The organism is Arthrobacter sp. Y3223065 (assembly GCF_059090885.1).
The window spans coordinates 395,135-451,486 of sequence record NZ_JBNHGC010000003.1; the positions used below are offsets into that span (position 1 = coordinate 395,135).

51 protein-coding genes and 5 riboswitches (2 of these 56 only partly in view) are annotated in these 56,352 nt (G+C 67.8%); of the genes, 20 read left to right on the forward strand and 31 right to left on the reverse strand.

Annotated features, from left to right (window positions below):
- Positions 1-111: the 3' portion of a 3-methyladenine DNA glycosylase gene (locus AC5RUK_RS10405; RefSeq protein ID WP_494152135.1), read on the forward strand. The gene continues 912 nt to the left of window position 1, outside the view; the window shows 111 of its 1,023 coding nt (coding positions 913-1,023); the start codon falls outside the window, past its left edge; its stop codon occupies positions 109-111.
- On the opposite strand, the gene AC5RUK_RS10410 is transcribed toward AC5RUK_RS10405, so the two are convergent.
- Positions 18-455: a pentapeptide repeat-containing protein gene (locus tag AC5RUK_RS10410; RefSeq protein WP_494152276.1), complete on the reverse strand. Its 438-nt coding sequence runs from the start codon at positions 453-455 to the stop codon at positions 18-20. The two genes, AC5RUK_RS10405 and AC5RUK_RS10410, sit on opposite strands and share 94 nt — an antisense overlap.
- Between AC5RUK_RS10410 and AC5RUK_RS10415 the strand changes: the two genes are divergently transcribed.
- On the forward strand, positions 450-791 hold the full coding sequence (locus AC5RUK_RS10415) for an SSI family serine proteinase inhibitor (RefSeq protein WP_493988589.1): 342 nt from the start codon (positions 450-452) through the stop codon (positions 789-791). The genes AC5RUK_RS10410 and AC5RUK_RS10415 overlap by 6 nt on opposite strands.
- A gap of 92 nt (positions 792-883) precedes the next feature.
- Here AC5RUK_RS10415 and AC5RUK_RS10420 read toward each other — a convergent pair whose 3' ends face one another.
- Positions 884-1,054 (reverse strand): hypothetical protein, encoded by a 171-nt coding sequence (locus AC5RUK_RS10420; protein ID WP_494152136.1) that lies wholly within the window; start codon positions 1,052-1,054, stop codon positions 884-886.
- 222 nt (positions 1,055-1,276) lie between these two features.
- Between AC5RUK_RS10420 and purS the strand changes: the two genes are divergently transcribed.
- The 4 genes from purS to AC5RUK_RS10440 all read left to right on the forward strand — a co-directional run bounded on the left by purS (position 1,277) and on the right by AC5RUK_RS10440 (position 5,282).
- Positions 1,277-1,549: a phosphoribosylformylglycinamidine synthase subunit PurS gene (gene purS, locus AC5RUK_RS10425; protein WP_493988587.1), complete on the forward strand. Its 273-nt coding sequence runs from the start codon at positions 1,277-1,279 to the stop codon at positions 1,547-1,549.
- Positions 1,549-2,331, forward strand: coding sequence for a phosphoribosylformylglycinamidine synthase subunit PurQ (gene purQ / locus AC5RUK_RS10430; protein ID WP_494152137.1), 783 nt, complete (start codon positions 1,549-1,551; stop codon positions 2,329-2,331). Before purS ends, purQ begins: the two co-directional genes overlap by 1 nt.
- The gene (gene purL / locus AC5RUK_RS10435; protein WP_494152138.1) at positions 2,332-4,746 is read left to right on the forward strand and encodes a phosphoribosylformylglycinamidine synthase subunit PurL; all 2,415 of its coding nucleotides are present in this window, start codon (positions 2,332-2,334) and stop codon (positions 4,744-4,746) included.
- A 134-nt stretch (positions 4,747-4,880) separates the two neighbouring features.
- Positions 4,881-5,282: a VOC family protein gene (locus tag AC5RUK_RS10440; RefSeq protein ID WP_494152139.1), complete on the forward strand. Its 402-nt coding sequence runs from the start codon at positions 4,881-4,883 to the stop codon at positions 5,280-5,282.
- Between the two features lie 2 nt (positions 5,283-5,284).
- Here the strand turns inward: AC5RUK_RS10440 and AC5RUK_RS10445 are convergent, their stop codons facing one another.
- Genes AC5RUK_RS10445 through uriH form a run of 3 tightly spaced genes read right to left on the reverse strand, consistent with a single transcriptional unit; the run spans position 5,285 to position 8,708 of the window.
- Positions 5,285-6,244 (reverse strand): ribokinase, encoded by a 960-nt coding sequence (locus tag AC5RUK_RS10445; RefSeq protein WP_494152140.1) that lies wholly within the window; start codon positions 6,242-6,244, stop codon positions 5,285-5,287.
- Positions 6,241-7,665 (reverse strand): uridine transporter UriT, encoded by a 1,425-nt coding sequence (uriT, locus tag AC5RUK_RS10450; protein ID WP_494152141.1) that lies wholly within the window; start codon positions 7,663-7,665, stop codon positions 6,241-6,243. Before uriT ends, AC5RUK_RS10445 begins: the two co-directional genes overlap by 4 nt.
- On the reverse strand, positions 7,662-8,708 hold the full coding sequence (gene uriH / locus AC5RUK_RS10455) for a uridine-preferring nucleoside hydrolase UriH (RefSeq protein ID WP_494152142.1): 1,047 nt from the start codon (positions 8,706-8,708) through the stop codon (positions 7,662-7,664). Before uriH ends, uriT begins: the two co-directional genes overlap by 4 nt.
- Positions 8,709-8,922: 214 nt before the next feature.
- Here uriH and AC5RUK_RS10460 point away from each other — a divergent pair, with 214 nt between their 5' ends.
- Positions 8,923-9,915, forward strand: coding sequence for a LacI family DNA-binding transcriptional regulator (locus AC5RUK_RS10460; protein ID WP_494152277.1), 993 nt, complete (start codon positions 8,923-8,925; stop codon positions 9,913-9,915).
- Between the two features lie 33 nt (positions 9,916-9,948).
- Here the strand turns inward: AC5RUK_RS10460 and AC5RUK_RS10465 are convergent, their stop codons facing one another.
- The 4 genes from AC5RUK_RS10465 to AC5RUK_RS10480 form a co-directional block, all read right to left on the reverse strand.
- Positions 9,949-10,749, reverse strand: a complete 801-nt coding sequence (locus tag AC5RUK_RS10465) for an SDR family oxidoreductase (RefSeq protein WP_494152143.1) — start codon at positions 10,747-10,749, stop codon at positions 9,949-9,951.
- Between the two features lie 58 nt (positions 10,750-10,807).
- On the reverse strand, positions 10,808-11,128 hold the full coding sequence (locus AC5RUK_RS10470) for a putative quinol monooxygenase (RefSeq protein ID WP_494152144.1): 321 nt from the start codon (positions 11,126-11,128) through the stop codon (positions 10,808-10,810).
- A 158-nt stretch (positions 11,129-11,286) separates the two neighbouring features.
- A complete protein-coding gene (locus AC5RUK_RS10475; protein ID WP_494152145.1) occupies positions 11,287-11,832 on the reverse strand; it encodes a DUF1990 domain-containing protein in 546 nt (181 codons plus the stop codon).
- 3 nt (positions 11,833-11,835) lie between these two features.
- Complete coding sequence (locus tag AC5RUK_RS10480; RefSeq protein WP_493988577.1) at positions 11,836-12,240, reverse strand: MmcQ/YjbR family DNA-binding protein; 405 nt, start codon at positions 12,238-12,240, stop codon at positions 11,836-11,838.
- Positions 12,241-12,592: 352 nt separating this feature from the next.
- Between AC5RUK_RS10480 and AC5RUK_RS10485 the strand changes: the two genes are divergently transcribed.
- The gene (locus AC5RUK_RS10485; protein ID WP_493988576.1) at positions 12,593-13,432 is read left to right on the forward strand and encodes a DUF1206 domain-containing protein; all 840 of its coding nucleotides are present in this window, start codon (positions 12,593-12,595) and stop codon (positions 13,430-13,432) included.
- A 141-nt stretch (positions 13,433-13,573) separates the two neighbouring features.
- Here the strand turns inward: AC5RUK_RS10485 and AC5RUK_RS10490 are convergent, their stop codons facing one another.
- From AC5RUK_RS10490 to AC5RUK_RS10530, 9 genes are all read right to left on the reverse strand, one after another.
- Complete coding sequence (locus AC5RUK_RS10490; RefSeq protein ID WP_494152146.1) at positions 13,574-14,494, reverse strand: MetQ/NlpA family ABC transporter substrate-binding protein; 921 nt, start codon at positions 14,492-14,494, stop codon at positions 13,574-13,576.
- Positions 14,495-14,520: 26 nt separating this feature from the next.
- Complete coding sequence (locus AC5RUK_RS10495) at positions 14,521-15,213, reverse strand: methionine ABC transporter permease (protein ID WP_494013282.1); 693 nt, start codon at positions 15,211-15,213, stop codon at positions 14,521-14,523.
- Positions 15,210-16,268 (reverse strand): methionine ABC transporter ATP-binding protein, encoded by a 1,059-nt coding sequence (locus AC5RUK_RS10500; RefSeq protein WP_494152147.1) that lies wholly within the window; start codon positions 16,266-16,268, stop codon positions 15,210-15,212. Before AC5RUK_RS10500 ends, AC5RUK_RS10495 begins: the two co-directional genes overlap by 4 nt.
- A gap of 113 nt (positions 16,269-16,381) precedes the next feature.
- A riboswitch (SAM riboswitch) is annotated at positions 16,382-16,473 on the reverse strand.
- A 79-nt stretch (positions 16,474-16,552) separates the two neighbouring features.
- Positions 16,553-17,968 (reverse strand): LLM class flavin-dependent oxidoreductase, encoded by a 1,416-nt coding sequence (locus tag AC5RUK_RS10505; protein ID WP_494152148.1) that lies wholly within the window; start codon positions 17,966-17,968, stop codon positions 16,553-16,555.
- Positions 17,969-18,056: 88 nt separating this feature from the next.
- Positions 18,057-18,146, reverse strand: a riboswitch (SAM riboswitch).
- A gap of 62 nt (positions 18,147-18,208) precedes the next feature.
- The gene (locus AC5RUK_RS10510; RefSeq protein ID WP_494152149.1) at positions 18,209-19,657 is read right to left on the reverse strand and encodes an APC family permease; all 1,449 of its coding nucleotides are present in this window, start codon (positions 19,655-19,657) and stop codon (positions 18,209-18,211) included.
- Between the two features lie 14 nt (positions 19,658-19,671).
- The gene (locus tag AC5RUK_RS10515) at positions 19,672-20,928 is read right to left on the reverse strand and encodes an acyl-CoA dehydrogenase family protein (protein WP_494152150.1); all 1,257 of its coding nucleotides are present in this window, start codon (positions 20,926-20,928) and stop codon (positions 19,672-19,674) included.
- A 146-nt stretch (positions 20,929-21,074) separates the two neighbouring features.
- The gene (locus tag AC5RUK_RS10520) at positions 21,075-22,313 is read right to left on the reverse strand and encodes an acyl-CoA dehydrogenase family protein (RefSeq protein WP_494152151.1); all 1,239 of its coding nucleotides are present in this window, start codon (positions 22,311-22,313) and stop codon (positions 21,075-21,077) included.
- A 74-nt stretch (positions 22,314-22,387) separates the two neighbouring features.
- A riboswitch (SAM riboswitch) is annotated at positions 22,388-22,502 on the reverse strand.
- Positions 22,503-22,653: 151 nt separating this feature from the next.
- Complete coding sequence (locus AC5RUK_RS10525; RefSeq protein WP_494152152.1) at positions 22,654-23,070, reverse strand: CoA-binding protein; 417 nt, start codon at positions 23,068-23,070, stop codon at positions 22,654-22,656.
- Positions 23,071-23,203: 133 nt separating this feature from the next.
- Positions 23,204-24,538 (reverse strand): alpha/beta hydrolase, encoded by a 1,335-nt coding sequence (locus AC5RUK_RS10530; protein WP_494152153.1) that lies wholly within the window; start codon positions 24,536-24,538, stop codon positions 23,204-23,206.
- A gap of 120 nt (positions 24,539-24,658) precedes the next feature.
- On the opposite strand from AC5RUK_RS10530, the gene AC5RUK_RS10535 reads away from it, so the two are divergent.
- The 5 genes from AC5RUK_RS10535 to acs all read left to right on the forward strand — a co-directional run bounded on the left by AC5RUK_RS10535 (position 24,659) and on the right by acs (position 30,550).
- Entirely contained in the window at positions 24,659-25,201 is a 543-nt protein-coding gene (locus AC5RUK_RS10535) for a helix-turn-helix domain-containing protein (protein WP_494152154.1), read from the forward strand.
- 367 nt (positions 25,202-25,568) lie between these two features.
- The gene (locus AC5RUK_RS10540) at positions 25,569-26,408 is read left to right on the forward strand and encodes an ABC transporter ATP-binding protein (protein ID WP_494152155.1); all 840 of its coding nucleotides are present in this window, start codon (positions 25,569-25,571) and stop codon (positions 26,406-26,408) included.
- A 106-nt stretch (positions 26,409-26,514) separates the two neighbouring features.
- Positions 26,515-27,558 (forward strand): aliphatic sulfonate ABC transporter substrate-binding protein, encoded by a 1,044-nt coding sequence (locus AC5RUK_RS10545; protein WP_494152156.1) that lies wholly within the window; start codon positions 26,515-26,517, stop codon positions 27,556-27,558.
- Entirely contained in the window at positions 27,558-28,478 is a 921-nt protein-coding gene (locus AC5RUK_RS10550; RefSeq protein WP_494152157.1) for an ABC transporter permease, read from the forward strand. The genes AC5RUK_RS10545 and AC5RUK_RS10550 overlap by 1 nt, the downstream gene beginning before the upstream one ends.
- On the forward strand, positions 28,469-30,550 hold the full coding sequence (gene acs, locus AC5RUK_RS10555) for an acetate--CoA ligase (protein ID WP_494152158.1): 2,082 nt from the start codon (positions 28,469-28,471) through the stop codon (positions 30,548-30,550). Before AC5RUK_RS10550 ends, acs begins: the two co-directional genes overlap by 10 nt.
- A 158-nt stretch (positions 30,551-30,708) precedes the next feature.
- On the opposite strand, the gene AC5RUK_RS10560 is transcribed toward acs, so the two are convergent.
- Complete coding sequence (locus AC5RUK_RS10560) at positions 30,709-31,188, reverse strand: endonuclease domain-containing protein (RefSeq protein WP_494152159.1); 480 nt, start codon at positions 31,186-31,188, stop codon at positions 30,709-30,711.
- A complete protein-coding gene (locus AC5RUK_RS10565; protein WP_494152160.1) occupies positions 31,189-31,536 on the reverse strand; it encodes a hypothetical protein in 348 nt (115 codons plus the stop codon).
- A 769-nt stretch (positions 31,537-32,305) separates the two neighbouring features.
- Here AC5RUK_RS10565 and AC5RUK_RS10570 point away from each other — a divergent pair.
- The gene (locus AC5RUK_RS10570) at positions 32,306-33,295 is read left to right on the forward strand and encodes an ArsR/SmtB family transcription factor (RefSeq protein ID WP_493988561.1); all 990 of its coding nucleotides are present in this window, start codon (positions 32,306-32,308) and stop codon (positions 33,293-33,295) included.
- 267 nt (positions 33,296-33,562) lie between these two features.
- On the opposite strand, the gene malQ is transcribed toward AC5RUK_RS10570, so the two are convergent.
- Entirely contained in the window at positions 33,563-35,674 is a 2,112-nt protein-coding gene (gene malQ / locus AC5RUK_RS10575; protein WP_494152161.1) for a 4-alpha-glucanotransferase, read from the reverse strand.
- A 122-nt stretch (positions 35,675-35,796) separates the two neighbouring features.
- Positions 35,797-35,891: riboswitch (SAM riboswitch) on the forward strand.
- Positions 35,892-35,985: 94 nt separating this feature from the next.
- On the opposite strand from malQ, the gene AC5RUK_RS10580 reads away from it, so the two are divergent.
- From AC5RUK_RS10580 to AC5RUK_RS10590, 3 genes are all read left to right on the forward strand, one after another.
- On the forward strand, positions 35,986-37,461 hold the full coding sequence (locus AC5RUK_RS10580; RefSeq protein WP_494152162.1) for an O-acetylhomoserine aminocarboxypropyltransferase/cysteine synthase family protein: 1,476 nt from the start codon (positions 35,986-35,988) through the stop codon (positions 37,459-37,461).
- On the forward strand, positions 37,458-37,955 hold the full coding sequence (locus AC5RUK_RS10585) for a CoA-binding protein (RefSeq protein ID WP_494152163.1): 498 nt from the start codon (positions 37,458-37,460) through the stop codon (positions 37,953-37,955). The genes AC5RUK_RS10580 and AC5RUK_RS10585 overlap by 4 nt, the downstream gene beginning before the upstream one ends.
- A 266-nt stretch (positions 37,956-38,221) precedes the next feature.
- Complete coding sequence (locus AC5RUK_RS10590; RefSeq protein ID WP_494152164.1) at positions 38,222-44,089, forward strand: Ig-like domain-containing protein; 5,868 nt, start codon at positions 38,222-38,224, stop codon at positions 44,087-44,089.
- A gap of 255 nt (positions 44,090-44,344) precedes the next feature.
- Here the strand turns inward: AC5RUK_RS10590 and AC5RUK_RS10595 are convergent, their stop codons facing one another.
- The 7 genes from AC5RUK_RS10595 to AC5RUK_RS10625 form a co-directional block, all read right to left on the reverse strand.
- A complete protein-coding gene (locus AC5RUK_RS10595; protein WP_494106903.1) occupies positions 44,345-45,151 on the reverse strand; it encodes a carbon-nitrogen hydrolase family protein in 807 nt (268 codons plus the stop codon).
- A 209-nt stretch (positions 45,152-45,360) separates the two neighbouring features.
- Entirely contained in the window at positions 45,361-46,758 is a 1,398-nt protein-coding gene (locus tag AC5RUK_RS10600; protein WP_494152165.1) for a pyridoxal phosphate-dependent decarboxylase family protein, read from the reverse strand.
- Between the two features lie 124 nt (positions 46,759-46,882).
- Positions 46,883-47,698: an energy-coupling factor transporter transmembrane component T family protein gene (locus AC5RUK_RS10605; protein WP_494152166.1), complete on the reverse strand. Its 816-nt coding sequence runs from the start codon at positions 47,696-47,698 to the stop codon at positions 46,883-46,885.
- Positions 47,695-49,419 (reverse strand): ABC transporter ATP-binding protein, encoded by a 1,725-nt coding sequence (locus AC5RUK_RS10610; protein WP_494152167.1) that lies wholly within the window; start codon positions 49,417-49,419, stop codon positions 47,695-47,697. The genes AC5RUK_RS10605 and AC5RUK_RS10610 overlap by 4 nt, the downstream gene beginning before the upstream one ends.
- Positions 49,406-50,032 (reverse strand): ECF transporter S component, encoded by a 627-nt coding sequence (locus AC5RUK_RS10615; RefSeq protein WP_494152168.1) that lies wholly within the window; start codon positions 50,030-50,032, stop codon positions 49,406-49,408. The genes AC5RUK_RS10610 and AC5RUK_RS10615 overlap by 14 nt, the downstream gene beginning before the upstream one ends.
- A gap of 16 nt (positions 50,033-50,048) precedes the next feature.
- Entirely contained in the window at positions 50,049-50,720 is a 672-nt protein-coding gene (locus AC5RUK_RS10620; protein WP_494152169.1) for a YkoF family thiamine/hydroxymethylpyrimidine-binding protein, read from the reverse strand.
- Between the two features lie 32 nt (positions 50,721-50,752).
- Positions 50,753-50,863: riboswitch (TPP riboswitch) on the reverse strand.
- A gap of 149 nt (positions 50,864-51,012) precedes the next feature.
- Complete coding sequence (locus AC5RUK_RS10625) at positions 51,013-52,302, reverse strand: adenylosuccinate synthase (RefSeq protein WP_493988550.1); 1,290 nt, start codon at positions 52,300-52,302, stop codon at positions 51,013-51,015.
- A gap of 593 nt (positions 52,303-52,895) precedes the next feature.
- Here AC5RUK_RS10625 and AC5RUK_RS10630 point away from each other — a divergent pair.
- Complete coding sequence (locus AC5RUK_RS10630) at positions 52,896-53,762, forward strand: DUF72 domain-containing protein (RefSeq protein WP_493988549.1); 867 nt, start codon at positions 52,896-52,898, stop codon at positions 53,760-53,762.
- A 111-nt stretch (positions 53,763-53,873) separates the two neighbouring features.
- Here AC5RUK_RS10630 and AC5RUK_RS10635 read toward each other — a convergent pair whose 3' ends face one another.
- Together AC5RUK_RS10635 and AC5RUK_RS10640 are read right to left on the reverse strand one after the other, a co-directional pair.
- Positions 53,874-54,494, reverse strand: coding sequence for a thymidine kinase (locus AC5RUK_RS10635; RefSeq protein ID WP_494106910.1), 621 nt, complete (start codon positions 54,492-54,494; stop codon positions 53,874-53,876).
- 203 nt (positions 54,495-54,697) lie between these two features.
- Positions 54,698-55,126 (reverse strand): SRPBCC family protein, encoded by a 429-nt coding sequence (locus AC5RUK_RS10640; protein ID WP_494152170.1) that lies wholly within the window; start codon positions 55,124-55,126, stop codon positions 54,698-54,700.
- Positions 55,127-55,233: 107 nt separating this feature from the next.
- On the opposite strand from AC5RUK_RS10640, the gene AC5RUK_RS10645 reads away from it, so the two are divergent.
- Both AC5RUK_RS10645 and AC5RUK_RS10650 read left to right on the forward strand, forming a co-directional pair.
- Positions 55,234-55,527, forward strand: a complete 294-nt coding sequence (locus AC5RUK_RS10645; RefSeq protein ID WP_494152171.1) for an ArsR/SmtB family transcription factor — start codon at positions 55,234-55,236, stop codon at positions 55,525-55,527.
- Complete coding sequence (locus tag AC5RUK_RS10650; RefSeq protein WP_494152172.1) at positions 55,524-55,916, forward strand: VOC family protein; 393 nt, start codon at positions 55,524-55,526, stop codon at positions 55,914-55,916. The genes AC5RUK_RS10645 and AC5RUK_RS10650 overlap by 4 nt, the downstream gene beginning before the upstream one ends.
- A gap of 56 nt (positions 55,917-55,972) precedes the next feature.
- Here the strand turns inward: AC5RUK_RS10650 and AC5RUK_RS10655 are convergent, their stop codons facing one another.
- Positions 55,973-56,352, reverse strand: partial view of a cyclodeaminase/cyclohydrolase family protein gene (locus AC5RUK_RS10655; protein WP_494152173.1) — the 3' portion only. Its footprint extends 307 nt past the window's final position; only the last 380 of its 687 coding nucleotides appear in the window; the start codon falls outside the window, past its right edge; the stop codon is at positions 55,973-55,975.

The following is a 56,352-nucleotide window of genomic DNA, read 5'->3' on the forward strand; positions in this document are numbered from 1 at the left end:
GACGTGCTGGAGGAGCTTCATGGGCTGGACCGCGGGACGAAGGGGGACTCGTCGTCGCACCGTGCCGGCGCGCGGCACACCGCTCCGGAAACCATCCGAACGGAGGACTGATCATGACGTTTGAGGCGGAGCGTCCGGGGCCCCGGCGGGCACCCCGTCAAGCGGCCGTGCTCCTGTCCTGCCTGCTCTGCGTGCCCTGGCTGGCGGCGTGTGCCCAGGACGGCCAGCCGCAACCTTCCCCCGGCATCGCGGTTCCCGCGTCCCCCGGCGACGGCGAGACCCCTTCCCCCTCGGAACCCGCCACTTCCAAGCCTGCCCCGTCGGAACCTGCACCCTCGAAACCGGCTCCGTCGGAACCCGGCCCGTCGGAACCCGCACCCTCGAAACCGGCACCGTCGAAACCGGCTCCGTCGGAACCCGCCCCGACAGACGACCAGAAAGGAGTAGCCGTGGATGCAGAACTATCCATCATGCTGACCTCCGCGGACAGCACCGCCCGGTTTGAGCAACTACTGGTGTGCCGGGATTCCCGTCCCGCCGCAGGTTCCACGGTCAGCGACGCGGAGGCGGCGTGCGCGGCGCTGGCCAAGCACGGTGACAAGGTCTTCTTCGAGCTGCCCGATCCCAACCGCCTCTGCACGCAGCAATACGGCGGTCCGCAGCAGGCCCACGTCACCGGCACCTTCAACGGCCGCGAGGTGAACAAGCATTTCTCCCTCACCGACGGGTGCAAGATCTCCGAGTGGAACGCCATGGCCGCCCTGCTGGGCAGCCGCGCCGGCGAAGCCTGAGCCGGGCAGCGACACCCGGCTGCCCGCCCAAGCCCGGCTCGACGTATTGATGTTCGACGGGGGCGGTGTCGGCCAGCGCAGCCTCGACCAGGTCAGCGTCGGCCGTCGCGCATGATGTCGCTCACCCGGCGGTCAAGATCTTGGATTGCGGCGCGGGCGGTCCGCCGGTCTTCGCGCTTCTTTTGGATGACCATCCGCCCAAGACCGCCCAGCACGACGGCGGCCAGGATGGGCAGCAGCATGGACTGCGGCTTTTCAGTCATAAAGCCATGCTACGAGCCCCGCTCGTCAACGGCACGGTTTTGCCGGGATCCGCCGTCGTCGTCCCGTAAAATCAGCACCCCGTGATGCCGGTAGAATGGTGCTGCAAGCTCGCGGAGCGCTGGGTCAGCGTGAGACGGCACCAATTGTTGGATTGACACTGCACTGAGTTCCGCGCGCCTCGCTTCGTTTGAAGAGCACAATCCAAGCACAGGAGTGGCCGGATGCCCCGGATCGTTGTTGATGTCATGCCCAAGCCCGAAATCCTTGATCCGCAGGGCAAAGCCATTGCCGGCGCACTGAACCGCCTGGGCCTGACCGGCTTCAGCGAAGTCCGCCAGGGCAAGCGCTTCGAACTGACGGTTGACGGCGAGGTGACCGAGGAACTCCTGGAACAGGCCCGGCATGCTGCCGCCACGCTGCTCTCCAACCCCGTGATCGAAGACGTTACCCGGGTGGAGGTCATCACCGAGGCGACCATCGGGGCCGGCGAATAATGACTGAGACTCCCCTGATCGGCGACTTCTCGCCCGCCCCCGACGCCGGCCTCTCAGGCGCTCGCATCGGCGTCGTCACCTTCCCCGGCACGCTGGACGATCGCGACGCGGCCCGTGCCGTCCGGATTGCCGGCGGCACGCCGGTCAGCCTGTGGCACGGCGACCACGACCTGCAGGGCGTGGACGGCGTGATCATCCCCGGCGGCTTCTCCTACGGCGACTACCTGCGCGCGGGCGCGATCTCCCGCTTTGCCCCGCTGATGGAGCAGATCGCCGATGCCGCCAACGCGCAGCACGATCCGCTGCCGGTGCTGGGCATCTGCAACGGCTTCCAGGTGCTGACCGAGGCACACCTGCTGCCCGGCTCGATGATCAAGAACGACCACCTGCACTTCCTCTGCCGCGACCAAAGGCTGCGCGTGGAGAACAACACCACCGCCTGGACCAGCCAGTACGAAGCAGGCGCGGAGATTGTGGTGCCGCTGAAGAACCAGGACGGCCAGTACGTCGCGGACGAGAAGACCCTGGACGAGCTGGAAGCAGAGAACCGCGTGGTGTTCCGCTATGCGGACGGGAACCCGAACGGGTCGCGCCGCGACATCGCCGGCATCAGCAACGCCGCGGGCAATGTGGTGGGCCTGATGCCGCACCCCGAACACGCCGTGGAAGCCGGTTTCGGCCCGGACTCCTCCGCCTTCGGCGACGTCGCGCTGCGCGGCGGCACCGACGGCCTGGGAATTTTCACCTCCGTTTTGACGAAGATTGTGGCAGGTGCCAAGTAAATGACCGAGACCAATCCGACCAGCGCATCAGTGGATACCCGGCTGGAAACCGAGGCCGAGGCACGCAATGAGCACGTGCAGAGCTACGGCGGGGCGGCCGACGCCGTCGAACGTGTCGAGGGACGCCAGTTCAACATCGACACCGTGGAGCATGCCGCGCAGACCCCGGACACGGAATTGCCCTGGGCAGAGCTGGGTTTGAAGCGCAACGAGTTCGACGAGGTCGTCAAGGTGCTGGGCCGCCGCCCGACCGCCGCCGAGCTGGCCATGTATTCGGTGATGTGGTCCGAGCACTGCTCCTACAAGTCTTCCAAGGTCCACTTGCGCCAGTTCGGCGACAAGGTCACCGAGGACATGAAGAAGCACATGCTGGTGGGCATCGGCGAGAACGCCGGCGTGACGGACCTGGGTGACGGCTGGGCCGTGACCTTCAAGATCGAGTCGCACAACTCGCCGACCATGGTGGAGCCGTACCAGGGTGCCGCGACCGGCATCGGCGGCATCGTGCGCGACATCATTTCCATGGGCGCGCGTCCGGTGGCCGTGATGGACCCGCTGCGCTTCGGCGCGATCGACCACCCGGACACCGCCCGCGTGGTCCACGGTGCGGTCGCCGGCATCGGCGGCTACGGCAACTCGCTGGGCCTGCCGAATATCGGCGGCGAGGTCGTCTTCGACTCCGTCTACCAGGGCAACCCGCTGGTGAACGCCCTGGCCGTGGGCGTCATGCGCCACGAGGACATCCGGCTGGCCAACGCCTCCGGCAAGGGCAACAAGGTGGTGCTGTTCGGCGCGCGCACCGGCGGCGACGGCATCGGCGGCGCCTCCATCCTGTCCTCGGAATCCTTCGACGACACCAAGCCCTCCAAGCGCCCCGCAGTCCAGGTCGGCGACCCGTTCGCGGAGAAGGTGCTCATCGAGTGCTGCCTGGAACTGTTCAAGGGCTCGCTGGTCGAGGGCATCCAGGACCTGGGGGCCGCCGGCATCTCCTGCGCCACCTCGGAACTGGCCTCCAACGGCGACGGCGGCATGGACGTTGAGCTGACATCGGTGCTGCTGCGCGATCCGACCCTGACGCCGGGCGAAATCCTGATGTCCGAGTCGCAGGAACGCATGATGGCGGTCGTTTCCCCCGAAAACGTCGAGGCGTTCGAGGCCGTCATGGCCAAGTGGGCCGTGGAATACTCCTGGCTGGGTGAGGTCACCGACACCGGCCGCCTGGTGATCAAGTGGGACGGCGAGACCATCGTCGACGTCGATCCGCGCACCGTCGCCCACGACGGCCCGGTCTACAACCGCCCCTACGCCCGTCCGGAATGGCAGGACGGGGTCCAGGCCGACAGCTTCCGCGCCTCTGCGGCCGGCGCCAACCCCCCGGCCAGCGCCGAGGACCTCAAGGCGGCCGTGCTGGAACTGATGGCGTCCCCGAACATGTGCTCGAAGGACTGGGTGACCAACCAGTACGACCGCTACGTGGGCGGCAATACCGCACTGGCCATGCCCGACGACGCCGGGGTGGTCCGGGTGGACGAGGAAACCGGTCTCGGCGTTGCCCTGGCCACCGACGCCAACGGCCGCTACACCTACCTGGATCCCTACCAGGGGGCGCAACTGGCCCTGGCCGAGGCCTACCGGAACGTCGCAACCGTGGGTGCCGTGCCGATGGCCGTGTCCGACTGCCTGAACTTTGGCTCTCCGGAAGACCCGGACGTCATGTGGCAGCTGGCCGAAGCGATCCGCGGCCTGTCCGACGGCTGCATGGAGCTGGGCGTCCCGGTCACCGGCGGCAACGTCTCGCTGTACAACCAGACCGGCAACACCCCGATCCACCCGACTCCCGTCGTGGCGATGCTCGGCAAGCTCGACGACGTCGGCCGCCGCACCCCGTCCGGCTGGCGCGAGGACGGCCAGGCGATTTACCTGATGGGCACCACCCGCGACGAGCTGGACGGCTCCGAATGGGCGAACCTGCGCGGACACCTGGGCGGCAAGCCCCCGGTCGTGGACCTGGCCGCCGAAAAGCTGCTGGGCGAGCTGCTGATCAACGCCTCCCGCGACGGCATGATCGACGCCGCCCACGACCTCTCCGAAGGCGGCCTGGCCGCCGCCCTGTCCGAGATGGCCCTGCGCTTTGGCGTCGGCGCCCGGATCGGCCTGGGCGAGGTCTGCGAGCGCGACGGCGTGGACCTGTTCACGCTGCTGTTCAGCGAGTCCCAGGCACGCGCCGTCGTGTCCGTGGCGCGCAGCGAAGAGGTCCGCTTCAAGGACATGTGCGGCGCGCGGGGCTTCCCGTTCATGCGCATCGGCGTGGTGGACACCGAGAACGGCGCGCTGGACTTCCAGAGCGAGTTCTCCGTGCCGCTGGCCGAACTGAAGGAAGCCCACGAGGGCACCCTGCCGAAGTACTTCGGGTAGTTTCCGCCCCGCCTCAGGGCGAGCGCAAGAGGGATGTTCCCCGCACCGCAGTGCAGGGAACATCCCTCTTCGTCTTCCCCTCGAGGACCGGCACCGCAGCACTGCCGGATTATCCGTATCTGTATGCTGTGCCCATGACGGCACCGCAGATCTATATCAGTTTCCCCGGCACTGCCCGCGAAGCACTGGGTTTCTACGCAGAGATCTTTGGCGGAGAGCTTTCCCTGCACACCAATGAGGACTTCGGTAACAGTGAGGGACCGCCGGGGCACATAGCCCACGGAATGCTGAACGGCGTGGTCGCCCTGGCCGGATCGGATGCGGCACCCGGCGAGAAGAGCGTCCGGCTCGAGGGCGTCATGCTCTCGTTGCTCGGGACCGCCGAACCTGAGGTGCTGCACGAGTGGTTCGACAAGCTCGCCGTTGGCGGCCGGGTGGTCGATCCCCTGGCGCCGAAGCCGTGGGGCGCCTCCGATGGCCAGGTGATCGATCGTCACGGACTGCACTGGCTCGTCGGCTACGAACCAGCGCCGTGACGTCAGGCGCCTAGCCGCAGACGGTCCACGTCTGCCAGTCGGGGATACGCGGCCTGGGTTCCCTTCTTCGTGGCAGCCAGAGCAGCAGCGACCGAAGCGAACGACGCCGCCCCGGCCAGGGACTCCCCTGCGGCAAGCCGTGCCGCGAGGGACCCGGTGAAGGCGTCGCCGGCGCCGGTGGTGTCCACGGCGTCAACCTTGGTGGGGGCGATCCGGGTGAAACGGCGCCCCTCCTCGGCCTGCCCATCCAGCACGATGGAGCCGTCGGCGCCCAGGGTGACCACGACGCGGTCCAGCCCCTGCGCCGCAAACTTCAAGCCCACCTGCTCCCAGTCGGCAACGGCGGCATTGGCGCAGGGCATTGCGGCGCCGCCGAGGAACTGCGAAGCCTCGTGCGCGTTGACCAGCAGGACGTCGGTGAGTTCGGCCAGGCTTCGCGGCACGGGCGCGTAAGGCGAGAGGTTGAGCAGCACTGTTGCTCCGGCGTCGTGCCCTGATCTTGCTGCCGCCTCCACGGCGTCCAGGCCGACCTCGAGGCAGAGGCAAACCACGGCGGCGCCATCGAAAACGTCCCTGGCGGCGACTACGTCATCCGGAACTACGGTGCCGTTGGCGCCAGGGGAAATGACGATGCTGTTCTCCCCCGCGGCGTCAACGGTAATGACGGCGACGCCGGTCTCGACGTCAGCGGCGCGGCGCACGCGGGAAACGTCCACGCCGCCCCCTGCAACGGAGGCCAGCAGCATGTCCCCGTTGGAGTCCTCGCCCACAGCGCCGATCATGGCGACGTTGCCGCCGAGCCGGCCCGCGGCCACGGCTTGGTTGGCGCTCTTGCCGCCCGGGTTCACGGCGAAGCCTTCGCCGCGGAGGGTTTCGCCGGGGTTGGGCAGCCGCTCGGTGTAGATGGTCAGGTCCGCGTTCAGTGAACCAACGACGACGATGCGTCCGGCTTGCGGACTCACTGTTCCACCTCGGCATCGACGGGCTTGGGGATCAGCAGCGAGGCGGCGAAGGCCGCGACCGTGATGACCAGGCCGACCACCACCACCGTGAGGTAAGAGGCGCGGTCGCCCAGCGCCGAAGTGCCCACGAGCACCGCCGGCAGCACCAGGAAGCTCAGCCCGGCGCCGAGGTTGAAGGCTCCGGCGTTCATGCCCGGCAGGAAGCCGGGGTTGCCCGGGGGCGAGAGCACCACGCCGAGCCCGTTGAGCATAATGTTCGCGGTGCCGGCGTACATGATGCCGAGCAGCGCAGTGGCGGCGACCATCACCGGCAGGCTGTTCAGGCCGAACAGCACAATGATCACCAGGGAGATAATGCTGCCGATCATGCCGATGCGCAGCACCTTGGTGTAGCCCAGTACCGGGGCGAGCCGTCCGCTGATCGGGCCGAAGACCCAGCCCAGCAGCGCGTAGGGGGTCAGGATGAGCAGCGCCGTTTCGGTGGGGCCGAGGCCGAAGCCGGGTGCGGCGGCCTGTACGTAGGCGGGGACAATCCCGTTGATGACGGCGAAGATGCCGGTCATGGTCAGGACCGTGGTCAGCAGCGGCGCCCACGTGGAGCGCTGGCGCAGATGTACAATCTCGACCATCGGCTGCTTCGCGCGCTTTTCGGTGGCCCAGAAGGCGGCGAACGCGGCGGCGGCCACGGCGATCAACACCAGCGAGAGGACCAGGGTTTCGCTGGAGAACCCGCCGACCAGCTTGGCGGCCTCGTTCAGAGCGGTGAGCAGGGCACCGACCGCGACAACAATAAAGACGACGCCGGTCCAGTCCATCCGCGTCCCGGCCTGCGGTTTGCTCTCGGGCGTCAGGACGGCGACGAGAACCGCGGCGATCACGGCGAGGACCATCATGAACCAGAAGATGCTGCGGAAGCCGTAGTGCTCGGCCATGTAGCCGCCGAGGAAGGCATCGACGCCGGCCACGCCGCCGTTGACCGCGAGGATGACGCCCATCAGAGTGCCGTAGGTGCGCGGGTTGGGCACGGCGGTGCGCAGCATGATGAGGCACAGCGGCACGGTGGGGCCGCTGGCGCCCTGGATGATCCGGCCCACGAAGAGCCACGTAACGTCCGGGGCCAGCGCTGCGATCACGGAGCCAGCGGCCGTCAGCAGCATCATCCCGACGAGGATCCGCTTGCGGCCGACAATATCGCTCAGCCGGGGCAGGAACAGGGAGAACAGCGCGGCTGTGGTGAAGAACCACGTCTGGGACAGGCCAATCGAGGCCTGGTCTGTCTGCAGTTCCTCCCCCATGGTGACCAGGGCGGGGCTGAGCATGGAGGCATTGAGCTGGAAGGCCACGCAGGCCGTCAGCAGGGCAACCATCAGGGCGGTGGTGCCGCCGCGGGTTGCCTTGGCTTCGTGGAGAACGGCGCTCATTTCGCTGCCATCCCGGAGTTCTGGGGCGCCGCGGAGGCGGGTGACGCCGTCGTTGTTGTGGTGGCGGCGGTTCCAATCTCTACCTCGCCGATCCGGACCAGCGCATCGGTTACCAGGTTCCAGAACTTGGTGCGGTCAAGGTCCACGGCCACAGAGGTGTGGCAGTCGGCCGGTGCGGGGGCGCGGAAGTCAGCGACGGTCATGCCGAGGGTCAGCTTGCCCTGCAGTTCGATGTCGATCGGGACCTTGCGGGTTGTCATCACCGTGGGGTCGATGACGTAGGCGACGGCGCACGGATCGTGGACCGGCGGGTAGTCGAAGCCCTGTGCGTCCTTGTAGGTTTGGGCGAAAAAATTCATCAGTTCGCGGACAAAGCGGGCCGGACCGGTGCCGACGGCTTCAATCTGCTCGACGACTTCGGGGGTGGCCAGCGCCTGGTGTGTGAGGTCCAGTCCCACCATGACCAGGGGCCACTTCTCGTTGAAGACGATGTGGGCGGCCTCGGGGTCGATCATGATGTTGAATTCGGCTACGGCGGACCAGTTGCCCACGTGGTAGCCGCCGCCCATCAGCACGACCTCCTTGACCCGCTCGACGATGCGCGGCTCCTTGCGGGCGGCCATCGCGATGTTGGTCAGGCCGCCGGTCGGGACCAGGGTTACGGCACCGGGTTCGTGCAGCATGATCGTGTCGATGATGAGATCAACGGCGTGGCGCGAGTCCAGTTGGATGGTGGACTCCGGCTGCGCGGGGCCGTCCATGCCGGACTCGCCGTGGATGTCCGGCGCCGTTTCGATGGTGCGCACCAGTGGGCGGTCGCAGCCGGCGGCGAACGGGACACCGGTGATGCCGGCGATCGTCCCCACGGCCAGAGCGTTCTTGGTGACCTTTGCCAGGGTCTGGTTGCCGACAACGGTGGTCACGGCGAGCAGTTCGATGTCCGGGTTGCCGTGGGCCAGGAGCAGCGCCACGGCGTCGTCGTGCCCCGGATCGCAGTCCAAGATGATCTTTTTCGGTCCGGGCGTCGCGGAAGTGGCGTCCATGTTTTTCTCTCCACGTCATCGGGGTCCGCCGCAGCGGGGATTCAGTCTCAGGAAGTGTGACACCCCTTTCCGGTTCACGTCAAACGCTTGACGTAAACATGCGTCAAGCGCTTGATGCCTTGTCTTGCTTGACCGTGCTTATCATGGGCTCATGGATTCCGCCCGCCCTCCCGTTCAGCACCCGCCGCGCGTCGGTGGGCGAGTGACCGCGGCGATGGTGGCGGCACGCGCCGGGGTCTCCACGGCGACGGTTTCCCTGGTGGCCAACGGCAAGACGCGCGGACGGGTGTCCGCGGACAACATCTCCCGGGTCAGCCAGGCCATCGCCGAACTCGGATACGTGGTGGACAGCGTGGGCAGTTCGCTGGCCAAGGGGGTCAGCTCCATTGTGGTTCTGGTGGCGCCGGACATTTCCAACCCGTTCTTCGCCAAAGTCGTTGCCGGCGTCCGGGAATCCCTCGGCGCGGACTTCCAACTGCTGCTCTCCGTCACCGAAGCCGGCGAATTTCCCCGCGCAGATGACATCCGCCGGCTCCTCGCCCTCCGCCCGGCAGGCCTGTTGGTGGATGCCCCCGATGCCGCGTTCCTCGAGGACCTCTCCGCCACGGGCCCCTTGGTGCTGCTCGACGCGCCCGGGCTGGAGGCTTATGCGCCGTCCGTCAACCTCGATGTGGCCCACGGCGCCCGCGAACTCGCGGCGCATCTGGCCGCCTCCGGCCACGAGCGGGTGGCGTACTTGGACAGCGTGACCGGCACAGCCACCTTCACCATTCGCCGGACGGCCTTCCTGGAGGAGGCGGCCGCGCGCGGGATGACCGTGGACCCGGCTCACCCGATCAGCACCACGATCGACGTCGGCGCGTCGGCCGAGGCTTTTGCCGCCGCCTGGCCCCAGTGGCGGCAGTCCGGTGTCACCGCCGTCGTCTGCGCCACCGATACCCACGCATACGGCGTGCTGCAGCAAGCGCGCGTTGCCGGCGTGCGGATCCCGGACGAACTCGCCGTCGCCGGCTTCGACGACCTGCCCTACTCCGCCACCAGCAACCCCGGCCTCACCAGCGTCCACCTTCCCGCCGCCCGCCTGGGCCTCAAGGGCGGCGAACAGCTGCGCGGCCTGATCGAAGGCCGCGACCTCGAGCAGCCCCAGCTCACCTTGGAGGCCTCGCTGATTGTGCGCGGCTCCACGGAGCGGATCGCCGCCAACTAACTAACGACGGCCGCGGTCCAGGCCGTTGCACGGCTACACCTTGCGCCAGTCGTGGCCGGTCACGGCCGCCCCGGCCTGCGGACCCATCTGCAGCATGCCGCCGTCTACCACCCACGACGCCCCGGTGACGTAGCCCGCTTCCGCGGACGCCAGGAAGGCGATCACGGCGGCGACCTCGCGGGCGTCGCCGGGCCGGGCCAGCGGGATGCCGGGGCGGTCGATGCGGTGCGGGTCTTCGTCCTCGTTGCCGGTCATGGCGGTGGCGATCTCCCCCGGCGCGACGGAGTTGACCGTGATGCCGTGCCGGCCGAGCTCCAGCGCCATGTTCTTCACCAGCCCGCCGAGGCCATGCTTGGCGGCGTCGTAGGGGGCGGCCCCGATCATCGGCTGGTGCTCGTGCACGCTGGTCACGGCGATGATCCGGCCGCCGCGACCGGCATTGGACATCCGCCGGGCTGCCCGCTGCATGCAGACAAACGCGCCGTCCAAGTCGGTGGCGACCACTCTCCGCCACGTCTCGTAGTCCAGCTCCAGGAACGGCTCCGAGGCGCCCGTGCCCGAGTTGTTGACGAACACGTCCAGCCCGCCGAGCTGCTCCGCGAGCGAATCGACCACGTCGCCGCAGCCGGGCAGGTCCGTGGTGTCCAATTGGACGACGGCGGCGCTGCGGCCGAGCGCGCGGACCTCCTTCGCTGTGTCCTCGGCTCCGTCCCGGTCCGAATGCCAGGTGATCCCGACATCCATGCCGGCACGGGCCAAGGCGACGGCGGTGGCCCGGCCGATGCCGGAGTCGGAACCGGTGACGATGGCTGTGCGGGGCGTGAACTGTTCCATGCGCCCTATTGTGGCGAAGAACCGGCCGCTTGCCAGCCCCTCGGGCCGCCGGGGACCGCTACGCGACGGTCATTTCACCCATCAGGTCCCAGTCTTCGCCCTCGACCTGCCGGCTGATGATCCGCGGCGTCTCCTGCAGGTACTGCGGCTGCTCCTGCATGGCCTTCTTGAAGTGGTCGCTCTTCACGTGTGCTTCGGCCGCGTCGTCCCGGAAGGCCTCCACCAGCACGTAGGTGTTGGCGTCGTCCACGCTGCGTGACCAGTCGAACCACAGGTTGCCCGGCTCGGCACGCGTTGCCTCGGTGAACTCGCGCACGAGTTCGGGGAAGCTGTCGGCGTACGCGTCCTTGACCTTGAACTTGACCACAATGAAAATCACGCAGCATCAGCCTTTCTTCTTTGGGATGTCTTTTCATCCTGTCATGCACCGCGCGGTCCGTCAGGTCAGGTGCGGCCAGGCAGGATTGGCCCAGCGTCAGTTGGCGTCGCTGCCCGGCCTGTCCGCCAGCCCGCCGGTGCCTGTCGACGGCCAGTCAGTTAGCGGCGCTGCCCGGCCTGTCCGCCCGCGAGCGCCTTGGCTGCTGCAATATAGCGCCGCGTGACCAGCCGCTGGGCGGCTTCCGCCACCGGCGCGCCTGTCCGGTAGAACCAGTTGGAATGCCGGCTGAACGCGAACACCTCGAAGACCACCCGCCCGTTCCCCTCCAGCACAGCAGCGAAGCCTTCTTCCCCCGACTCCGGATGCCCTGGCAGCGTGCCGTAGCCGAAGCCCGTCCGCGTTGGCGTCCGTTCAGTCCACACCACTCGGCACGGGATGGCGAGCCGCAGCGGACCGACTCCGAACCCACACACCACCTCCACGCCTTCGGCGGCCACCGGCTCCGTGGCATCGACCCGCAGCCCGGCCAGCCGATGCACTTCCCACCCCATCAGCCCTTCGGCGAGCCGGTGAAAAGCATCTTCCCCCACACCGACACCGACCCGATGGTCCACGACCCGGTATCCCGGCGGCGAGGTGCGTTCCCGACTCAGCCCCACGCCGTCGTACGTCAGCCGGGATCCGCCCAGGTCCTTGGCCTTCATCCTTCAGCCCTGCCGCGCATCTTCGCCCCTGGCCAGGCCCATCCAGCCCAGCATCTCGCGGTCGCGGCGCGGCAGCGATGCCACCACCAGATCGTAGGAATCCTCGATCATGTCGCGGAGCATGTCGTCGGGCAGCCCGCCGTCGCAGCGCACGCCGTTCCAGTGCGTTTTGTTCATGTGATAGGCACCCGTGATCTCCGGATGCGCCGCGCGCAGCTGCTGCGCCAGCACCGGTTCACACTTGAGGCTGATGCTCAGCTGCGGCGCCTGCAGGTCCGAGAGCGCGAACATCTTGGCGGCCCGTCCCGCCGCCCGGACCTTGAACACCGACGCCTCGGGGCCAAACGGGAAATCCTCGAACGCCCCGGGCAGGGACAGGCAGAATGCGCGCAGCGCGGTTGCGTCCATAGGCACGAGCCTACTGCTCCCTGCCCGCGCCGGTCACGGTTCTGCGGGAACCGCGGCGGCGCCCCTCGCCCGGGCCACCGTCCGGGGAGAACCAGGTGTACGCCCGCACCCCGTACCCCGCGCCCGCCGGGGAGACCCAGGTGCCTGCCCGTCCCGCACCCGTCCGCGTCACCGTTCGGGGAGAACCAGGTGTACGCCCGCGCCCGTGCCCCGCGCCCGCCCGAGTCCCCCCGGTGCGCGGCGGCAACTTCGGTGGCAGGATGGTTTCACAGTTGTTTCACGGGGAACGACGGCGGGGCTTCCGTGCCGCCGGCGGGTTTCGGAATGGGCCACGGCTTTGGAGAGGAGACCCATGGCAGACACCGGCAGGGAAGCGAAGCGGGCGGCCGGCAGGGCGAAGGACAAGACCGAGGACGCTGCCAATTCCAAGGTTTTCGAGCGGGTAGCGCGGTTTGGATACGTGGCCAGCGGCCTGCTGCACGTGCTGATTGGAGCAATCGCGCTCCGGCTCGCCTTCGGCGGAGGTGGCGAGGCGGACCAGACCGGGGCCGCCTCAAGCTTGGCACAGCGCCCGGGCGGAATGTTCCTGCTCTGGGCGGGCATGCTTGCCGCCGCGGCCTTGGCCTTGTGGCAGATTAGCGAAGCGGTGTTCGGCGGACGCGGCCGCCAGGCTAAGAAGAAATGGGGCTACCGGGCCAAGTGCGTGGGACTGGCCATCGCTTACACGGTGGTGGCGGTGTCGTTCGGCAGCTTCGCGCTGGGCTCCGGCGCCGACAGCAGCCAGAGCTCCCAGGATGCCAGCACCCGGCTGATGCAATGGCCCGGCGGTGTCGTTGTCCTGTTCCTGATTGGCGCTGTCATCATGGGCGCCGGCGTCTTCTACGTGTTCAAGGGCCTGAAGAAGAAGTTCCTGAGCGACCTTAAAAGGCTCCCCCGCGGCAGCACCGGCACCGCCGTGACGTGGCTCGGCGTCGTGGGCTATGTGGGCAAGGGGCTGGCACTGTTCGTGTTGGGGCTGCTGCTGGCGGTGGCCGCGGTGCAGCACGACCCGCAGGAGGTCAAGGGGCTGGACGGGGCGCTCAAGGCGCTGCGCGACCAGGCCTTTGGCCCGGCCGCCCTCGCCCTCGTCGCCGTTGGCCTGATTTGTTACGGCCTGTACATGGGCGCCCGGGCACGCTACGCCAAGATGTAGCGCGCCCGGGGCCTCTCGCGTGACCGGATCGCCGACCGTTGTTCAGCGGCGCCGGCGGTGGCAGCGCTGGCGGCGGCAGCGGCGGTGGCTCGTTGTGCGGCACTGGGATGGCCGGCCGCCGTCCCAGTGCCCGCATCGGCCCTACTCGGTGGAGACCGGCGTCAGCACGTCCTTGACCAGCGGATCCTCCGTGGTGTGCAGGTACTCCTCGAGCCGCGGATCCGAGAAGATCTCGATCAGTTTCTTGCTCTCCGCGCTGTCCTTGAACTGGGTGCCGATCACCAGGCGGGAGGCGAATGTCTTCGGGGCGGCAGGGAACAGGATGCCCTTGTCGCGGCCGATCTTGCCAGCGTCGAACTGGGAGACGTAGCCGATCGCGGCATCGACTGAGTCGAGCATCCGCGGCATCGCCAGCAGGTCGGCTTCCTTCAGCTCGAAGCCGCGCGGGTTGCCGGTAACGTCGCGGATCTTTGCTGTTCGCGGCTCCACCGCCGGATCCAGCTCCAGCAGTCCCTCGCGCTGCAGCAGCCACAGCGCCTGGCCCTGGTTGGCGGAGTCGTTGGGCAGCAGCAGCACGGCTCCGCGCGGCAGGTTTTCCACCGAGCCGTAGCGGGTTGAGTAGAGGCCGAAGCCCCACTGGTACAGCTCCACCGTCGGCGTCAGTTCCAACCCGTTGGCGTCGGCGGGCTGCTGCATGTACCACTGGTGCTCGAAGATGGTGGCGTGGAACTGCCCATCGGCCACCGCGCGGTTGGCCTGGACCGGATCCTGCAGGCCCACAGCCTCGATCTGAACGCCGTAGTCGGGGGCGATTTCCTCGGCGACGAACTTCAGGATCTTCTCCTCCCCCGCCATCGCCGGTTCAAAGTGGACTTTCAGCGGCGAGGTGACCTCGCTGCCGGATGCCGCGACAGCCGGCCGGGACTGCTGCTGCACCAGCAGCAGCCCCAGGACCAGTGCGACGACGGCGGCAAAGGCGGCAATGCTCCACGGCAGGGCTGTGGTCTGTTTGCGCAGGGTGAAGCCATGGTCGTGGCCGGACCCGGCGGAAGGGGTGCTCATGATGTGATGCTCCTGTTGATCAGTGGCTAGGGGCGCAGCAGCGCGCGGGAGATCCGGTCGCCGGCAAACTGCACCAGCTGCACCGTGATGATCAGGACAACGATGGTGGCCGCCATGACGTGGGTGTCGAACCGTTGGTAGCCGTAGGTGACGGCCAGATAGCCGATGCCGCCGGCGCCGATGGTCCCGGCAATGGCCGAGTATTCGATCATCGAAATGGTGTTGAGCGTGACCGCCGAAGTAAGGCCCGGCAGGGCCTCGCGCAGCTGCGTCTGCCGGATGATCTGCCCGGTGGAACTGCCTGTGACCAGCCCGACGGCCATGTTCTCGCGCGGCAGATCGTTGAGTGCGTTCTGCACCAGCCGGGCGAAGAACGGAATGCCGGCCAGTGTCATCGGGACCACGGCTGCCGCGATGCCGATGGTCGTTCCGGTTACCCACTTGGTCAGCGGGATGATGGCGGCCATCAGCACCAGGAACGGGAGCGAGCGGCCCATGTTGACGAGCCAGCTGAGCGTTCCGTGCAGGCGCGGCCGGGGGAACAGACCGCGGCTGTCCGTGTTGTACAGCAGCACGCCGGTGGCGCCGCCGACCAGGATCACCATGACCATAACGATGCCGACCATCGCCCAGGTCTCGCCGTAGGCCGGCAGCAGCAGCGCGGGCAGGTCCGCCCAGGGCGTGTCCAGCCCGACGGCGGCGGTTTCTGCGGGCCTCATGCGCGCACCTCGATTTTCTCGTTCCTTGCATATTCGTCCGCGTCCGTCGGCGGCGTTTCCGCCGCGGTATCGGCACGGTGGCGTGCCTCTGCGGTAAGGCCCAGTCCGGCCAAGTAGGCGCGGACCTCGGCCTCCGGGCGGCCGGCGAGACCGATTTCGAAGCGGCCCAGCACCGCTTCGCCATGGGCTTCCACCGAACCGCCGAGCAGCGCCACGCTCACGTCCAAGCCGGTGGACAGGCGGGTCATCCACTCCGGGTCCACCGGCCCGTGCCGGTACGAGACGGACAGCGCGTACTCGAAGGAGGCTGGCAGCGGGAGGGCGCGGATTGGCAGCAGTTGGCGGCCGGCGGCGGAGGCCGGATCGGCCACTAGGGCGCCGATCGGCCCGTATTCGGCGACGCGGCCGCCGGAGAGCACGGCCACCTGGTCGGCGACGCGGCGCACCACGTCCATCTCATGGGTGATCAGGATGACCGACAACCCCAGTTCGGTGCGCACGTCGTCCAGCAGGTCCAAGATCTGCTGGGTGGACTCCGGATCCAGGCCCGACGTCGATTCGTCGGAGAGCAAAATCCGGGGACGAAGTGCCAGCGCCCGGGCGATGCCGACCCGTTGCTTTTGGCCGCCGGACAGTTGGCCGGGGTAGGCGTTGGCCTTGTGCAGCAGGCCCACCCGGTCCAGCAGTTCGGCCACGCGGTCCTCCATCTGAGCGGGCACCACGCCGAGGTTGCGCAGCGGCAGCGCCACGTTCTCGGCCACCGTCATCCGGCGCAGCAGGGCCGAGTGTTGGAAGATCGTGCCGATGGCGCGGCGTTCGCCGCGCAATGCCTGCCCGGACAGGGCGGAGAGGTCGCGTCCGTCCACCAGCACCTGGCCGGAAGTCGGTTTCTCCAACAGGGAAATGCAGTGGGAGAGGGTAGTCTTGCCGGCGCCGGAAGGGCCGACGACGGCGGTGATCGCCCCCTGCTCGATGGTCAGGTCGATGCCCTTGAGCACCTCGACCGTCCCGTGTCGTGTGTCGTAGCTCTTGTGCAGATTGCGGATTTCAATCATTGCGGGCCGCCCGCGGCATAGCTTTTCATGCTGCTCCTGAAGGTCAGGGAGCCCCGGGCACAGCCGATCACGGCGCGCAGGCATGGTGCGGCCGGTTCCGGCCCGGCCCGGGTTCTCCATCGGTTCTGGCGTTAGCACCGTGCGGCAGTTGCCGAGGTTGCTGCGGCGTCATCGAGCCAGATCTCTCGGCCGCTCTGGATGGTTCTTGCCGACGGCGGTGCCCGCCCGCCCTTAAGGGCGGCGCACCGGCGTCGTTGTTTAGCTGGTTCTGCTGCTGCCTACGCTTAGTCGACCAGCGCGTTCTGCAGGCGGAAGCCGGCGGCGCGGTGGTTCTCCGGCAGCTTGTCGCCGCGGCCGAAGAGCTTGTTGCGCAGGGTCCCCGGCGCGTACTCCGTTGGGTAGGCGCCCAGCTTCTGCAGTTCCGGCACGACGTATTCCACGATGTCCTCGAAGGTGCCCGGGGTGATGGCGTAGGCCAGGTTGAACCCGTCCACGTCGGTCTCGTCGACCCACTCCACCAGCTTGGCGGCCACCTCCGCGCCGGAGCCGACGGTGATCGGGCCGAAGCCGCCGACGCCGACCCATTCGGCCAGCTGGCGGATGGTCCACGGCTTGCCGCTGTCGCCGGAAGCCTTCTGGAAGGTTTCCACCGAGGACTGGATGGCATTGGACTTCACGTTCCCGCCGATCACGTCGTCCGGGCCGTAGGTGGAGAGGTCAACGCCCATCCAGCCGGAGATCAGCGCCAGCGCGCCGTTGATGTCCGCGTAGGACTTGTAGTCCTCGAATTTGGCCTGCGCGGTGGCGGTGTCCGGTCCGGTCACCACGGTCTGCATCGCGTAGATGCGCACGTCGTAGCGGTCGCGGCCCGCCGCTTCCACGGCGTCGCGGATCTTCTTCACCGACGCCGCGAGCATCTCCTTGGTCGGGCAGGTCACGAACACCGCCTCGGCGTTCCCGGCGGCGAACTCGGTGCCGCGCTTGGAGGCCCCGGCCTGGAAGATGACCGGGGTGCGCTGCGGGCTCGGCTCGGTGATCGCGATGCCGGGAACCTTGAAGTACTTGCCCTCGTGCCGGATCTCGTGGACCTTGGCCGGGTCGGTGAAGACGCCGGTCTCGGCGTCCTTGACCACGGCGTCGTCCTCCCATGAGCCCTCGAGCAGCTTGTAGATGACCTCGAGGTATTCGTCCGCGTGGTTGTAGCGCTCGTCGTGCTCCAACTGGTCTTCCTGGCCCATGTTGCGCGCCGCCGAGGGCAGGTAACCGGTGACCACGTTCCAGCCGACCCGCCCGTTGGTCAGGTGGTCCAGCGTGGCCAGGCGGCGGGCGAACGGGTACGGGTGCTCGTAGGCGGTGCCGGCGGTGACGCCGAAGCCGAGGTTCTCGGTCACCGCGGCCATCGCGGAAACCAGCATGAACGGATCGTTCACCGGGACCTGCGTGCCGGCGCGCAGCGTGGTCTCGTTGGAGGACCCGAAGACGTCGTAGGTGCCAAGCACGTCGGCGATAAACAGGCCGTCGAACAGGCCCCTTTCCAGCACCTTGGCCAGGTGGGTCCAGTAGCCGATGGTGTTGTAGTTGGCGGACTTGTCCTGCGGGTGGCGCCACAGTCCGGGCGACTGGTGTCCCACGCAGTTCATTTCGAAGGCGTTGAAACGAATCTGGCGCCGGGGGTTGGGCTGCGGGTTGTTCACGGTCATGTCAGGCTCCTTTTCTGATGAGAAGAGCCCGCGCCGGCCCTCCGTTGGGCATGCGGCTGCCAACGGAAGACCAACGAGAGATCGAGCTTCTCCATCGGTCCTGGCGGTAGCACCTTCCTCAGGGAGGGGGTTGCTGCGGCGTCAACAAGCCAGGTCTCTCGGCCGCTCTGGATGGGTACCCCTCCATTGGACACCCAGGGCGTCCCGGAGGGAAATGTTCGCCGTCACGCGAGGTAAGAATTACGACGCCGGTGCGCCCTCCCGCCTCTTCGCCCCCGCTATTGCTCCGGCCGCGAAGCACAGCAGGATCAGGACGACGACGGCGACCGCCAGCGGGACGCTGTTGCCGACCAGGGTCGGAAGGTTCTGCAGGATCAGCCCCAGGATTCCCAGCAGCCCGATCAGTCCGAGGGCCGGGGCTACTGAGCGCTTCCAGTCCCGGAGGGGCGCACCGTTCCGGCGGAAAAAGACCAGGACGGCTGCGCTGGTCAACGTCATCAGCACCACGATTCCCAACGACGCGAAGCCCGCGAACCAGGTGTAGAACTGCATGATTGGATCCCAGTCGGCCAGGACGGCGGCCAGCAGGAACAGGGCTACCACCGTGTTGGCCGCTGCGGAGGCCAGATGCGGGGAGCGGTGCCGGCCGTGGGTGCCGGCCAACTTGGCCGGGAAGATGCCCTGCCCGGCGACTTGGAAAAAGTAGCGGGAACCGATGTTGTGCAAGGACAGGATGCAGGCGAAGAGGCTGGTCGCCAGCAGCAGTTGGATGATGTGGCTGCCGGCCGTGCCCAGATAGAGCGTTGTGGTCTCCGAGAGCAAGGTGCCCGGCGCGTCCGTGGCCTTTTGGACGACTCCCTCGTCGCCCCAGACGCTGATCAGCAGCCAGCTGGACAGCGCGTAGAAACCGCCCACCACCAGGAGTGCCACATAGGTGGCCCGCGGGATGGTCTTGTCCGGGTCGCGAGCCTCATCGCGGAAGACCGCCGTGGCCTCGAAGCCGATGAAGCTCAGGATGGCGAACAGCAGCGCGATGCCGGGTGCCCCCGACAGTACGGTGGACGGGGTGGCGAACCCGGTGGACAGGCCGCCGGCACCTCCCCCGTCAAAGATGATGAAGGCGTCCAGGATCAGCACGATCAGCACCTCGGCCACGAGCAGCACCGCCAGCACCTTGCCGGAGAGTTCGATATTGCGGTGTCCCAGCCAGGCGACGGCGGCCAGCGCGGTAGCCGCCCACACCCACCAGGGCAGTTCGGGGCCGCCGTAGGCACGGACCACTTCGTTAACGGCCGGGGCGAAGAGGCCGTAGACGCCCGCTTCCAGGGCGAGGTAGGAAAGCAGGGCCACGAAGGCCGCCCCCAGGCCCGCCCGGCGCCCCAGTCCCTTCTGCACGTAGCTGAAGAACGCGCCGGCCGTTGGCACATGCGGGGTCATGGTGGTGAAGCCGACGGCAAACAACAGCAGAATCGCCATGGCCAGCAGGTAGATGAAGGGCAGGCCGGCGCCGTTGCCGCTGGCAATGGCCAGCGGGACGGTTCCGCCGATGACGCCCAGCGGCGAGGCGGCGGCCAGCACGATGAGCACGATGCTGGCGACACCCAGCCGGCCGGAGAGCCGCGGAGCGCCGGCAGCGCCGGCCGCGGCTTCGGGAGCCGCGAGTGTTGGGTTTTTGGTGGCGACAGACATGGTGTGTGTTCTTCCTAGACGGCCGCGGAACGGACGGCGGGGTTGACTGGCGGGCGGCCGGCGTCGGCATTGGCCTCGCCGATGGTCCACACGAATGGGGGTTCCGTGGCGTTGACTTCCCAGTTGCCGACGATCCGGGACTTGTAAATGAAAGGGTTGTGCGTCGCCACGGTGCGGGCGTTGCGCCAGTGCCGGTCCAGCGCCTTGTCCGTGCTGGTGGAGGAAGCACCGAGCGCGTTGAAGAGGGCGCCCGCGGCGTCCGGAACCAGGGCGCTGAGCACTATCTGCGCCCGGCCCGATTCCAGTTCGACGTCGATGTTGGCCGACTTTTCGGCGTCGGCATCCAGGCGCCGAGCCTCGAAAGCCCTGTCCAGGCTGCGGGCCACACTCAGGGTCGTCGCCGTCGCGGCGTAGGATTTGGCGCTGATTTCGCCGACCACTTGCAGGACTTGCGCGTCGTGCCGGACCAGCGGGGCGTTTCCGTGGCCGAACACCCGCGTGCGGTCCCGCACGTTGTCCGCGGCGTCGGCGATGGCGGCCCGGGCGATGCCGGCCAGGGTGACCAGCAGGATGTGCTGGTAGAGCGCCGTCTGGTATGGGAAGCGGTCGGCGAAGGCTGAAACGTTAGCCGGATCCACAACCGCGTCGGTAAATACGGTGGTGCCGCTGCCGGTCAGCCGCTGGCCGAAACCGTCCCAGTCGTCAAAGGTTTCCACGCCCGGCGTCTTGGTGGAGATGATCACCGAGACATCGGAGCCGTCCTGGCGCTTGGCGGTGACATCGATCCAGTCGGCGAAGATGGTGCCGGTGGTGTAGAACTTGCGGCCGTTCAGCAGCAGCCTGCCGCCGGACTCGGACAGCACGGTGGCGGTTCCGCCGGCACCCGGTTCGGTCCAGGCGTTGCCGGCCAGCTCGCCGGAGGCGAAGCGCCGCAGCCAGGCGCTTCGGTCCGAGGTGCGGCCGTGGTGGTATAGGTTCTCCTCCACCAAGGCAATGTGCGATCGCAGCGCCTGCGGAATATTGCTGTCTGCGGTGCCCAGCTCGATCAGGAGTTGGGTGAACTCTTCCCAGTCCAGCCCGTCGCCTCCGAACTCGGCCGGAATCCGGGCGGCGCCGAAGCCGGCTTCCTTCAGCCAGCCGATCTGTTCATACGGCAGCTCCCGGGTGAGCTCGCGGCTCAACGCCCCGGCGGCGATGCGCGCGAAGATCGGACGGTACTTGGCGGCTGCGGCGTCGAAGGCCGTGGCGATGTCGTCAATAGTTTCAGTCATGCTGGTTCTCCTGGAGGTTCTGTCACGAGGGCGGAGTGATGGGGCCTGCGGTCGGCGGGCAATCGTGATCGGGCCCGCGGTCGGCGGGCAATCGTGATGGGCCCGCCGTAAGCGGGCAGTAACGGAATGGCAGCGTTAGGCGCGGCTCAGGTGTAGAGCGAAATCGGCTGGACGTCGCCGAGCAGGTAGTTGGCGCCGACCTCGACCTTCTTGTAGTCGACCGGGTCGTGCAGCGTGTGCGTGCGGATGTTGCGCCAGAAAATGTCCAGCCCAACCTCGGATTTCGCGGAGGACGAGCCGGTAGTCTCGAAGATACGGTTCGCCACGTCGACACCCACCTCGGTGGACACGACCTTGAGCCGCGCGATCTTGATCGCGATGTCCGCCCGGGATTCCGCGGTCAGCTGCGCGCCGACGGCGATGACCGCGTCGAACCTTGCATTCGTCCGATCTGCCAGGGCTTCCACCGCGGCAACCCGCGAAGCCAGCTCGCCGTAGACCCGCTGGGTCAGCGGATCCTGGGCATAGGTCTCCTTCGTGCTGAGGAACCAGGAGTTCCTGCGCGCCAGCGTGATCCGGCGTCCGCGGTCCAGCGCCCCCTGCGCGATGCCCAGGTAGAGGTTGCCGAAGGCCAGCTGGATGTACGGGGTGACGAGTGTGGAGAAAGGCTCGTCCCCTACCTCGCCGATGATGTCCGCGGCGGTGACCTGCACGCCGTCGTACTTCACCGAACCACTGGCCGAGAGGCGCTGGCCGAGCGCATCCCAGTCCCCGAGGTATCCGATCCCCGTCCGGTCATGCTCCAGCGCGAGGGCCAGGAACTTGCCCTGCTCCGGTCCGGCCGCGATCACGGCGTTGACCAGGATGGCGTCACCGACGGAAGCGCCGGCGGAGAAGTGCTTGATGCCATTCAGCCGGTAGCCGTCGCCGTCGGGAATCAGTTCCAGATTCGGGTCCACGGGGTTCACGGAGTCACCCCAGGACCAGCGGCCCAGCGCGGAGCGGCGGAGCAGGCGTTCCTGGATCTGCACATCACCATAGAAGACGACGGCGCCCAGGTTCGCGTAGTGGTAGCCGAGAATTTGCGCGATCGACGCGTCGGTGCGGGCAAGGATGCGCACGGCGTGCAGCGCGCTTTCCCAGTGCCCGCCCTCGCCGCCCCATTCGGCCGGGATGATCAGGTTGAGCAGCCCGGAGTTGCGCAGCAGCTCCACCTCGGCGTGCGGTTCGGCATTGCGGCGGTCGCGCTCCAGCACGTCCGGCGCCAGTGCGGCGGCAACGCCTTCGGCTATCTGCTGCCAGTGGGCCAGTTCTTCGGCGGTAGCCTGCCCGGCCCACGGAGATCGGTCGGTTTGCGGGTTGATTTCTGTCACGACGGCGGTCATGTTCGCTCCTCAAGGCGGGGCTCCCGCCTGCCGGCGGCGCAGCAACCATCACGGTTGGGGACGCAGCTTGGCGGGGGCCGTACTTGCCGGGCACGGTGTTGTGCGCGGCCGGATCCTCATCTGGGGCACCCCGCTACGGGAGAGGGTTGCCGCCCAACCAGCCAGAGCTTGTCGTTGGGACTCTTGATCTCGGAGTTGAGTATGCCGGGTCCGATCCGGCGCCGGGAAGCACGTGACAGGCCGTGACGTCCCGGGGCGTAATGTTACGGGCGCCTCATCATGTGACGGCGGCGATGCCCGGCGGGCGGAATGTTGAGGGCTGCCGGACGGACGCCGCGGGCTAGAGGCCGAAGCGCGGGGCCTCTATTGCCGGGCAGGTATCCATGACTACGTCCAGGCCGGCCGCCTTGGCCCGGTCCGCGGCGGCTTCGTCGACCACGCCCAGCTGGAGCCACACCGCTTTGGCACCGACTTCGATGGCCTGGTCCACCACCGGTCCGACCTTCTGCGAGTTCACGAAGCAGTCCACCACGTCGATCTCGCCGGGAATGTCCGCGAGCTTTTGGTAACCGGTCAGGCCCAGGACGTCGTCGCCTTTCAGGTTGACGGGAATGACTTCCATGTCCAGTTGGTCCATCAGGTACCGGGAGATGCGCATGGCCACCCGGTGCGGGTTCGTGGATAGGCCGACGACGGCCCAGCGGCCAGGGGTTTCCAGCAGCCGCCGGACGACTTCAGGGTCATTCTGGTGTGCCATGGCTCGACCCTACCCGCGACTCTTCTGCACCGGAACCGCCCGCGCACTGCCGCCTCACCGAGAGGCAGATAACCCCATCTCGGGCGGCTCCAAGGCCATCCGGCAGCTCTGGGGCCCTCCGTGCACTCAGTGACTAACGAGCCAGCTGCCCGGGGGCAGAAGTTCCGGCCGCGCCGGACGCCCCGGAAGCGGTGCCGGCCTGCTCGGAGATCCAACGTCCCACCAGCTCCAGCAGCTCGGCGTCCACAGGCTCGCGGATCTGGCGCTTGTAGTCGGAGAGGGTCGGAGCCTTCGGGTCGCGGCGCAGCAGATGCGACAGGTCGTCGATCTTCCGCGTGGTCACCGGGCCGGGAACGGTGGCCGCGATGATGTCCAGGTCTGCCGGGTCCACCTGCACGTCCTTGGCACCCGTGATGGCCAGCACCGGCAGCTGCAAGCGCCCCAGGTACGGAACGGGGTCGAAGTCAATGAACTCGCGATGCCAGAGCGCGTTGATTTTACGGCCCTGCATGCGCACCACGTCCTCGGTGGTGGTCCGAAGTTTTTCCACCGACTTCGCCTGGATCTTGACCAGGTCCTGGCGGAAGAGCTTCAGCAGCAAGCGCGGGAATGCGGGCAGCGAGTCGCTGATCTGGGCTGTCTGCCACCTGCCTGTCTCAAAGCCGGTCTGTGCCGAGGCCGAAAGCAGCACCGCACCGTCCACCCGCGTGCCGGGATCTGCCGCCACGGCCGCTGCGTGGTAGCTGCCTTCGCTGTGGCCGACCAGGAACACCGGCAGGTCCCCTGTCTTTTGCGTGACCATCCATCGCAGGGCGGCAGCGGCGTCGTCGCTGTTCTGACGGAAACCGGCCGTCCAGAAGGTTCCATCCGAGGCGCCGGTGCCGCGCTTGTCGTAGCGCAGCGAAGCGATCCCGTGGTTGGCCAGCGCGTTTGCCAGGTCACGGCTGATGCCCAACGGCATCCGTTTATGGTTGGCATTGCGGTCGATCGGTCCCGAACCGGGCAGGATCAGCGCCACGGCACGGACCGTTCCTGCCGGCTCGGCCCAGGTTCCCGCCAACTGCACGGTCCCGGAGGGGAAGCGGACCTCTTCTTCCGTGACCGATTGCCCGGCGGGCAGGCCGGCGGCGGCACGGATTCGGGCCGCAACGTCCTCCGCATCGGGAAGCGACACAACGACTCGGGCGTACTTTTGCCCGTCCAGGTCAAGCTGCACTGCCGGGGTGCCGCGGCGGGCGACGGCGAGGGTCTTGCCTCGGCCGCGCCACGTTCCCACCCGAGTCCGTCTCGGGATTGCAAGCCCGGGAGCCCGCAGGCCGCGGACGCCGTCGAACGCGTCCGCGAGCACCCGGACTGAGGTCACCGCAGACAGCGGGAAACTTTGGTCGCCGAGCAGCCCCGCAACCTTTTCAAACCGGTCCAACTCCAGCAGAACCTCCTCCTTGTTCTCCACCACTATCGCCGCCACTGCGCCTCCCTTCGGGTCGTTTATTGCTCGTGTCTTGGCCGTTCGAGCCCGGCTTCGGTAGCCGGACAGTACGATTATTATCAGTTGTGGAAACAATGTCAACTGTGAGAATGTAGAGCCATGTCCTCCTCAGCGAGCGCCGACCTGATCCTGCACCCGGTACGCCTGCGAATTGTGCAGACGCTGCTGGGCAACCGCGAGCTGACCACGGCGGAGATCTCCGCCGAACTCCCCGACATCCCCACGGCCACGCTTTACCGGCACATCGGCACGCTCTCCAAGGCCGGCGTGCTGGCGGTTGCCCAGGAAAGGCCGGTACGCGGCACCACCGAACGCACCTTCCGGCTGGATGTGGCCAAGAGTTCAGTGGCCGAGGACGATCTGGCCTCCATGACCGCCGAGGATCACCGGCGCGGCTTCATGGCCTTCACGGCCGGGCTGCTGGAGGCCTTCGACCAGTACATCGCCCGGGAGAATCCGGATTTCCTGCGCGACGGGGCCGGTTACCGGCAGACCGCCCTCTGGATGACGGACGAAGAGTTCGAGGAATTCACCTTCGCCATCAGGGCTGCCGCACAGAAGGTGGCGGCGAACGGCCCGGAAGAGGGGCGGCACCGCCGCTTATTCTCCACTGTCCTCATCCCGGCGGATCCGCCTGCCTGACTGCCCTCCCGGAATGGGTGTCCGGCCCGGAGCGGCGTCCATGGATAGCGGGGACGCGGCTGTTTCCCCCTGCTGGTTCCCCCGGCGAGCGGATCGCGCGTCTGTTACGGCAGATTATCGTTGCGTTTGTTACGAGTCATTATTACGGGCAGTTTGCCGCGAGTCCCGCGCGTGCCGTTTAGTTGGTGGTGACCATCCCGAGCGGCCGAGAGACCTGGATCGACGACGCCGCAGCAACCCTGGTCACCGGAAGCCCACCCAGACTGCCGGTGATAACGAGGTGACAAGCCACGGGTACGGCCGGCGGAAGCCGGGCCGCACGGCTTGATCCGTAGGGTGCTACTGCCAGGATCGATGGAGTGATCCCATGACTGCAGTACTGTCGTCGTCCCGCCACGCGGCTCCCGCTTCCGCTGCACCCGCAGCCCGTTCCGACTCAGCCCTGGCCGTTTCCTTCCGCGGCCTGAACCGCACCTTCGGCGCCGGAGCCCAGGCGCACACCGTGCTGCGCGACGTGAATTTCGATGTCCGGCCCGGCGAGGTGCTGGCCATCCTGGGCCCGTCCGGCTGCGGCAAGTCCACCTTGCTGCGCGCCACCGCCGGTCTCGACGCGCCCAGCGCCGGCACCGTGGAAATCGACGGCACGCCGGTCCAGGGCATCGACTCCCGCTGCGCCGTCGCGTTCCAGGAACCGCGGCTGCTGCCGTGGCACACCCTGCAGGCCAACGTGGCCATCGGCCTGCCCAAGAGCTGCAGTGCCAAGCAGGGCAAGTCCAAGGTCGCCCGGCTGCTGGAACTGGTCGGCCTGGCCACCTTCGCCAAGCACCGGCCGCGCGAGGTCTCCGGCGGCATGGCCCAGCGGGCCTCCCTGGCCCGGGCGCTGGCCCGCAACCCGGGCGTGCTGCTGCTGGACGAACCGTTCGGCGCTCTGGACGCGCTGACCCGGATCAAGATGCAGGATTTGCTGCTCGATATCCACGCGGCTGAACCCACCACCGTGCTGCTGGTGACCCACGACGTGGACGAAGCCCTGCAACTGGCGGACAGGATCATCGTGCTCGGCAAGGAAGAAGGCCGCGAGGACGACGGCGCCACGATCGTGCGCACCGTCGATGTCCCCCGCGCCCGTCCGCGGGACCGCGGATCGGTCGAGCTGGCCCGAATGCGCCGCTCGCTGCTCGAAAGCCTCGGCGTCGACGGCCATTAGGGCCGCCGTCACCCCTCATTAAGCCAAGCAATTCCCGGGCCGTACGCGCCCAACATCATCCGTCGCGGAATTTCTCCTGTTCCGCACACCGTTCAAAGGAACCACCATGTCTCTTGCCAGCCGTTTCTCCCGCCGCCCGCTCCTGGGCGCAGCCGCCGTTGCCGCCACCGCCTCGCTGGCCCTGACCGGCTGCGTTGCCGGTGAGGATTCCGAAGCCACCGCCGCCCAGGGCACCGGCGATGGCGTGCTCAACATCGACTTCGCCACCTACAACCCGCTGAGCCTGATCATCAAGGAAAAGGGCTGGCTGGAGGCCACCCTGGCCGACGACGGGGTCGAGGTGAACTGGCTGCAGTCGGCCGGTTCCAACAAGGCCAACGAGGCGCTGCGCTCTGGAGCGGTCGACGTCGGATCCACCGCCGGTTCCGCGGCGCTGCTGGCCCGCGCCAACGGCTCGCCGATCAAGACCATCAGCCTCTACTCGCAGCCGGAATGGTCGGCCCTCGTGGCGCTGCCCGACTCCGGCATCGAGTCCGTCCAGGATCTCAAGGGCAAGTCGGTGGCCGCCACCAAGGGCACCGACCCCTACTTCTTCCTGCTGCAGTCCCTGGAAGAAGCCGGCCTCTCCGCCGAGGACGTGACCGTGCAGAACCTGCAGCACGCCGACGGCCTGACCGCCCTGCAGCAGGGCTCCGTGGACGCCTGGTCGGGCCTGGATCCGATCATGGCCGGAGCCGAGCAGGACGGCGCCGAACTGTTCTACCGGAACCTGGACTTCAATACGTACGGTTTCCTGAACGCCACGGAGTCCTTCCTCGAGGAGGAACCGGAGCTGGCGCAGGCCGTGGTGAACGCCTACGAGAAGGCCCGCGCCTGGGCCGCCGAGAACCCCGAGGAAACCGCGCAGATCCTGGCCGATGTTGCCGGCCTGGACCTCGAGGTCGCCACCAAGGTGATCGCCGAGCGCAGCAACCTGGACGTGGAGGCTGCCCCGGGCGAGAAGCAGCGCGCCGTGCTGGAGAAGGTCGGCCCGGCGTTCGTCGAGACCGGCGACGTGAAGAGCCAGGCCGACATCGACGAAGCCCTCGCCACCCTGCTCGACGACTCGCTGGTGAAGAAGGCCGACCCGTCGGCCATCAAGGAATCCTGATGACGCACATCGGCAACCCCGGCGCATCCGGCAACAGCGTTTACCCGGCCAGCCAGGAAGGCCTCGCGGCCGCCGGCGTCCTCAAGACCGCGGGCGCGCCCAGGCCGGATCAGGACGGCCCCTCACCGGAGTCCCCGGCCAACGGATGGTCCCCGACCGGGGTGCTCGGCAACGGCTGGGCCCGCCTGCTCCTTGGCCTGCTGCTGCCCGCCGCCCTGCTCGCAGCCTGGCAGTGGAGCACCTCCGCCGGCCTGTTCAGCTCGGTCCAGCTGCCGGCACCGGGTGCGGTCATCGACGCCGCGGTCGACCTGATCCAGCGCGGCGAACTGGCCCAGCACGTGGCCATCTCCACCCAGCGCGTGCTGCTCGGCTTCGCCTTCGGCGCCGCCCTCGGCCTGGTCTTCGGCGCGTTGATCGGGCTGTCCAAGGTGGCCGATGTGCTGCTCTCCCCCACCATCGGGGCGCTGCGTGCGGTGCCGTCGCTGGCGTGGGTGCCGCTGCTGATCCTGTGGATGAAGATCGGCGAGGACTCCAAGGTCACGCTGATCCTGATCGGCGCGTTCTTCCCGGTGTTCACGACGGTCTCGCTGGCGCTGCGCCACGTGGACAAGAACCTGGTGGAGGCCGGCCGCGCCTTCGGGCTGAAGGGCGTGAAGCTGCTGACCACCGTGCAACTGCCGGCCGTGGTGCCCGCCGTGTTCTCCGGACTGCGGCTGGCCCTGGCGCAGGCGTGGCTGTTCCTGGTGGCGGCGGAACTGATCGCCTCATCCATGGGCCTGGGCTTCCTGTTGACGGATTCGCAGAACAACGGCCGCACCGACCGGCTGCTGCTGGCCATCGTCCTGTTGGCCATCATCGGCAAGATCACCGACGCGCTCCTGGGAGTTGCGGAGAAATGGGCAGTCAAGAGATGGGCATAGAAGTAGCCGAAACCGCCGGCGGTCGCCGCACCGCCGGAAGCACCGCCGTCGTACACGAAGAGGGCCTGGCGCCGTACCGCGACCAGGTGACCGACTGGCCGGAGCCGCAGACCGAGGCCGAGCGGATTGCCTTCTGGGAACGCGCGGCGGCCCGGCTTGAGTGGGCCGAGCCGTGGCACACCGCGCACTCCGCCACCCCGGTGGACACCGCGGCGCGGCGGGGACCGGAGCTGCGCTGGTTCGACGGCGGCAGGCTGAACGCCGCGGTCAACTGCGCCGACCGGCACGTTGCCGCCGGCCGGGGCGACAAGGTGGCACTGCACTTCGAAGGCGAGCCCGGCGACCGCCGCACCGTGACCTACCGCGAGCTGCAGGAGCTGGTCTCGCAGGCCGCCAATGCGCTGCTGGCGCTGGGCGTCGGCAAGGGCGACCGGGTGGTCATCTACCTGCCGGTACTGGTGGAGACCGTGGCCATCACGCTGGCCTGCGCGCGGATCGGGGCGGTGCATTCGCTGGTCTTCGGCGGCTTCTCCGCAGAGGCCCTGAAGTTCCGGGTGGAGGACACCCGTGCCAAGCTGCTGGTCACGACCGACGGCCAGTACCGCCGCGGCACCGCCGTCCCGGTCAAAGCCAACGCGGACGCGGCCGTCTCCGGCGAGAACGCGATCGAGCACGTGCTGGTGATCAATCGCACCGGCCACACGGACATCAACTGGGTGGAAGGCCGCGACGTGTGGTGGCACGACGTCGTCGAGACCCAGCCGCGCGTCCACGAGGCCGAGGCGTTCGAAGCCGAGGCGCCGCTGTTCATCATGTACACCTCGGGCACCACCGGTCAGCCCAAGGGCCTGGTCCACACCACCGGCGGCTACCTGACGCAGGCCTCATTCAGCCACTCGTACCTGTTCAGCAACCCGGACCCGGACGCGCGCGAGGACGACGTGCACTGGTGCACCGCGGACCTGGCCTGGGTCACCGCGCACACCTACGAGATCTACGGGCCGCTGAGCAACGGCGTCACGCAGGTGATCTACGAGGGAGTGCCGAACGCCCCGCACCCCGGCCGGCACTTCGAGGTCATCGAGCGCTACGGCGTGACCAGCTACTACACCGCGCCCACGCTGGTCCGGTCGCTGATGGGCTGGTTCCCCGACGGCATTCCCGCCAGATACGACCTCAGCTCCGTCCGCCTGGCCGGCACCGTGGGCGAGGCCGTGAACCCGGAGGCCTGGCGCTGGCTGCGCAACCAGGTGGGGCGGGATTCGCTGGTCGCCGGGGACCCGTCGTCGGGCGTGCCGATGGTGGATACCTGGTGGCAGTCGGAAACCGGCGCGACCGTGCTCTCGCCGCGCCAGACCGATGCGTCCTTCAAGCCCGGCTGCGCCACCCGCGCCCTGCCGGGGTTGGCCACGGACATTGTGGACGACGGCGGCGCCCGGGTGGGTGCCGGGGAGCAGGGCAACATTGTGGTCACCAGCACCGGGCCGGCGATGGCCCGGACGGTGTGGGGCAATCCGGAGCGCTACTTCACGTCCTACTGGGAAAAGTACGCGGCGCAGGGCTGGTTCCTGGCCGGCGACGGTGCCCGCTTCGACGCCGACGGCGACACCTGGATCCTGGGCCGCACCGACGACGTCATCAACATCTCGGGGCACCGGCTGTCCACGATCGAGATCGAGTCCGCGCTGGTCTCGCACCCGGCGGTGGTGGAGGCCGGCGTCTGCCCGACCTACGACGCCAAGACCGGCCACGCGGCCACGGCCTTTGTGGTGCCGCGCGACAAGTCGCTGATCGGAGCGGCGGCCGGGCAGTCCGAGGGACAGCCGGCGGAGCTTGCGGCAAAGCGGGCCGCCGCGGTTGCGGCATTGCGGGAGCACGTGGCCACGCAGATCGGGCCCATCGCCAAGCCGCGTGACGTGGTGTTCGTGCCCGACGTGCCGAAGACCCGCAGTGGCAAGATCATGCGCCGGCTGCTGACCCAGTTGTTCGAGGGGACGGAGCTGGGCGACACCACCAGCCTGCAGAACGAGCCGTGCATCGCGCAGATCCAGGCCATCTGCGACGCGCGGTAAAGTTTTCCGCCTTCACCGGTCAGGGCTGTCCATGTCTTGGCGGACCGCTGAGTGTTTTCCCTAGTCAGCGCCAGAGGCCGCTCCAAAAGATGGACAGTTGCTGCATAACTTGGACAGCCGGCCTGCCGCCTGCATGGCTCGGGGGGAAACTCTGGCACTCAGGCAACACGCCGCAACATCGTCATGACCTCGGCGACAACGTTCTGGGGCGTGAAGACAAGATCCTCGTACACGTACCGCAAGGTTGGAAACCCGCTGAGCATGCCGGCGTTGTTCCTTCTGCGGTCCTTCTTGAAAGTCGCCCGGTTCCAGTGGAAGTCGAACCCATCGAGCTCGATGATGATTCGGCCTTCCACCACCATGTCCACTCGTCCAAGCCCCTGAATCGGTACCTGGGTTTCCACCCGAAGCCCGACCGTGTGGAACAGGTCGCGGGCGATAATCTCGAGCGGCGAATCGGCGTCGTCACCGATGCTCAAAACGACTGCTCGACGCATGCCGTTGCGTTTGCCAGGAAGCAGCTCCACCAGTTCAGCTTTGGTGACGACACCCCTGCGCACGGCTGATTCCGCTACGACCAACGCCTCCAGCCGAGGCCGGCATCGGATGGCGTGCAGTACGCAGTCCAGGATGCTCACCTAGCTCCCAGGCCGCTGCCTCCCCAGCAATTCGCCTCGGTGCTTGACGGTGGACGGCGGCTGCCGGCTATGGAGCGTCCACAGGTGCAGTCGATCCGGGTCTTTGATCGTCCAAAGCCCTAGTTCCCGAGCCGCTGAAATGCAGGTAATCAATCCGTTGGCCAGCACGGCTACGCGTACGTTCGCATCAGCCTTCTCCGTACCGACGATTCCTTGGCGGAGCACAGTGATCACGCCGTTCTTGATGGCTGCCTGGATCTGGTCTCGGCTGAAACCGCAGCGGGCCAGTTCGCTGGCCGGGAGTGTTCCACCGCGCCGTTCAACGTAACCAGCTATCGCCTCGTCCATATCCACGAGCATGTAGGCTGCGGCCGCGGACAGCTAGACGGCCGCACTCCCTGTGGACAACGTGCTGGGTGGCCTGGGCAGACCTTGGGATTGAGATGAGGTGGGCGTGCCTTTACAGGAGGGGCGCACCAGGCGTGTGCGTCAGTAGCGGCCGCCGAATTGATAAATCTGCGTACGGACCTTGTCCCTGTGCTCCTCCATCAAGGCTTCCTTCGCGGCCCCGGCTTGCCAGGCTGAACGGAGCCAGCGGGCCGCCGCGGCCAGGCCATGGAAAGTGGCGGTTACGAAATTCCCGGTAGCGCTGAAGACGCCAGTCCGTGTAGCCGCGTGCACCGGCTGCGACAGGCTCAACGGCGCGCCTGCATTGCTAGGGCGAGCGGTGGCAGTGGCCGGACGGCCCGTTGCAGTCGTGGCACGGAGCAAGGCGGCAGTGGAGGACTGGCTGGAGCGGTATGACCGGCCATCAGCGTCGAGGATGTGGTGCGGGGTTTGGGTGCAGGTAGTCATGACTTCAGATTCCGCCCATCGGACATCGCCAGCCACGATTCGGCACAACCCGAATCCGGGAATAATCCCGGGAGCCCTGGTGGATAGAAAACCGGGAAGCGGCGGGCCCATGGGGCCGAGGGATCGAGGAAGCGGAAGGTGCACGCGAGCGGAAGGCCACAGGAAGCCGGAAGTCCGAAGCAACGACGCCACCCCCGGCCCTCCCGGATTCGGTCCAGCCCGAATCCTCGACTGGCGTGACCGGCAACCTTACGCTGTTTCCATGCACATTACGCTCAGCAGCGAGGACCTCACCAAGGTCCGGTTTGAGGCGGCGCCGCTGGGCGAAACCGTCGCCAGTTTGCGCGCCTTGCAGGTGGGCACTCCCATCCACCGCCCATGGATCGAAGCCACCAAGCGGCGCATCGCCGAGTCGGCCGACCCGCAGGCCCGCGGCCACCTGCGCCTGCTGACTGCGCTGGTTCCACCGAAGGGCTTCCTGGCTGACTCCATCACCCCCACCCCGAGGTACCAAGACACGTTCGCCGAGGGGCTCGCCGCCGTCGCCGATGTGCCGCCGGAGCTGTGGCAGCGTGACGTCACCCACCTGCTAAACCAGAGTCCGGTCGGCTACGCCCGCGAGGAACTGCAGCGGCTCGCGGAGGATATCGACGCCGGCATCCCACGCATCACCGCCGCCCTTGAGTGGTACTGGGGCACCGCCGTCGAACCCGTGTGGCCGCGTCTGCGCTCCCTCCTGCTGGCCGATATCGACAGCCGGCTGGCCCAGCTGGCGCGCGACGGCATCCTGGAAGTGTTCAAGAGCCTGCACCCCAGCGTCCGTCCCACTCCCACCGGCCTGGAAATCATGCGCGGCTGTGAGGCCGACGACGTGCCCGAACCCGGCGGCGGGCTGTTGCTGGTGCCCAACGCGTTCGTCTGGCCCAACACCTTGGTGCTCAACGTGCGGCCGTTCGTGCCCACGCTGACCTACGCGCCGCGCGGCGTCGGCCGGCTCTGGGAAGCCAGCCGCGAGGCGACGCACAGCCCGGTGGCGCGGCTGCTCGGCAAGACCCGGGCGCAGATCCTCGCCCAACTTGATGTCCCGATGACGACGACGCAGCTCGCCCGCTGCCTGGACCTCGCCGCCGGGACGGTCAACGAGCATCTCAAGGTCATGTCCGAGAGCGGTTTGGCGGCCACCATGCGATCGGGCCGCGAAGTGTTCTATCGGCGCGCCGAAACCGGCGAAGCGCTGCTGGCCCGGCTGTAGGGAGCCGGCCACGGCCCCACTGTCCACGTTTTGCGGGAAGCTTTTGCGTTTGTCCTAGTCAGCGCCATACCCCGCTCCAAGACATGGACAGTTCCTGCTGAACGTGGACAACTGTCACCTTCAGCAGCGCCCCCCGTTCCTTGGCAGGGTGGGTCAGGGTTCCTTGGCAGGGTGGGTCAGGCCACTCGTCGCGGGCGACGGTGCGCTTCCGTCCAGGGGTAGGTAACCCCGGCCGGCGCCGGTGCGGCGCGCCCCGCGTGGACCCGCCTACCGCTCCCGCAGGGCGCGCACCAGCGAGTCGAACCTCTCGTTGCCCGGCAGGTCCTCGATCAGGATGGCTTCCCCGTCCGGCCCGGCCAGCGGAATACGCCAGTTCGGGTACTCGTCCGCGGTGCCCGGCTGGTTCTGGGTCCGCCTCTCCCCCACGGCGTCGGTGAGGGCAACCCCCAGCAGCACCGAAGGGGTCTGGGCGATGTAAGCGTGAAGTGCCTCAACGGTGCGTTGTTCGGCGGTGGTGCCGGCGCCGTCGTCGTGCTCGGCAGCCGGAACCCGCGAGCGCACCAGGGAAAGCACTGCCTCCTGGGCTGCCTGGTCCAAAGCCCGTTCCTCCTCCACCGGCCGGTTCAGCAGGCCCAGGGATTCGCGCAGATCCACGTGCTCACCGGCGAGGTAGCCGGCGGTGGGCGGCAGGTCGTGGGTGGTGACGCTCGTGAGGCAGGAGCGGCGGTACCCCTCCGGCGGGCGGGGGCTGCCGCCGTCGTACTCGAACCACAGGATGGAGGTGCCCAGGATGCCGCGCTCCGCCAGGTAGTCCTGCACCCCCGGCTCGAAGACCCCGAGGTCCTCGCCGATCACGACGACGCCGGCCCGTTCCGCTTCCAAGGCGAGGATGCCGATCAAGGCCTCGTGATCGTAATACACGTAGGCGCCTTCGCCGGGAGGGCCGCCGACGGGGATCCACCACAGCCGGAACAGGCCGAGGATATGGTCCACCCGGATGCCGCCGGCGTGCCGCAGAATGGTCCGCAGCATGTCCCGGTAGGCGGCATAGCCGGATTCCGCCAAGCGGCGCGGGTGCCACGGCGGCTGGGACCAGTTCTGGCCCTGCTGGTTGAACATGTCCGGCGGCGCGCCCACCGAGATTCCGGGGGCCAGGACGTCGTGCAACGTCCAGGCATCGGCGCCGGTCGGATGGACGCCGACCGCGAGGTCATGCATTACCCCGATGTTCATTCCCGCTTCGACGGCGCGGCGTTGCGCCGCCTCGAGTTGCTCGTCGCACAGCCACTGCAGCCACTGGTGGAACTCGATGCGGTCCTTCAGTGCGCTGCGCTGCGACTCGATGAACGCAGGATCCAACCACTCGGGAGCGCCTGGCGGAAGGGTTTCGGCGAGCGCGCACCACAGGGCAAAACGCTCCAGGCCCTCGCCCTCGTGACTGCGGAAGGCCTCGAAGCGCTGCTGCCGTTCGGCGGATCGGGGCACCGCAAAGACCGCTTCCAGGGCCTGCAGCTTGGCCGCAAAAATGGGGTCACGGTCCAGAATGCCGGTGTCCAGGTTTGCCTCGTGGAAGTTGTTGGCCAGCGGGATGTCCCGGGATTCCGGCACGTCCTCAATCCGCAGGTACAGCGGATTGACGAACCGGCGCGTTGCGGGCAGGTAGGGCGAGGGCTCCACCGGCGGCATGGGTTGTGCCGCGTGCAGCGGGTTGATCAGGACGAAGCCGGCGCCCTTGGCGGCAGCCGTCTCGGCGAGGCTGGCAAGGTCCGCGAGATCACCGATGCCCCAAGAGGACCGCGAGCGCACCGAGTACAGCTGTGCCATCAGGCCCCAGGTCCGGGGAAGCTTGTCGGCGGTGGTGAGCCGTCGCGGGGTGACCACCAGCGCGCACTGTGCCAAGCTGCCGGATGGTTCCGCGGCCGCGCCGGTTCGGGTCGCCGTCGCTTCCGACAGTTCCGCGACCTCCAGCGTGTGCCAGCCCAGCGGGAGGTCGGCCGGCACAACCGCCGCGAAACGTCCGCCCGGATCACCTTCGGCGCCAGACCTGCCGGACACCACCTCGACGTCGCGCGAAGACCCGTCCTCCAACAGGACCCTGGCCCGCGGGCGGAGGCCCGCGCCGACATTGACTGGAACCTCGGTGGCGGTGCCTTGGCGAAGGACGACGGCGGGCGGCAGCGTGCGCTGCAACGGCTCGAGCTCGGCAGCACGGAGGGATGCGGCGACATCGTCGTCGGTTGCGCAGGGGACGTCCAGCGCGGTGAGGACGGCAACCAGGGTTGCCGGTCCGACTTCTTTCTCGCCGCCGTCCCAACCGCGGAAGGTAGTGCCGACACCGTGTTCCTGTGCGAGGCGCTGCAACGCCGAGAGCTCAGCCATAGACCCAATCTACGGGAACTAGGCGGACCTTTGCCGGGAGGTCGGCGCAACCGGCAGGCTAGGCGGACGCAACGCGGCTCAACATTTTTTGGTGCCGCGGCGGTTGGTTGCGAGAATGGACGCGACCATCCCGAGCGGTTGAGAGATCTGGCTCTTTGACACCGCAGCAACCATCCGGACGCCACCGGAAAGGTGCTACCGCCAGAAGCGATGGAGAGAGCGCAAGCAATCTTTGATCCGGACGACGCCCGCGCGGCGCCGCCAGGACCGTCATTGTCCGGGAACCCAAGTTTTGAAGGAGCAACCGCCTGATGGCTGAACGCACATTCGGTTTCCGCACCCGTGCCCTGCACGCCGGCGGCACGCCCGACGCCGAGCACGGGGCGCGGGCCGTACCGATCTACCAGAGCACCTCGTTCGTGTTCAAAGACACCGACGACGCCGCCAACCTTTTCGCGCTGCAGAAGTACGGCAACATCTACTCCCGCATCGGCAACCCCACGGTCGCCGCGTTCGAGGAGCGCATCGCCTCGCTCGAGGGCGGCATCGGCGCGGTGGCCACGTCGTCGGGCATGGCCGCCGAGTTCATCACCTTCGCGGCCCTGGCCGGGGCGGGGGACCACATCGTGGCCTCGTCCAAGCTCTACGGCGGCACCATCACCCAGCTGGACGTGACGCTGCGCCGGTTCGGCGTGGAGACCACGTTCGTCGACTCCAACGACCCGGCCGACTTCGCCGCAGCCATCGGGGAGAACACCAAGGCCGTCTACACGGAGATCGTGGCCAACCCGTCCGGCGACATCGCTGACTTGGCGGGCCTGGCCGCGGTGGCGCACGACGCCGGGATCCCCCTGGTCGTGGACGCCACCTTGAGCACGCCCTACCTGATCCGCCCGATCGAGCACGGCGCGGACATCGTGATCCACTCGGCCACCAAGTTCCTCGGCGGCCACGGCACCACCCTGGGCGGCGTCGTCGTCGAATCCGGCCGTTTCAACTGGGGCAACGGCAAGTTCCCGCAGATGACCGAACCGGTGCCCAGCTACGGCAACGTGTCCTGGTGGGGCAACTTCGGCGAGTACGGCTTCCTCACCAAGCTCCGGTCCGAGCAGCTGCGCGACATCGGCCCGTCGCTCTCCGCGCAGTCCGCGTTCCAGCTGCTGCAGGGCGTGGAAACGCTGGCCCAGCGGATGGACGAACACCTGGCCAACGCCCGCACAGTGGCCGAGTGGCTGGATGCCGACGAGCGCGTCTCCTGGGTCAGCTACGCCGGCCTGCCCGCGCACCCGCATTACGAGCGGGGCCGGAAGTACCTGCCCAAGGGCGTGGGCTCCGTGTTCAGCTTCGGCGTCAAGGGCGGCCGCACCGCGGGCCAGAAGTTCATCGAATCGCTGCAGCTGGCCAGCCACCTGGCCAACATCGGCGACGCCCGCACCCTGGTGCTGCACCCGGGATCGACCACCCACCAGCAGCTCACCTCCGACCAGCTGGTGGCTGCCGGCGTGCCCGAGGACCTGATCCGCATCTCCGTGGGCCTGGAAGACGTGGACGATATTCTCTGGGACCTGGACCAGGCGCTGGCCGCCTCGCAGCAAGCACACGCCGAGCACGGCCCCAGCCGTGACCATGAGGACGACGCGTTCAACACCTCCGAGATCGCCTCGCCCAGCTATGCCGGCGAGTCCTGCACGATCCCGGCAGCGCGTGCCGCCCGGACAGAGCCCGGAACGCGCGTAGTCGAGTCCGTGGAAGAACTGATCGAAGCCGAAGAAGGAGCCGCCAAGTGACCGCGACACCAGAACGCACCTGGATCGGCCCGTCCGCGGCGGAGCGTCTGAACATCCTGCGCAACACCAAGTCCATCGCCATCGTCGGCGCTTCCGACAAGCCGAGCCGGGCCAGCTACTTCGTTTCGACATATCTGCTCTCCAGCTCGCCGTACAAGGTCTACTTCGTGAATCCGGTGGCCAAAGAAATCCTCGGCCAGCCGGTCTACAAGTCGCTGGCGGACCTGCCCGAGGTACCGGACCTGGTGGACGTGTTCCGCAAACACGACGACCTGCCCACGGTGCTGGAGGAAACCCTGGCCGTCGGCGCCAAGACCCTCTGGCTTCAGCTGGGTTCCTGGCACGAGGAGGTCGCGGCCAAGGCCGAGGCCGCCGGGCTGAACGTGGTGATGGACCGCTGCGTGAAGATCGAGCACGCCCGCTTCCACGGCGGGCTGCACCTGGCCGGCTTCGACACCGGCGTGATCTCCTCCAAGCGGCAGCTGACCGCCTAGGCTCCCCGGAGCGGCTTCGCCGAACGGCTCAGCCACCCTGCACTAACGACGGCGGAGGGCCGGCATGGCCTGCCCCGGCGGCCTTGCCGGACGCGCCGGCCGCGAAAAGCCCGCCCCTTGTCCCCGTCCTCCCACGTGGATGGCCCGGAGCATGGGGCGGGTTTTTTCCTGCCCGCAAGTAGCCAGAAGGAGCCTCCAAGGATTTCCCCAAGGTCCTCATCGGATGCTGTGGCCAGCCACACATCACACGACTAGGGGGAGTCACCGTGTTTACTGCACCAACCGATCCACAACCGAGGAGGGGCACCGAACGTGCCCACAAGGGGAAGCCATCCTTCCCCCAAAAAGTTACGGCAGGGCTCGCCGCGCTGGTGTTGGGCGCGGGCGTACTGCCCTCCGCCCTCGCCCCCGCGGCGATGGCAGCGCCGGTAGGCCAGGGCCTGACCCTCAATGCCGGGGACATGAGGTTCATCCTGAAGCAGATCAAGATCGCGGAGAACCACGCCACCAAGGAAGACGCCGACGGCAAGCCCGTGCCGGGCCAGCCGCTCCTCGGCCCCGGCCCCAACCAGATAGCCAATCCGCTGCTGCCCTACGGGCTGCGCACCGTGGACGGGTCCGATAACAACCTGGTCCCCAACCAAGGGCACTTCGGCGCCGCCAGCCTGCCCTTCCCGCGACTGGCAGAACCGGAATGGCGGACCACCGCCGGGGGCCAGTCGTACAAGTCGGTCAACGTTCCGATGATCCGGGACGCGGACCCGCGCTTCGTCAGCAACGTCATTGTGGACCAAACCTCCAGCAATCCGGCCGCGATCGCCGCGGCTGGCAAGGCGCACCGGACGGTGAACGACGGCCCGACCGCGGTTCCCTGCGACGCCGAGGGCCGGCCCCTGAACTGCGTGCCCGAAGGCGAGACACTCGACATCCCGAATGTCACCACCGACTTTGGGCTCTCGCCGCCATACAACGGCTTCTTTGCCCTGTTCGGCCAGTTTTTCGACCACGGCATCGACTTCACCAAGAAGACCAGCAACGTCGTCATGATGCCTCTCGCCAAGGACGATCCGCTGTATGTCGAGGGCTCGCCCACGAACTTCATGCTGCTCAACCGGGCGGAGAACCAGCCCGGCCCCGACGGTGAACTCGGCACCGCCGACGATATCCAGGACGCCACAAACACGGACTCTCCGTGGGTAGACCAGAGCCAGACCTACGGTTCGAACCCGTCCCATCACGTCTTCCTCCGGGAGTACGAGCTCAACGAGGAGGGCGACCCGGTCTCGACCGGCGAACTGGCCGAAGGCGCCCCCGGCGGCATGGCCACCTGGGCGGACATCAAGGCGCAGGCCGAGACCATGCTCGGCCTGAAGCTCTCCGACGCCGACGTCGTTAATATCCCGATGCTGGCCACCGACCAGTACGGGCGCTTCCTGCGCGGTCCCAACGGGCTGCCGCAGTACATCACGCAGGACAAGCAGTTCGTGGAAGGGAATCTGGAAAGCCCCGTTGCGCCGCCGGCGAATGTCCAGCGGATCGGCATCGCGTTCCTGGACGATATCTCCCACTTCGCGGCACCGTTCGACTCGCGCGGGTCGGCCCTGGCACCCGACGGAGACAACGGCATCACCCCCACCAGCGGCCGGCAGGACCCGGGCACCTACGACGACGAAATGCTCAACGCGCACTTCGTTGCCGGCGACGGCCGCGTGAACGAGAACATCGGACTCACCGCCGTCCACCAGGTCTTCCACTCGGAGCACAACCGGCTGGTCACCTACATGGAAGAACTGCTGACGTCCCTGAACCTGGACCTGAACGAGTGGAAGCTCCCCAGCGGCGAATGGAACGGCGAGCGCCTCTTCCAGGCCGCACGGTTCGTCACGGAGATGGAATACCAGCACATCGTCTTCGAGGACTTCGCGCGCAAGATCCAACCGGGCATCAATCCGTTCAACGTCTTCACCCAGTCCGACACGGCAATCGACCCGGCCATTGAGGCGGAGTTCGCCCACGCGACCTACCGGTTCGGTCACTCCATGCTGACGGAGACTGTGGACCGGAAGACCAACACCGGCGCCGACATCGGCCTGCCGCTGCTGGACGCGTTCCTGAATCCACCGGCCTACTACGCCAACGGGGACAGCACAATGACTCCCGAGCAGGCCGCAGGCGCGATCGCGATGGGCATGACCGACCAGGTGGGCGCTGAACTCGACGAGTTCGTCACCGACACGCTGCGCAACAGCGTTCTGGGCCTGCCCCTGGACCTGGCCGCGCTCAACATCGCCCGCGGCCGGGAAACCGGCGTCCCGTCGCTGAACAATTTCCGCAAGGACCTCTATGCGAAGACGAGCGAGTCGTCCCTGAAGCCCTACAGCAGCTGGGTGGACTTCGGGCAGGCGCTGAAGCATCCGGATTCGGTGGTCAACTTCATGGCCGCTTACGGCACGCACCCCAGCATCACCGGGGCGACGAGCATTAATGCCAAGCGCACGGCGGCGCAGAAACTCTTCGACATGAGCCCCGACCCGGCGGCGGAAACTCCGGCCGATGCCTACGACTTCGTCAACAGCAACGGGGACTGGGACAACGACGGCGCCGCCTCCAAGACCGGGCTCGACACGGTTGATCTGTGGGTGGGAGGCCTGGCCGAGGCGCAGAACCTCTTCGGCGGGCTGCTCGGCTCCACCTTCAACTACATCTTCGAACGCCAGATGACGGACCTGCAGGACGGGGACCGGCTTTACTACCTGTCCCGCACCTCGGGCCTCAACCTGCGGGCCCAGCTCGAAGGCAACTCCATGGCCGAGCTGGTGATGCGCAATACCGACGCCGCTTCGCTCAAGGCGGATGTCTTCGGCGTCGCCGACTGCGAGTTCGAGATGCGCAACATCGTCCACACTACGGGCAACAATGTGGCCGATGATCCCACCTCTGCCTGTGACGAGTCGGCACTGCTGCTCCGGATGGCGGACGGCACCATCCGCTACCGCGTCTCCAACAGCGTGGACCGTCCGGGCCTGAACGCCCAGGCGACCTACAACGGCAAGGACGACGCCGGCGGCGCCGACGGGACGGATCGGATCTGGGGCGGCGTCGACAACGACACCGTCTGGGGCAACGGCGGCGATGACATCATCGAAGGCAACGACGGCGCGGACACCCTCCTGGGCGGCGCCGGCAACGACCGGATCACCGACTCCCACGGGGACGACGTGCTCAAGGGCGGGCCGGGCAACGACGCAATCGACGCCGGTCCCGGACTGGACATCATCATGTCGGGCGACGGAGACGACTTCTCCAACGGCGGGCTCAACGGCAACCAGACCTTCGCCGGCGAGGGCAATGACCTGGTGATAGCCGGCGACGGACCGGACACGGTGTTCGGCGGCGGCGGCGATGACTGGCAGGAAGGCGGCAACGCCAACGACCTGCTCCAGGGCGACAGCGGCGCACCGTTCTTCGACGACATCAACAACCCCGGCCACGACGTCCTCATCGGCGACAGCGGCGAGGACGACTACGACGCCGAGGGCGGTGACGACATCATGGTCGCCGGCCCCGGGATCGAGCGCAATCACGGCGTCTACGGCTTCGACTGGGTGACCCATGCACGGTCCGTGGAAGCGGCCGATTCCGATATGCGCATGGTCATCGTGGAGGGCCCCAAAGCGCTAAAGGACCGGTTCCTGCTGGTCGAGGCCCTCTCCGGTTGGGACAAGGACGACGTCTTGCGCGGCGACGACGTCGTTCCCGCCGATCCGGACAATGAGGTCGAAGTGCCCGGCCTCACAAACACGCTCGACGCCGAGGGCATCAAGCGGATCGCCGGCCTGGCCGACCTGCTACCCGCCGGTGCTACCGATTTCGGCGCCGGCAACATCATCATCGGCGGCTCCGGCAGCGACCAGATCTGGGGCAACGGCGCGGATGACGTTATCGATGGCGACAAGTGGCTGAACGTACGATTGAGCGTGCGCGACGCCCAAGGCGCTGAACTGCGGTCCGTCACCAGCCTGAAGAGCATCCAGGCCGACATCATGGCCGGCAAGATCGACCCGGGCGACGTCGTCATCGTGCGGGAAATCCTCAACAGTGCGGCTCCCACGGACATCGACACCGCCAACTTCTCCGGCGCATTCGATGAATACAACATCACCACCGTCGATGGAGTCACAACTGTGGCGCACGTCCGAGGCACCGGGGACGACGGCACCGACACCATCACCAACGTCGAGCGCCTCCGGTTTACCGATCGGACCGTCGACCTCACCGCCCCGAAAGATACCGAGGGACCTACGGTGACGGACCGCTCTCCGGCTGACGGGACAACTAATGTGGCAGTCGGGGTCGACATCACGGCGACCTTCAGCGAGGACGTCCAGGGGATCTCCGGGACAACGGCCACGCTGACGGCCGCGGAAGCAACGGCACCGACCGCGGCCACCGTGACCTACGATCCGGTGACCCGAACGGCGACGCTCGACCCGGTGGCGGACCTGGCGATCGACACGGTCTACACCGTTGCGCTCGCCAACGGCATCCGGGACGCGGCGGGCAACCCGCTCGCTGCCACCAACTGGACGTTCACCACAGCCGGACCGGCTCCCTCGGTGACCGAACGGACCCCGGCGGTGAACGCCACGAACGTGGCCACCAACAGCAACATCACCGCCACCTTCAGCGAACCGGTCACCGGAGTCGACGGCATCACCTTCCGGGTCACCAACGCGGCCGGCACGGCAGTGATCGCTAGCGTCAGGTACGACGATGTGACCCGGACGGCTACCCTCGACCCCGCCAACCTGCTGGTGAACCGCACCTACACCGTGCAGCTGACCAGCGGCATCCGGGATCTGCAGGGAAATGCCCTGCCGGCCACTACGTGGAACTTCACCACCGAGGCCGCACCGGTCATCACCGAACGGACCCCGGCGGTGGACGCCACGAACGTGGCCACCAACAGCAACATCACCGCCACGTTCAGCAAACCGGTCATCGGAGTCAACGGCACCACCTTCCGGGTCACCAACGCGGCCGGCACGGCAGTGACCGCAACCGTCAGGTACGACGATGTGACCCGGACGGCTACCCTCGACCCCGCCAACCTGCTGGCCAACCGCACCTACACCGTGCAGCTGACCAGCGGCATCCGGGACCTTTCGGGTAACCCGATCACGGCAACCACGTGGAGCTTCACCACCGAGGCCGCGCCGGTCATCACCGCACGCATGCCGGTGGTGGACGCCACCAACGTGGCCACCAACAGCAACATCACCGCCACCTTCAGCAAACCGGTCATCGGAGTCAACGCCACTACCTTCCGGGTCACCAACTCGGCAGGCACGGCAGTGGCTGCAGCAGTGAGCTACGACGCTGCAACCCGGACGGCCACCGTCAACCCGAACGCCAACCTGCTGACCAGCCGCACCTACACCGTGCGGCTGACCAACGGCATCACGGACTCAACGGGTAACCCGATCACGGCGACCACGTGGAACTTCACCACCGAAGCCGCGCCGGCCATCGCCGGACGGACCCCGGGGGTGAACGCCGCCAATACGTCCACCAACCGTAATCTGGCGGTGACGTTCAGCGAACCGGTCCGGGGCGTCAGCGCCAGCACGGTGACGTTGAGGACCGCCGCGGGCACGCTCGTACCGGCGACAGTCAGCTACGACGCTGCGAAGCGCACGGCCACGCTGAAGCCCAAGGCGATCCTGCCGAGCAGCACCCGTTTCACGGTCGGGCTCACCAACGGCATCACCGACATGAACGGCAACCGCCTGCCGGCCTCCAGCTGGAGCTTCACGACGGAGAGCCGGCCCACGGTGTCCAAGCGGACGCCAGCAGCCGGAGCCAAGTCGGTCAGCCGGAGCGGCAACGTCTCGGTGACGTTCAGCAAGGCAGTCTCCGGTGTTAGCGGCTCCAGCCTCAAGCTGGTCGACAGCAAGGGCAAAACGGTTTCGGCCAAGGTTAGCTACAACTCGCGGACCCGGACGGCAACGCTGAATCCGTCGAGCAACCTGAGCGCGAACGCCAGCTACACAGTTCGGTTGAGCACCAGCATCAAGGATGCCTCGGGCAACCGGCTGTCGGCCACCAGTTGGTCCTTCCGGACCGGACGGTAAATAACCGCCTCAACAAGTAAGAGTCCAGGCTTCGGAGAAATCCGTCGCCTGGACTCTTGCGTGCCGGGAGCAGGGGCTCACGGTAGCCACCGCGTCCCCATCCCGCGGGATGACAGAAGCCGCGCCACAGCTTGTTGGGGGGATAAGCTGTGGCGCGGCTTCCTCATCTACGTAATCGCGGCCGGGTACGGAAAAGTTACGGGTCCGGCGAAACTTTCTGAAAAAGTTTTCGGCCGCCGCCGGCCGCGGGCACCATCAGTGCGCCGCGACGATCTCCACGCTGCTGGCGAGCCGCCGGTTCTTCAGCACCGGCAGGAACTCGCGCACCTCGTCGATCCGGCGCCTGGTCACGTCAACGGTGACCACGCCACGGAGTTCATCGTCCAGGAAACCCTTCGGAATGCCCATCGGGTCCAGGATGGCCGAATGCCCCACGGTGTTGGTGCTCGACGTTCCGGCCGCGGCCACCCAGCAGGTGTTCTCGATGGCACGGGCGCGCAGCAGCGTTTCCCAGTGTTCGATCTTGTGGTCTCCCTTGAACCAGGCGGCCGGCACGCACAGCAAGTCGGCGCCCTCCGACGCCAGCGCGCGGGCGAGCTCGGGGAAGCGCAGGTCGTAGCAGGTGAGCACCCCGATGTTCAGGTCGCCCAGCTGCACGATCTTCAGGCCGCCGTCGCCGGGCTTGATCCGCTTGGACTCCTGGTAGGAGAACGCGTCGTAGAGGTGGAGCTTGCGGTAGGTGTCGACGATCCGGCCCGTGGCATCGACGATCACCAGCGTGTTGTACGGCCGTTCCTCGCCGCTGGATTCGTAGCCGCCGGCGATGATCGCGATGCCGACTTCAGCGGCGATGAAGGACAGCTGCTGCACGAACTTGGTCCAGTTGGCGTCGACCGCCGCGGCCAGGTCGCCCTCGACGTGGCGGACGGTGAACATCGATTCCTCGGGAAACACGACCAGCTCGGCGCCGTCGGCCTTGGCTTCTTCCGCGAGTGAGCGCACCGTCTGGAGGTTCTCCGTCACGTCCCCGCTGGGGTTGAGCTGTCCGACGCTGATCTTCATAATGCGCTCCCGTCTTGATGGCGGTGTGTGTCCTTCCAGCCTACCTAAGACCAACTTGCCCGGCGCTTCCGCGGGCGCAGTGGCTTCACCGCCCGACGGCGGCGGGGCGGCTCAGTGGTTAATGGCGTCGATCCCGGGGGCGGCTTTGGTGGTTACCGGCGCCAATCCTTGGGTCGACTTGCGGAGTGCCCCGGCAATCCCGGCCGGCTTCAGCGGCTACCGGCGCAGCGCAGGATGGCTTCCACGGAGCGGTCGGCGTCTTCTTCGGTAGTGGACCAGTTGCTGACGCTGATCCGCATGGCGGCCTGGCCGTGCCATGTGGTCCCCGAGAGCCAGAGTGTTCCGTCCTCCTGCACCCGGCGCACCACCTCGCGGGTGAAGTCGTCCGGGTCCGAGCCGTCCTGCGGCGTGAACCGGACCAGCACCTGGTTGAGCACCACGTCATTGAGGATCTGCACGCCGTCCGCCTCGGCCAGCCGCCCGGCCATCCGGGACGCCAGCGAACAGCAGCGCCCCACGAGGTCCGCCACCCCCTCGCGGCCGAGCGTCCGCAGCGCGGCGTAGGCCGGGAAGCCGCGGGCACGCCGGGAGAACTCCGGCACCCACGCCACCTCGTCCCGTTCGGCGCCGTACTCCAGATAGGCGGCATGCGGCGGGGACATCGTGCGCTGGTGCACCTCGGCGTCGCGGACAAAGGCCACGCCGGAGTCGTACGGGACGTTGAGCCACTTGTGCGCGTCGGTGGCCAAGGAGTCGGCCAGCTCCACGCCGTCCACCAGGTGCCGGTAATCCGGGCTGGCGGCGGCCCACAGCCCGAACGCGCCGTCGACATGAACCCAGGCGCCTTCCCGCCGTCGTACTCGTTCCACCGCCGGCTGGATGGGATCGAAGGAACCGGTGTTCACATTGCCGGCCTGCAGGTTAACGATCAGCGGCAGGTGGACCGGAATCCGGTCCAGCACGGCGTCGAGCGAGTCCAGCGTGATGCGGCCCTGCGCGTCGGTGTCCACCGAATAGATCCTGCGGCGGCCCAGGCCCAGGTACTGCAGCGCGGTCAGCACGGTGCTGTGGGCTTCTTCCCCCACAACGACGGCGATGTCCGGCGCGCCGAACAGTCCGTCGCTGACCACGTCCCAGCCCACGCGTTCCAGCACTGCCGTCCGTGCCGCGGCCAGGCAGGTGAAGTGGGCCATCTGGCAGCCGGTGACCAGCCCGAAGCCGGAATCCGCGGGCAGGTTGAACAAGTCCAGCAGCCAGGCGCCCACTGCCTCTTCCACCACGGAGGCGGCCGGACCGGCCACATACAGTCCGGCGTTCTGGTCCCAGGTGGAGGTCAGCCAGTCTGCGGCGAGCGCGGCCGGTTGGGCGCCGCCGATCACGAAGCCGAAGTAACGCGGACCTGCCATGGCCACGGCAGCCCGCCCACCGACGTCGGCCAGATGCTCAATGACCGCCTGCGGGTCTTCGCCCCGCCGCGGTAGCTCTCCCGCCAGCTCGCGGCGCAGGGCCGCCACGTTCAGCCCCGATTTCACCGGGCGCCCGGGCAGGGACTGCAGGTATTTTGTGGCCAGCTCGGCCGTCCGGCGGAGAAGTTCATCGTCCCCCATGACGAGCATGTTACGCCGGGACCCTGCCCCGCGACAGGCGGAGGGGCCGGCACGCGCTTGCTGCGGATAGATCCCAGCATGCATGGGCCGGTTAAAGGGTACGGGCGGGCCGATCGTCGGCGTCTTAGTTCCCGAGCGCTTCAAAGCCCGCCAGGTACCCCAGGGCATGGCTGGTGAGCAGGACGGCCGCTAGGACCGCCAGGACGCCGGCCACCATCAGCCAGTCCGCGCCGGTCAGCGGGATCCTCCGCCAAATAGTCCGCGGACTCAGGCCCAGGCCCCGTGACTCCAGGGCCTGTGCCATCCGTTCGCCCTTGCGCACGGAGACGACCAGCAGGGCGAACGCCGCATTCCCGTGGGCGCGCAGGCCGCGCGGCAAGGTACCGTCCGGACGGAGCCGGGCCCGGACGGCATGGGCCTGCCGGATGGTCAACCATTCCCGCGGCATTTCCTGCAGCATCCGGTACCCGGCCAGGATGGCGTAAGTGATCCGCGGCCCGAGCCGGGCGTGCTGGTGCAGGCTGCCCATCAGCGCGACGCCGTCGGTCGAGGCAATAAAACCGATGGCCAGGATCCCGATGACCAGGGTGCGCAGGGCCAGGGAACCGCCGACGGCGAGGCCCTCGACTGTAATCCGCAGCGGCCCGGACTCCCATAACACTTCGCCGGGCCGGCTCAGCGCGTTGACCATGAAGATCCCCAGCCCGAAGGCGATGAAGGGTACGTGCGCCAGCGCCATGGTCCTGGGCCTGAGGCGTGTGGAGGCAGCGACCGCGGCCAGGGCGACCAGGTAGAGGACGGCAGGCGTCACCGGATCGAAGATGAAGATCAGGGTCAGCGACACCACAAACAGGAGCGCGAGCTTGATGGTCGGATTGCGCCGCGCGAGGACGCCGCCGGCGACGGCGGAAACCGGGCCGGGGGCGAAGGCGGCGCTCATGCCCGGCTTCCGATCTGCGGATGAACCGTACCGGCGCGGGATACCGCAGCATCGAGCCGGTCAAGGACCCGCCGGATCTCGTGGGCCGAGGCGAACTCGGCCAGCAGCCATTCGATCAGCGGCGGCAGCCGCAGGCCGGCACGCTGCAGAACCTCAGGGTCGCGCAGGACGTCGAAGACGGGGCCGTCGGCAATCACCGTGCGGTCCGCGATCACGATGGCCCGGTCAGCCAGCGTCGCGACGGTCCGCAGGTCGTGGCTGGAGAAGAGGATGCCGCGGCCAGCGGCGGCGGCCTCCTTGAAGGCTGCCACCGTGGCGATCGTGTCCCGCCGGTCGAGGCCGAACGTGGGTTCATCGGCCAGGAGCGCAGGCCGCTCGTGGGCCAGCATGGCCGCCACGCTCAGGCGTCGCTTTTCGCCCCCCGACAACCGGAAGGGGCTCTGGTCCGCCACATGGGTGAGCCGGTGCTGCGCCAGGAGGCGGCCGAACCGTTCGGCGGGAGCGTCGGGAAGGCCGTGCCGGACTTCGTCCTGGACGGTGTGTGCCACGAACTGGTGCTCGGGGTTCTGGAACACCATCCCCGGACGTTCCCCGCGGATGGTTCCCGCCGCCGGCGGCAGGAGCCGGGCGAGGGTGAGCAGCAAGGAGGTCTTGCCGGCCCCGTTGGCTCCCAGCAGGGCGGCAATTTCGCCGCGCTTCAGCCGGAGGGTCACATCATGGAGAATGGCCGATTCCGGCCGGACATCCCCCGCGTTCCGGCGCTTTTTCCGCCCGGGTACCGTCCGCGAGACGGAGAGGCTTTCCGAGGCCAGCACCGTCTCGCCGACCGCGGGCGCCGCGGCATCCTGGGCGTGGTCCGGCCCTGCCAGCTGCCGCAAGGCCGAGCAGACGTCGGGCGCGTCGAGACCGCCGGTCCGGCCGGTGACGGCCAGCAGTTCCGTCTCCAGCGGCAGCCAGCATCCGGCCTCGTTCAGCCGTACGGCATGGGCCCCCAGCACTTCGGCGGTCACGCCGTCGGCCAGGACCTGGCCTGCATCGCCCAGGACGACCGCCCGGTGCGGCAGGCCGGCTATGCCCGCTTCACCGGCGTAGTCGTCCAGCCGGTGTTCGACCAAAACCACTGCCGGCCCGTAGGCGGCCGTGGCAGCGGCGACGGCGTCCCGCACAGCGGCCAGGCCTGCCGGATCGAGCATGGACGTGGGTTCGTCGAGCAGCAGCAGGTCCGGTTCGGCGATGAGGCCGGCAGCCAGCGCCACCCGCTGGCCTTCTCCGCCGGACACCTGGGCCGTTGGGCGGCCGCGGAGGCCGGCGGCACCGACCGAAGCCAGCACTGCGTCGATCCGTGCCGATATTTCCTCCGGAGGCACCGCACGGTTCTCCAGCGGCAGCGCCAGCTCCTGTTCGACGTCCGGAAGACAGACCCCGGAGGAGGGATCCTGGGCCAGCACGCCGACGTGGCGGGAAAGCTCGGCGACCGAGGAATCGGTCGTGGCCGCGCCGTTGACCGACACCATGCCGGTGAGGGTGGCGACCACCGAGTGCGGGACCACGCCCGTGACCGCCTGCAGCAGCGTGGACTTTCCCGACCCGGAGGCCCCAAACACGATCAGGTGTTCCCCGGGCTTGAGCCGCAGCATGACGTTGCGCAGCACGGCCGTGTCCCGCCGCGGGAAGCCTACGGATACGTCATCGAGCTCCAGGACCGGGTCAGCGGTGCGCATCGGTTTTGCCCAGCCGGGCGCGGCCAATCGCGAAGTTGTCCACCACGCCGGTCTTTGCCAGCCCCTCGACGATGATCTTGCCCAGCAGCCCGCCCAGAATAACGCCGGAGATCAGGTGGATGACCAGGCGGGTCCAGAACAAGTCCTGGCCGTACCAGCCGGACCGGAAGGCCGAATAGAAGAAGACCAGGCCGGCGCCGAACAGTCCGGACATGGCGTAGGTAAGCCAGCCGTACGAACGGTAGCGGGTGGCCGCGAACGGGATCTCGCTGCCAATGCCCTGGATGGCGGCTGCCACGAACAGCAGCGGACCGACGGCGGAGCCCAGGAACACCACCTCGATCACCGAGGCCAGGACCTCGGCCAGCACGCCGGCGAAGGGGCGCTGGACGATGGCGATGGCGATCGGAGCCACCAGCAGCCAGCTTCCGGCCAGGAAGTGCTGCGACAGGTCTCCGGCCGGACCCATCAGCAGGGACAGGGCGGTCCAGGCCTGGACGAAAACCCAGTAGAGGAAACCGAAGACGACGCCCAGGACAACCAGAAGGACAAGGTCCTTCAGGGTCCAGGCACCGCGCGGGAGGGCATGCTGCTGCGAAGACGATGATGACATGGTCGGTCCTTCCGCTTCAGGAGGCGCTGGGGCTGTTGATGGACAGCGTCGCGTGCGTGGTGACGTGCTGGACGGAACGGCCCACCAGGATCCAGCCGGCGGCAACGGCCTGCAGCACCTGGGCAACATCGCCGTCCATGCGGGTGACGAAGTGCTCCGCCTGCACCGCAACACCGGTGGACTTTGCATAGTCGATGGCGGCGTAGATATCCAGCATGTGGTCGGCAGAGGCACCGCCGGTACCGCCGTCGGCCAGGGGATACAGCGCCCAGTCGGCTGCGGCTTCGATTCCGGTGGGTTCCAGTTCCGGGATCTCCGAGTACAGGGCGGCGCCTCCCTCGGGTATTTCGCAGCTGACGCCGCCGGGGCAGCCCCGGGACAGGAGCACGGAAGCCGAGACATGCGCCCCGGTGCGTCCCGCCGCGGCAATCACTTGGCTCAGGTAGCGCAGCACGTCCTGCTCGGCGCCGGTCAGGTAGGTGCTCACCTTGCCGGTCTGCACCTCAAGGCCGGTGGCGTCGGCCTCGTCCAGTGCCGCCAGGATGACGTCGGCATAGTTGTCGGCCATCACCGCCAGGGTCAATCTCGCGCCAACGCCGAACTCGCGGGGAGTGGCGGTGAACTTATCGCTGCCGAGGGCAGCAGTGAGGGTGTTCGTCGCTGTGACGATCGAGTCTGATGTTCGCATTTCGCGCCCTTAGGTTTGTTAAACGGGGCACGGGTAGTAAAGAGTCAACGTCCCTGCGCTGGCATGATCCAGATCAGGTTCGACGGTCGAAACTTGAGAAGTTTCCTCTCAGCCCGGCTCACCGGACTCCCGTGTTGCCCACGAGTCTAACCCATGGCGCGCACCGGACGCGAAAGGTTTAAGCGCGGGGCCGGGAACGCAGCGGGGCGCGGACATCGCTGCCCGCGCCCCGCCGTCCATCCATCGGTGACGGTCCGACGGCTAAGCCGGCCATCGCCGTCGTTGGTCCGTGCTATTCGCTGATCAGGTCCCGCACCACGATGGTCTGGTCGCGGTCGGGGCCTACGCCGATGGCGGAGAACCGGGTGCCGGAGAGCTTTTCGAGCGCCAGCACGTAGTTGCGGGCGTTCTCCGGCAGGTCCTCCAAGGTTCTGGCGCCGGTGATGTCCTCGGTCCAGCCCTCGAAGTACTCGAAGATCGGCTTGGCGTGGTGGAACTCGGTCTGGGTCATCGGCATTTCGTCGTGCCGGACGCCGTCCACGTCGTAGGCCACGCAGACCGGGATCTGTTCGATGCCGGTGAGGACGTCCAGCTTGGTCACGAAGTAGTCCGTGAAGCCGTTGACCCGGGCGGCGTGGCGGGCCAACACGGCGTCGTACCAGCCGCAGCGCCGCGGCCGGCCGGTGTTCACGCCGAACTCCCCGCCCTTCTTCTGCAGGTACTCGCCCATGTCGTCGAACAGTTCGGTGGGGAACGGCCCGGCGCCCACCCGGGTGGTGTACGCCTTGATGATGCCCACGGCGCGGTTGATCCGGGTGGGGCCGATGCCCGAGCCCACGGACGCGCCGCCGGCCGTCGGGTTGGAGGAGGTCACGAACGGGTAGGTGCCGTGGTCAACGTCCAGGAAGGTGGCCTGGCCGCCCTCCATCAGCACGACCTTGCCCTCGTCCAGCGCCTTGTTCAGCACGTAGGTGGAGTCGATGACCATCGGGCGCAGCCGCTCGGCGAAGGACAGGAAGTACTCCACGACCTCTTCCACGTGCACGTCCCGGCGGTTGTACACCTTGACCAGCAGTTCGTTCTTCTGCCGCAGCGAGCCTTCGACCTTCTGCCGCAGGATCGATTCGTCGAACACGTCCTGCACGCGGATGCCCAGCCGGGCCACCTTGTCCATGTAGGCGGGGCCGATGCCGCGGCCGGTGGTGCCGATCGCGCGCTTGCCCAGGAAGCGTTCGGTCACCTTGTCCATGGTCTGGTGGAACGGGGCCACCAGGTGGGCGTTGGCGGAGACGCGCAGCCGCGAGGTGTCCGCGCCGCGTGCCTCGAGCCCGTCGATCTCCTCGAAGAGGGCCTCAAGGTTGACCACGCAGCCGTTGCCAATGATCGGAGTGGCGTTGGGGGACAGGATGCCGGCCGGCAACAGCTTCAGCTCGTACTTCTCCCCGCCGACGACGACGGTGTGCCCGGCGTTGTTGCCGCCGTTCGGCTTGACCACGTAATCCACGCGGCCGCCGAGCAGGTCGGTAGCCTTGCCTTTTCCTTCGTCGCCCCACTGGGCTCCGACGATCACAATTGCTGGCATGGGATCCTCCCCCATTCGATGCGGCGGAAGCCCCGGACAGACTGCACATCAAGGAGCCGCTGCCGCGCATGAGAACGCCCCTCACTCCGGTTGGAGTATTTGGGGCTCTTACCCGCCAAGTTTAGCGGATGGGCCTCAATCGACCGGAATCCGCGCCGCCTGATTGGTTCCAGGGCGGAAACCGGGACGTCGATCGCAACCCACAGCTCCCGGCCCGGGACGTCGGTCCAGTGGGCGGAAGCCGGAAAGCGATCGCAGCCCCTCCGGCTCCCGGAGCGGGACATCGATCCCGGGCGGAACCGGAAAGCGGTCACAGCCCCTCCGGCTCCCGGAGCGGGACGTCGCTCCCTGGGCCGAAGGCGGAAAGCGATCGCTGCCCCTCAGCTCCCGGAGCGGGACCGAGACGGCACGTCGAGTGGAGAAAAGATGCAGCGAAACCGAGCGTAAGCCTACATCTTCTCTCCACTCGAAAAAGCGGGCCCTCTCGCGCCCGGATACGGCAGCGGTCCAGAGGATGCACATCGTCCCACAGCACGACGGCGGACCGCGGCTTGCTCTGGCCTGTACCGGCGAGGCCGGGTAGCCTGCGGGACATGGCCGCCTCTCAACCGATGGCACGGATCGGCATTTCCGGCTGGCGATACCCGCGCTGGCGCGGCACGTTCTACCCGAAAGGCCTGCCCCAGCGCCGCGAGCTGGAGTATGCCTCCGGCCACCTGAATTCAGTCGAAATCAACGGCACGTTCTATTCGCTGCAGCGACCCTCCAGCTTCCGGCAGTGGCACGCCGAGACGCCTCCAGACTTCGTGTTCGCGGTCAAGGGCGGGCGGTACATCACCCATATGAAGGGCCTGAAGGACGTCCGGGACGCCTTGGCGAATTTCTACGCTTCGGGGGTCCTCGGTCTCGGCGAAAAGCTCGGACCGTTCCTGTGGCAGTTGCCCGAGCGGGCCAACTACGACGCCGAGGTGATGGAAAAGTTCCTGGTCCAACTGCCGCGCAGCACGCACGCGGCCGCCGCCTTGGCCGCCGGGCACACCGACCTGATGAAGGACAGGACCTGGATCCCCGACGACGGGGCCGACAGGCCGCTGCGCCACGCCCTCGAGATCCGCAGCACCACGTTCATCAACGAGGAGTTCTACGACCAGTTGCGCCGGCACAACACGGCCCTGGTTCTGGCCGACAGCGCGGACAAGTGGCCGATGCTGGACGAAATCACGGCCGACTTCACCTACGTGCGGCTGCACGGAAAGGACGAACTCTACGTTGGCGGCTACCCGGACGCCGACCTGGACAGGCTGGCATCGACGGTCGCCGGATGGCTGGACGGCTCAGGCTGCCCCGACGGCGCGGGCCGGGATGCTTACGTGTACTTCGACAACGACGTCAAGGTGCACGCGCCGTTCAACGCGATCGGGCTAGCGCAAAGGCTGGGCCTGCCCACGGCCGGCCCGTGACCAGCGGGAAGCGCCAACGCATGCCCACCCGCGGCAGACGGGACGCTGCCGGGTTCCGCCCATGAACCCGCGGTCCACCGCCGCCTAACCTAGAGCGTGCCGCCTTATCAGCTAGAGCGTGCCGCCGGAGGCCTCGAGGTAACAGGTGCCGCAAAGCGATTCGTACCAGACGTCTTCGCCGTCGATGGCGACCTGCTCGCCGTCGAACACAATCTCCCCGCCCACGCGGCGCGTGTTGAAGACCGCCTTGCGTCCGCAACGGCAGATGGTTTTCAGCTCCTCGAGGGAGTGCGAGATTTCCAGCAGTCGGCGGGCACCCGGGAAGGCCTGGGTGCGGAAGTCGGTGCGGATGCCGTAGGCCAGCACCGGCACGTTGTCCATCACCGCGATGCGGAACAGGTCGTCGATCTGTTCCGGCTCCAGGAACTGCGCCTCGTCCACCAGCAGGCACGCCACCGGCTGCACGTCCACATGCTCCAGCAGGGCTTCGGGATCCTCGCCGGCGGCCACCCGGCCGAAGTGGTCGCGAACGGATTCACCCGGTCGGATCATAAAGTCCACGTCCCGGGCCATACCCAGCCGTGAGACGATCTTGCTGTCCCCCTTGGTGTCCATCTGCGGCTTGGCCAGCAACACGCGCTGCCCGCGTTCCTCGTAGTTGAAGGCTACTTGGAGCAGTCCGGTCGATTTGCCGGAGTTCATCGCCCCGTAGCGGAAGTAGAGCTTGGCCAACGCAGTCCTTTCAAGCGGTCCCAGCAGTCGATTCTACTGAGCCGGTAGCCAGGTGGGCGGGAGCAGGGTCGGCGCGCGGCTTCCGCGCAGCGCAAGACCGGGATCAGGGCGGCCTCTTCGCAACGCACGACCGCGATCAGCGCGGCTCCCGCGCAGCGCAGCACCGGGATCAGCGTGGCTTCCGCGCAGCGCCTTGGCGGGGATCACGGTGCAGCTTCCGCAAAATGCTTGAAGCGGGCCAGCTGGCCGGAATCGGCCTCCGCGATCGCTCGCCGGATCTGTTCTGCCATGGCGGCCAGCTCCTCGCTGACGACGACGTCGGCAGTCAGCGTCAGCCGGGTCGCGCCGCCGTCGCCGTCCAATTCGTAGCGGTAGTCAGCCCGCACATCCCCCTGCGACGAGGTAATGGTGATGCTGCGGCCGACGTCGAGCTCGGTCACCGTGCTGCTGCGGTCGTGGCCCTGGGAACGGAAGCTGATGGCCTGGCCGACCGCCAGCGGCCCCTCGGCGTGCATCTCGTTCACGCCGGGCATCCATGCGGGCGCCGCGGCCCAATCCGTCAACAGCGCCCACGCCCGCGCCGGCGGCACATAGACCTGCTCGGTGGCCGTGAATGCCGTGTTCGCACCCATACCTGCATCATGCCTGCCCGGATGCCGCGGCGAAAGACCATGCGGCCGATCGAAGGCAAGGTCGCGCGCGCTTGATAGGCAACCTAGAGGTTGCCTATCATGGACGGGTGGACACGGTTTTCCAGGCCCTAAGTCATCCGACTCGGCGGATCTTGCTGGACGAACTGGCCGCGCACAACGACCAGACGCTCTTCGAGCTGACCGTGCGCCTTATCAACAACCACCACCTCGCCATCACCCGTCAGGCCGTCACCAAGCACCTCGCGATTCTGCGTGAGGCCGGCCTGGTGACCGCCAGCTACCGTGGACGCACCACCATCCACCATCTGGATACTGCCCCGCTCAGCAATGCGAGGGAATGGCTCGCCAATCTCCCGCCCTCTTCGAAGGAGACACCATGATCATCACCACCGCCAGCATTTTTGTGGACGACCAGCAGAAGGCCCTCGAGTTCTACACCGGGAAGCTGGGGTTCCAGCTCAAGAACGATGTGCCCGTCGGCGACGACCGCTGGCTGACTGTTGTCTCACCATCGGCCCGGGACGGCGTGGAACTGCTCCTGGAACCGTCCGGCCATCCGGCGGTGAAGCCGTTCAAGGAAGCCCTGGTCGCCGACGGCATCCCCTTCACTAGCTTCGGGGTCGACGACGTGCACGCCGAATACGGGCGCCTGACCGCGCTGGGAGTGCAGTTCGTTCAGGAGCCGGCCGACATGGGACCGGTTGTCACGGCCGTGTTTGACGACACCTGCGGCAACCTCATTCAGATTGCCAGCACGAAGGAGGCGTAGCCGGGGCCCGCTCCGTCAAGCGCGAGGCGGGGTCGCGCTCTGTCCCCCGCGCCCGGTCAGTCCAGGACGCGGCGCCGGACCGACGCTGAGAGCTCTTCGGCTCGGCGCACCATGTCGTCCGCCTTCTGCGTGTGTTTCCTCAGCGACTCCTGGATGGATTCCTCCCGGATCGACGCCAGATTGGCCTCGACCGTGATCCGTGCGGTGGCGGCGGCGGCCCGCGCCGCCTCCGCGGCCACGGCAATATCACTCAGGACGTTCGGATTGCACACGCCCACCAGCTCTGTGCCCAGACGCACGACGGCGGAGGCCAGGTCCAGCTGCGCCCTCGCCGGGAGCGTCGCCTCCACGAGCGCCTCCCGGATGGCCGCGCTGCGACGGCTGCGCTCGTCGTCTGTTGTGCTCGGGAGCTTGTAGCAGTCGACGACCCTGCGGA

Excerpts from the sequence above, each read along its gene's own strand:
- AC5RUK_RS10420 (WP_494152136.1), bottom strand. The coding sequence starts at position 1,054 with ATGACTGAAAAGCCGCAGTCCATGCTGCTGCCCATCCTGGCCGCCGTC.
- purS (WP_493988587.1), top strand. The coding sequence starts at position 1,277 with ATGCCCCGGATCGTTGTTGATGTCATGCCCAAGCCCGAAATCCTTGAT.
- purQ (WP_494152137.1), top strand. The coding sequence starts at position 1,549 with ATGACTGAGACTCCCCTGATCGGCGACTTCTCGCCCGCCCCCGACGCC.
- purL (WP_494152138.1), top strand. The coding sequence starts at position 2,332 with ATGACCGAGACCAATCCGACCAGCGCATCAGTGGATACCCGGCTGGAA.
- AC5RUK_RS10440 (WP_494152139.1), top strand. The coding sequence starts at position 4,881 with ATGACGGCACCGCAGATCTATATCAGTTTCCCCGGCACTGCCCGCGAA.
- uriT (WP_494152141.1), bottom strand. The coding sequence starts at position 7,665 with ATGAGCGCCGTTCTCCACGAAGCCAAGGCAACCCGCGGCGGCACCACC.
- uriH (WP_494152142.1), bottom strand. The coding sequence starts at position 8,708 with ATGGACGCCACTTCCGCGACGCCCGGACCGAAAAAGATCATCTTGGAC.
- AC5RUK_RS10460 (WP_494152277.1), top strand. The coding sequence starts at position 8,923 with ATGGTGGCGGCACGCGCCGGGGTCTCCACGGCGACGGTTTCCCTGGTG.
- AC5RUK_RS10465 (WP_494152143.1), bottom strand. The coding sequence starts at position 10,749 with ATGGAACAGTTCACGCCCCGCACAGCCATCGTCACCGGTTCCGACTCC.
- AC5RUK_RS10475 (WP_494152145.1), bottom strand. The coding sequence starts at position 11,832 with ATGAAGGCCAAGGACCTGGGCGGATCCCGGCTGACGTACGACGGCGTG.
- AC5RUK_RS10480 (WP_493988577.1), bottom strand. The coding sequence starts at position 12,240 with ATGGACGCAACCGCGCTGCGCGCATTCTGCCTGTCCCTGCCCGGGGCG.
- AC5RUK_RS10485 (WP_493988576.1), top strand. The coding sequence starts at position 12,593 with ATGGCAGACACCGGCAGGGAAGCGAAGCGGGCGGCCGGCAGGGCGAAG.
- AC5RUK_RS10490 (WP_494152146.1), bottom strand. The coding sequence starts at position 14,494 with ATGAGCACCCCTTCCGCCGGGTCCGGCCACGACCATGGCTTCACCCTG.
- AC5RUK_RS10495 (WP_494013282.1), bottom strand. The coding sequence starts at position 15,213 with ATGAGGCCCGCAGAAACCGCCGCCGTCGGGCTGGACACGCCCTGGGCG.
- AC5RUK_RS10500 (WP_494152147.1), bottom strand. The coding sequence starts at position 16,268 with ATGATTGAAATCCGCAATCTGCACAAGAGCTACGACACACGACACGGG.
- AC5RUK_RS10505 (WP_494152148.1), bottom strand. The coding sequence starts at position 17,968 with ATGACCGTGAACAACCCGCAGCCCAACCCCCGGCGCCAGATTCGTTTC.
- AC5RUK_RS10510 (WP_494152149.1), bottom strand. The coding sequence starts at position 19,657 with ATGTCTGTCGCCACCAAAAACCCAACACTCGCGGCTCCCGAAGCCGCG.
- AC5RUK_RS10515 (WP_494152150.1), bottom strand. The coding sequence starts at position 20,928 with ATGACTGAAACTATTGACGACATCGCCACGGCCTTCGACGCCGCAGCC.
- AC5RUK_RS10520 (WP_494152151.1), bottom strand. The coding sequence starts at position 22,313 with ATGACCGCCGTCGTGACAGAAATCAACCCGCAAACCGACCGATCTCCG.
- AC5RUK_RS10525 (WP_494152152.1), bottom strand. The coding sequence starts at position 23,070 with ATGGCACACCAGAATGACCCTGAAGTCGTCCGGCGGCTGCTGGAAACC.
- AC5RUK_RS10535 (WP_494152154.1), top strand. The coding sequence starts at position 24,659 with ATGTCCTCCTCAGCGAGCGCCGACCTGATCCTGCACCCGGTACGCCTG.
- AC5RUK_RS10540 (WP_494152155.1), top strand. The coding sequence starts at position 25,569 with ATGACTGCAGTACTGTCGTCGTCCCGCCACGCGGCTCCCGCTTCCGCT.
- AC5RUK_RS10545 (WP_494152156.1), top strand. The coding sequence starts at position 26,515 with ATGTCTCTTGCCAGCCGTTTCTCCCGCCGCCCGCTCCTGGGCGCAGCC.
- AC5RUK_RS10550 (WP_494152157.1), top strand. The coding sequence starts at position 27,558 with ATGACGCACATCGGCAACCCCGGCGCATCCGGCAACAGCGTTTACCCG.
- acs (WP_494152158.1), top strand. The coding sequence starts at position 28,469 with ATGGGCATAGAAGTAGCCGAAACCGCCGGCGGTCGCCGCACCGCCGGA.
- AC5RUK_RS10565 (WP_494152160.1), bottom strand. The coding sequence starts at position 31,536 with ATGGACGAGGCGATAGCTGGTTACGTTGAACGGCGCGGTGGAACACTC.
- AC5RUK_RS10570 (WP_493988561.1), top strand. The coding sequence starts at position 32,306 with ATGCACATTACGCTCAGCAGCGAGGACCTCACCAAGGTCCGGTTTGAG.
- malQ (WP_494152161.1), bottom strand. The coding sequence starts at position 35,674 with ATGGCTGAGCTCTCGGCGTTGCAGCGCCTCGCACAGGAACACGGTGTC.
- AC5RUK_RS10580 (WP_494152162.1), top strand. The coding sequence starts at position 35,986 with ATGGCTGAACGCACATTCGGTTTCCGCACCCGTGCCCTGCACGCCGGC.
- AC5RUK_RS10595 (WP_494106903.1), bottom strand. The coding sequence starts at position 45,151 with ATGAAGATCAGCGTCGGACAGCTCAACCCCAGCGGGGACGTGACGGAG.
- AC5RUK_RS10600 (WP_494152165.1), bottom strand. The coding sequence starts at position 46,758 with ATGGGGGACGATGAACTTCTCCGCCGGACGGCCGAGCTGGCCACAAAA.
- AC5RUK_RS10605 (WP_494152166.1), bottom strand. The coding sequence starts at position 47,698 with ATGAGCGCCGCCTTCGCCCCCGGCCCGGTTTCCGCCGTCGCCGGCGGC.
- AC5RUK_RS10610 (WP_494152167.1), bottom strand. The coding sequence starts at position 49,419 with ATGCGCACCGCTGACCCGGTCCTGGAGCTCGATGACGTATCCGTAGGC.
- AC5RUK_RS10615 (WP_494152168.1), bottom strand. The coding sequence starts at position 50,032 with ATGTCATCATCGTCTTCGCAGCAGCATGCCCTCCCGCGCGGTGCCTGG.
- AC5RUK_RS10620 (WP_494152169.1), bottom strand. The coding sequence starts at position 50,720 with ATGCGAACATCAGACTCGATCGTCACAGCGACGAACACCCTCACTGCT.
- AC5RUK_RS10625 (WP_493988550.1), bottom strand. The coding sequence starts at position 52,302 with ATGCCAGCAATTGTGATCGTCGGAGCCCAGTGGGGCGACGAAGGAAAA.
- AC5RUK_RS10630 (WP_493988549.1), top strand. The coding sequence starts at position 52,896 with ATGGCCGCCTCTCAACCGATGGCACGGATCGGCATTTCCGGCTGGCGA.
- AC5RUK_RS10640 (WP_494152170.1), bottom strand. The coding sequence starts at position 55,126 with ATGGGTGCGAACACGGCATTCACGGCCACCGAGCAGGTCTATGTGCCG.
- AC5RUK_RS10650 (WP_494152172.1), top strand. The coding sequence starts at position 55,524 with ATGATCATCACCACCGCCAGCATTTTTGTGGACGACCAGCAGAAGGCC.